We start from the raw sequence: 55169 nt of genomic DNA on the forward strand, positions 1-55169 counted from the left end.
CCTCCAAAGGTTTGGATGAAGTGCTGCAGGCAAAGAATCAGGGCCTCAAAGGCGAAATTACCCACATCGGCGCCGGTACCGGCCGCTACAACCCCGACGGCACGGAAGAGGCCTTGCGCGATGAGCGCCAACGGGTCGCCATTGTGGATTACGAAGACCTGGGCGAACGCCAACTCCGCATGGCCGCGCTGTTTGATGGCGACGATGAGTACGAGATTGGCGAGTTCGGCTTTTACCTCGCCAGCGGGACCTTGCTGGCGGTGTATTCCGTAGCAGGGAAGTTGCTGACGTATAAAGCGGCGGCGGCTCGGGTACTGCAGAAGTTTACGCTGGATATTTCGCCGTTGCCGGTGGATAGCGTGACGGTAGTAGTTGGATCCGAGAATCTCAATATTCTGCTTACAGAGGAGTTGGCTTCTCTTTCGGCTGCCAGCATCGACTCGATGTCTAGAGGCATCGCAATGCTCTTTCGAGTCATGGCGCTAGAGGAGAAAAAGCCCGCTATCGAATTTTAATTTTTCTAGGCTTGACCGATTTATAGACAGTCGATTAACCATTAACGCATACAAGGAGTTAAACCATTGAGTACTGAACAGCAACTGACGGCCGTGGTCAACGCAGCGAATGCGTTGACTAATGTTGTGACAGGGAAGATTGACGAAATTGATAGGGTGCTATCGGAAGCTAATGCGAAATATGACGAACAATTGTCCAGTTTGAACAGCCGCCTACCTCGCCTGGCGGTTACTAAAAACTTCCATATGCAGCCAGACTCCACCGAAAAACTGATTGATGGCTGGTATGTGCATACGGAAGTTACTGCCACTAAAGTTCGGACTATTACACAGCAGGCTCAATCAGCCGGGCGCCCGGATGCAGACGTTGAATTTATGCGCCAAGTGCAAGCCGATGTGCGTGAGCAATTTCCCGATTTTGATATTAAATCTGCAGGCTATTGGCGAAACACAGTCAACGTCTGGCAAATGAAATGGTCCGCAAACGATTCACTGACGTGGTTGGCATTCCCTGCTTCAATTGATGCGGGGCGTTTGAGCGGGACTACACCAGTGCCGTTAAATAATTGCATGACGATGGGCGCTTTTGTTCGAGTGAACGAGGGTAGCATTGAAGGCGCTTGGGCTAACGGTAATAAAAAGGGCAAATGGCGCTGGTGTTCCACGCTGTTCTTGCCAGACAACGTCTTTGCTAATTACATGCACGTTCACCCTACCCGCAGTTCTGTAACGGGGTCGGTTGACGTAATGCTTGCTGGCGCCTGTACAGGTGTTATTACGACGCCCAACGACTGGGGAACCTTGTTGGGCCTAGGCTAAGGAGAATATTGATGAAACCAGAATTTGTAATGCCTGATATTCACCCATTGATTAAATGGAAACTGATCCGTACTTCGCGTGATGCGGACCTGGCTGCTAGTGATTACGCGGCTATGCCTGACTACCCTATGGCGGAAAAGGATCGCCCGGTATTCATGGCTTACCGGCAAGGGTTGCGTGATATTCCAGACCAAGGGGCCGATCCTGATGCAGTTGTATGGCCCCCTAAACCTGAATTCTTGAAGTAATCCACCGCGAAAGCGGTTTTTTTTCGCCTCCCCAAAGCCCCTCCCGCAGGGGCTTTGGCGTTTCTCACCCGGAGAATCCTACCCATGCCCACCCGCCAAACCTACACCGTCCTTATCCCTTTCCCCATCGGTAACGGCCATTGGTCTACCGCTGGCGAGGAGCTGGAACTGCTCGACGTCGAAGCATCCGCCCTGCGCACCGCCGGCCGTCTGGAACTGACCAGCGTCCTCAACTCCACCCCCAAGAAGGCTGACTAATCATGGCTGAGGTTTTGAACTTCGAGCACAACGGCATCACTGTGAATGCCACCGAATCTCCCGAGGCCATGGGTGGCCTGGGCGATAACGTCATTGGCCTGGTGGGTACCGCCCCCAACGCCCATGCCTCGATCCCCAAAAACGCCCCGTTCCGCATCAACAGCTTCACCACTCAGGCGTTGCTGGACCCTACCGGTACCGAGTCGGGCACGCTGTTCCAGGCGGTGTACCAGATCCTCAAGGTGGTGAAGGTGCCGGTGTATGTGGTCATCGTCGAAGAAGGCGCCACCCCGGCTGATACGATCAACAACGTAATCGGCGGCAACGACCCCGTCACGGGTCGCAAACTCGGCCTGGCAGCCCTGAGCAGCGTGCCTGAAGACCTGACCATCATCGGCGCCCCAGGCTTCACCGGCCCCAAGGCCGTGGCCGGCGAGTTCGCCTCTTTCGGCAAGCGCATCAAGGCCCGTGTGGTGCTGGATGGCAAGGACGCTTCGGTCGCCGATCAGGTGACGTACAGCGGCGAACTGGGCGGTGCCGACCTCGGCTTCGACCGTTGCCTGCTGGTGCACAACATGCCGTCGGTGTATTCCAAGGCCGCGAAAAAGAACGTGTTCCTGTCGCCGTCCTCGTTGGCCATCGCCGCGCTTGCCAAGGTCAAGCAATGGGAAAGCCCAGGTAATCAGGTGACCTTCGCCGAAGACGTTTCCCGCGTCGTCGAGTACAACATCCTCGACACCTCTACCGAAGGCGACCTGCTCAACCGTTACGGCGTGAGTTACTACGCCCGCACGGTGCTTGGCGGTTTCTCACTGCTGGGCAACCGCTCCATCACCGGCAAATTCCTCAGCTACGTCGGCCTGGAAGACGCCATCAGCCGCAAGCTGGTCAAGGCCGGCCAGAAGGCCATGGCCAAGAACCTCACCAAGTCCTTCATGGACCAGGAGGTCAAGCGCATCAACGACTGGCTGCAAACCCTGGTCGCCGACGAAACCATCCCTGGCGGCAGCGTGTACCTGCACCCGGAGTTGAACAGCGTCGAGAAGTACAAGAACGGCACCTGGTTCATCGTCATCGACTACGGCCGCTACGCGCCGAACGAACACATGGTTTATCAACTCAACGCCCGCGATGAAATCATCGAGCAGTTCCTGGAGGACGTTCTCTAATGTTTACCAACCGAGTCAGACAGGCCATTGCGGCCACCCTTCAAGGCCTGCCGTTGTCGGCCACGGTCGATTCCTTTACGCCGCCGAAAATCGAGTTCGAAATGGACCAGATGACCGGCGGGCGCTTCATCGCCGAAGAGGTGGCCAAAAGCGCCAAGGCGCTGGGCGCAACCCTGGTGCTGCAAGGGGTCGGCGCGCAAGTGCTGCTGGCGCTTGGCGTCACGCAGGGGGATGACATCCTGTTGAACGTGCGAGAAGCCGGTCAGGACCAGGACGGCAAGACCTACTTCACCTACCACACCGTAGGCGGCAAGTTGAAGTCACTGACCGAGACTGCGCTGACGATGAATGCCAAGCCCGTCACCACCCTGGAACTGTCCTGCCGCACCTATAACCGCCTGGAAAACGGTATTCCGGTGATCGATATCGACGTGCGCACCCAGAAGTTCGTGCTCAACGGTGTCGACATTCTCGGCGACGCCCGCCGCGCCGTGCTGATGCCGTAAACCCCCGGGGGCGGGTCAGCTCGCCCCCATACCTGATCAAGGAATTGCCCCATGGCCTGGAAGCCTGCGCTACATATCCTGCTGTCCCCGATCACCGCCGACACCGGTGCCGTGATCGAGCAGATTCAACTCAAGCCGTTGTTCTACGCGCCACAGAAAGAAGCCCTGGCACGCGCCGGTGACGACGAGGATGACCAGTTCTTCGAACTGGCAAAACTCGCCACCGGCCTGTCGGAAAAAGAACTGGACCAGCTCAAGCGTCCGGACTACGTCAGCATTGCGCAATACGTACACGAGATGTCGACCCAGCCTGCATCGTTCTTTCTCGATCAAGCTGCTGTGCCACGAGAATCGTTGGCGGCCGAGCAGGTCGCGCTGCTGCTTCCCCTTCAAGCGAGCGGTCGCACCCTTACCCACATCACCCTGGAAATGCCTGCGCTGCGCGCCACCAAAGTGATGAAAAAACTGCCCACCAACAAAGAGCGTGCCGAGTTCATCACCGCTCATTGCGCTGGGCTGATGATTCCTGACCTCGCCGGCCTGACCGTGCCCGACTGGACCGAACTGCAGGGGCGCATCGACGATTTTTTAAACAAACCGGCGGACTTCTTTCGGAGCGCGACATCGAAGTGATCCTCGATGTAGTGCCGCTGGTTTACTTGGTAAACGAAGCGGAAATTCTCGATTGGGACGCCGGGAAAGCCTTGCGCCGCTACGACATCGCGATCAGTCGCCTTGGCGTCAAACAGGAGTAGAGCGGGATGGCAGACAGTAATCAAGCGGCTGAGTCGGCCATCGTCACGGACGGCCCGCTGACTCAGGGCCCACTGGAAAAAAGTGGTGCGCAGGCCAGCCTCAAACCTATCGCACAAACGCTGGCGAGCCCGTCTGAGGCTGTGCCGGGCAGTGCTGGCAATCTGGCGTTGGCATTGGCTGATGCCAGCCTGGAGATCAACCTTTTGGCCACCGGCCAGGCGCGGCTGGTGGACACGCTCGAGCTGTTCAACGCCTCGTTGCTCAAGCTGATGGACGCCCGGCAAATCGACGCCGCAGATGCGGCGGGGGCGAGCGATACACCTGCCCAAAAGGCGGCCGACTCGGTCACACCGTCGCAGTCACTGGACGCCGCGATGACCGACCTGGACCAGCTGTTGCAGTTCGCCGTGCGCGAGCGCAAGACGATGCGCGAAGCCAACCTCGCCATGGCATCCGAGCCGATGGTGGCGGCCAGTGGCGCGAGCGCCGTTGACCTTGCGAAGGTCGAGTATGTGGCCGCCAAGTTGGGTATCGGCAGCGACCGGGTTGACGCCTCTGGCGATATCGACAAAGTCGGGCGCCAGGCAGAGTTGCAACAGTTCGCCCGCGACGCCGCAATAATGGCGACGGCCTTCAAGATCGATATCAAGAACGCCGGCGAACTCTTGGGGGGCTGGCGCGAGTCGATGCACCTCGACCGTGCACAAACCCTGGATCTTGCTGACGCCACAAACGTGTTGGGCAACGTGGTCACGCTCAAGGCCGAGTCGGCGGATATCGCGGCGATCGTACAACACCAGGGCGCTGCCGCGACGCAGGCGGGCATGAGCCCCGCGCAGGCGGCGGCGCTGTCGGCGGCGTTGCTGAGCGCGGGTAACAGCAAAGGTGCTGCTGGCTTCGGCCTGGAAAAAATCAGTACCGCGCTGGCTAAAGGCGACAAGGCCTCCCCTGAACAGCGCAGTGCCTGGGCAGCGCTCAAACTCGATCCCGAAGCCTTGGCTGTCGGGATGAAACACGATGCTGCGCAGACCCTGGTGACCGTGCTTGAAGCGCTCAAGTCGCAACCGGCGCAAAGGCAGGCGGCGCTGGCGACGCAGCTGTTCGATGGTAATCAAGCGGTTCTGAGCCTGGTGCCGACTATCGACCGCGTGAAGCAGGCCTTTTCGCTGGTGGCCGAACCCTCCAGCTACGCCACCTCGGTGCTGGGGGATCAAAGCTCCGTTGCCCGCCTGGCAGCGGTTCGCGCCGATTCCACCCAGGCACGCCGGCAGGCGTACGAGGCCAGCACCACTCGCCTGGATACCGCCACCGACGCCGCCCTGGCGCCCCTTGTGGATACCTCGCTGACGGCGATGACCGGCTTGGTCAATGCTGTGAGCTGGTTGGCCGAAGCCCTGCCTCAGGCCACCGCCGCGGTCACGTTGGCAGGTGCTGCGCTGGGGCCTTTGATTGCCGGCGTGTTCGATGCCGTGAAAGACAAGGTATTTGAAAAGGTTGCGGGGAAAATTTTTGGCGAGGGCGCTGCCGGCGGCAACTCGCCCACCCGCCCGCAGCCGTCCGGCGGTAACGACGCACCTACAGGCGAACGCACGCCGGGTTCGGCGCCCCAGAGCCCGCGTAAAGCGGGGAGGGCCAGCAAAATTACCAGACAGGTTTCGTCGGGGTTGTTGCTGGCAAACGCCGCAGTCGACGTCGTCCAAGGCGCGCGGTCGGGAAATCTGGGCGAAGCGGTTGGCACCAGCGTGGGCTCGATAGGCGGCGGTGTCGCCGGTGGTTTTGCCGGTGAGTTCGCCGGCATGGCGCTGGGCCGAGCGGTGGGTACGCTTGCGGGAGCGGTGATCGGTTCGGTGGTGCCGGGTGCCGGCACCGTGCTCGGTGGCGTCATGGGAGGCGTTGCCGGGGGGGCTATCGGCAAAGTGGTGGGCGGTGCCGTGGGGACGTTCGTCGGCAGCGACGTGGGTGCCTGGCTGGCTGAAAAAGTCATGGGCTCCGAGGATCGCTTGCCGCCTGCGTCGCAGGTCAGCGACACCCTCACCAACCCTCAAGCCGATAACCGCCAAATCAACTTCGCCCCGCAAATCACTATCAACGCGCCGGAACAAGCCAGCTATGAACAATTGGCGACGCTCGTGGTGCAACAGATCGAAGCGCAATTTACGCCGCTGTCGATGGATAACCTGCTGGCGACGCGACGTGGTTCGGCACTCACCGATGGAGCTGTGTGATGCGACAACAGATGGTGTTGGGCACTTTTATTTTCGGGCTGTCACGCGGGTTCGCCTACGACACCCTTGATCGTGGAAGCAGTGGAGGCTGGGTCAACCTGGGCATCATCGCCGGCAAACCCAAGTCCAGCCAAGTGGGGCAGGACCTGGAAACGTTGACCTTGGGCGGCAAGGCGGCGCGTGCCAAGGGCATGCAGCGCCTGGATGAGTTGCGTGCCCTGCAAGGTCTGCGGGCACCATTGCCGCTGGTGGACGGTTTGGGACGTAACTGGGGATTGTGGACGATCAAGTCGGTCACCGAAAAACAAGCCGGCGTGATCGACGACGGTACGGCAATGGCGATCGCTTGGTCGCTGGTATTGGAGGAGTTCGTCAATGCGTAGGGTCCGAAGTATTGCTGGCGACTCGGTGAACCTGCTGTTGTATCGAGAGCTAGGGCGTTGTGATGATGCCGCGGAGGAAGCGCTGTGGCGCTTGAATCCGCAACTGGCGGAAAAAGGCCCGGTACTGCCCGCAGGCGTCAGCGTGCTGGTGCCTGAACTGGCGGCGCAGCCGGTCGCGAGCCGGCCGGTTTCAGCCTGGGATTAAGGAGCGATCATGGCACTTGGATTCACACCCGCAGTGGAGCTTTATGGCGCCAATGCCGCGTTGTTCAACGAGCGGTTAGTGGAATGGGAACATACTGACGTAGCCGGATTCGTATCCGACCAACTCAAGTTGACCCTGGATATCGAGGGCCTTGAAGGCTTGCCCGATCTGGGCGGTAAGATCGGCTTGCGCGTGGGTTACCTTGAGTCCGGCCTGGTGGATAAGGGCGTCTTCACGATCACTCAGCGTACACCGTCATTCTTCCCGATGCGGCTGGCGCTGGTGGCCACCGCGGCACCGTTCGATGAGCCCTCCTTCAAACAGCGCCGCACCGCCAGCCATGGGCCGATAACCTTGGGCGCACTGTTTCGCCAATTGACCAGCCGCTACGGGTTTTCCCCGCGTGTGGCGCCTGAACTTGAGGGCGAACAGATCGCGCATATCGATCAGACCAATGAAAGCGACATGGCCTTTCTGACCCGGCTGGCCAAACGCTTCGATGCGGTGGCCAAGCCTGTCGACGAGCTGTATGTGCTGGGGCGCAAAGGCCAGGTCAAGTCGTTGTCGGGCAAGGCGCTGCCGGATGTGCGGTTGTCCGTAACCCATGACAATCGCCCGGGTGAGCGCGCCTTCATCAGCGCCAAACTTACCGAAGACAGCCGCGCCAAATACAGCGGCGCGCAAACGTCCTGGTGGGATGCGGCAGCCGGCAAGAAGCAGGTCGTGGAAGTGGGCATCGCACCCTTCAAGATAGTCACTCAGCGCTACCAGAGCGAAGACGAAGCGCGCTCAGCGGCACAGGGCGAGATGCGGCGCGTGTGGCGCGAAGGGCTGCTGATCGATGTGGTATGTCCCGGTAATCCGTCGTTGGCCGCTGAAGGGTTGCTTCTGCTGGACGAATCATGGCCGGGCTTTATGCAGGGGCGCTGGTCGATCAAGAAGGTGACGGCCAGCGGTAAACGAGCAGGCGGCTATCGATGCACGATCCAGGCCAGCGGTTTGTCGGTGTAATCACTTATTCAGAGTAAAGCCAATGCTGATGACACTTGCCCAGCTTCTGGGTGTAATGCCTGGTGCCCGCCTTCGAGCGGGCATTTTTTTGTCCCCTTTAAATGCAGCCTTCGTTCGGTACGAGATTGACAACGCCAAACGCATCGCCGCCTTCCTCGCCCAAGTCGGCCACGAATCCGCCGAACTGCGCTACGTGCGTGAACTGGGCAGCGATCAATACCTCAGCAAGTACGACACCGGCACTCTGGCTGCACGCTTGGGCAATACCCCCGAGGCGGATGGCGATGGCCAGAAATACCGGGGGAGGGGGCTGATTCAGGTCACCGGTCGCCGTAACTACCTGTCCTGCAGCCAGGCATTATTTGGCGATGATCGCCTGCTGCAACAACCGCAGCTGCTGGAGCAGCCCGAATGGGCCTGCGAATCCGCCGCCTGGTTCTGGCAAACCAACGGCCTCAACGAATTGGCCGACAAGGACCAGTTCACCACCATCACCCGGCGTATCAACGGCGGCTTGAACGGGCTGCAGGACCGATTGCAACTGTGGGAACGGGCGAAGGCGGTGTTATGCGTTTCCTAGACCTGTGGCGTTGGGTTGGCGTTTGCCTGCTGCTTGCGCTGGTCTGGCAGGTGCAGGCCTGGCGCTATGGTGCGCAGCTTGAGCGTCAGGCGGCCGGGCATGCGCTGGCGCTCAGTCAGCAAAACCAGGCCGCGTTCGCACAGCAGCAGGCAGACCAGCAAAAGCGTCTGGCCCTGGAACAGCAACTTAACGCCAACGATCAACACCATGCTCAGGAGTTGAGCGATGCCCAACGTAACCAAGCTGCTTTGCGCGACCGCCTGGCCACTGCTGATGTGCGGTTGTCAGTCCTTCTCGACGCCACCGACCCCGCCAGCTGCGCTGCGCTGCCCACCGCCACCACCCCCGGCGGCGTGGTTCATGCAGCCCCACGAGCCCGACTTGACCCGGCGCATGCTCAACGAATTATCCGCATCACCGACGACGGCGATAACGCCTTGATCGCCTTGCGTGCCTGCCAGGCCTACGTGCAGGCCGTCGCGCGTTAGTCTTTTGATGCACTCTGCAACTTGCATGGCCGATGGGCTGCTGTAGGGTAGGCGAACCCCCGCCCATTCCTGGAGACGACCGTGAAGGAAATCACTCAACTGGCTGCTGAACTGGGGCGCCGTTTGCAGGTGCTCAATGCCCATGTCACCACCGCCGAGTCCTGCACCGGCGGCGGGATTGCCGAAGCCATTACGCGGATACCAGGCAGTTCGGCGTGGTTCGAGGCGGGCTATGTCACCTACTCCAACCGGCAGAAGACCCGGCAGTTGAATGTGCCGGAAAAGCTGTTTGCCAAAGTGGGCGCCGTCAGCCAGGAGGTGGTGGAAGCGATGGTGCGGGGCGCACAGGAAAAAAGCCTGGCGCGCTTTGCCGTGGCGGTCAGCGGCGTGGCCGGTCCTGACGGTGGCTCGCCGGACAAGCCGGTGGGCACGGTGTGGCTGGCGTTTGGCGTGGGCGACGAGGTCACGGCCGAGCTTGTGCACTTTCCCGGCAACCGCGATGAGGTCCGCCGACAAACGGTAAAGGCTGCGCTGGAGGGCTTGTTGCGACGAGCTGCAGCAGAAATAGACAATCAGGGGTAGGCGATCTTCGATCTTTGTGGAACAATACTGTCTACTTATACAGGTGTTGGCCGTCAGGCCTTATTGATTACGTGAGGACTTTAATGGACGACAACAAGAAGAAAGCCTTGGCTGCGGCCCTGGGTCAGATCGAACGTCAATTCGGCAAGGGTGCCGTAATGCGTATGGGCGATCACGACCGTCAGGCGATCCCGGCTATCTCCACTGGCTCTCTGGGTCTGGACATCGCGCTCGGCATTGGCGGCCTGCCAAAAGGCCGTATCGTTGAAATCTACGGTCCTGAATCTTCCGGTAAGACTACCCTGACCCTGTCGGTGATTGCCCAGGCTCAGAAAATGGGTGCTACCTGCGCGTTCGTCGACGCCGAGCACGCCCTGGACCCGGAATACGCCGGCAAACTGGGCGTCAACGTTGACGACCTGCTGGTTTCCCAGCCGGACACCGGCGAGCAAGCCCTGGAAATCACCGACATGCTGGTGCGCTCAAACGCCATCGACGTGATCGTGGTCGACTCCGTGGCAGCGCTGGTACCGAAGGCAGAAATCGAAGGCGAAATGGGCGACATGCACGTGGGCCTGCAAGCCCGTCTGATGTCCCAGGCGCTGCGTAAAATCACCGGTAACATCAAGAACGCGAACTGCCTGGTGATCTTCATCAACCAGATCCGTATGAAGATCGGTGTCATGTTCGGTAGCCCGGAAACCACCACCGGTGGTAACGCGCTGAAGTTCTACGCTTCGGTCCGTCTGGATATCCGCCGTACCGGCGCGGTGAAGGAAGGTGACGAGGTTGTCGGTAGCGAAACCCGCGTTAAAGTGGTGAAGAACAAGGTAGCTCCACCTTTCCGTCAAGCAGAGTTCCAGATTCTGTATGGCAAGGGCATCTACCTGAACGGCGAGATGATCGACTTGGGCGTGCTGCACGGTTTCGTCGAGAAGTCCGGTGCCTGGTATGCCTACAACGGCAGCAAGATCGGTCAGGGCAAGGCCAACTCGGCCAAGTTCCTGGCGGACAACCCCGATATCGCCGCCACGCTTGAGAAGCAGATTCGCGACAAGCTGCTGACCGCAGCGCCAGACGTCAAAGCAGCCGCCAACCGCGCGCCGGTTGACGAGATGGAAGAAGTCGACACTGACGTCTGAAGCAAACGATGACTGTTGTACTGGATACACTCGTCGCCGTTCGGCGCACTGCGATGGACCTGCTCGCACGCCGCGAGCATGGTCGAGTCGAGCTGACACGCAAATTGCGTCAGCGCGGCGCAGAGCCTGAAATGATCGAAACAGCCCTCGACCGCTTGACGGAAGAGGGTTTGTTGTCGGAATCCCGATACCTCGAAAGCTTTGTGTCCTACCGCGCCCGCTCCGGTTATGGCCCTGCGCGAATTCGCGAAGAGTTGAGCCAGCGTGGCCTGCAACGTGCCGATATCGACCTCGCCTTGCGTGAGTGCGGTATCAGTTGGCAGTCGCAGTTGGAAGAGACTTGGCGCCGCAAGTTTTCAGGTCATCTTCCTATAGATGCTAAAGAGCGCGCCAAGCAAGGGCGCTTCCTGAGTTATCGTGGGTTTTCGATGGACATGATCAGTCGCTTGTTAAGCGGCCGAGACATGGATGACTGAATGCCACAAAAACGATAGGCCCACTATGAAAATAGTGGGCCTTTTTTTTTGCCCGCAAAAAACTTACGCGGGTTGTGGCATCACGCGCTGCTGCGCTTCACCTTGGGCCTGAACCCAGTTATCCGGCAAGTTGATGTAGTCCACCAACTCGCGCAACCGCCCCTGATCGCGGCCGTTGAAGTTGAATACCAGCCGGGTCAAATGACTGAACCTGGGTTCGTCATGGTCTTCACCGGTGTAGGCAAGCTGCTGGAACTCTCCGCTCAGTCGCAGGCTGGCGAACTCATCCTGCAAATGGGCCAGGGCTTGATCACTGAGCGGATGATTCATGCGCACCACAAACTCGCGCTTCATCCAGCGCGTTGAGTGGAAGTTGGCATAAAACCGGTTGATCTCGTCCACGGCTTCTTCGGCGCTGTATACCAGGCGTATCAGCTTGAGATCGGTCGGCAGGATGTAGCGATTAGCCTCCAGCTGGCTGCGCATAAAATCCAGGGCGCCTTGCCAGAATCCGCCACCCGGTGCGTCCAGCAGCACCACCGGTACCAGCGGGCTTTTGCCGGTCTGGATCAGGGTCAGCACTTCCAGGGCTTCGTCCAGGGTGCCAAAACCACCTGGGCACAGGATCAGTGCGTCGGCTTCCTTGACGAAGAACAGTTTGCGGGTAAAGAAGAAGTGGAAGGACAGCAGGTTATCGGTGCCATCGATGGTCGGATTGGCATGCTGTTCGAACGGCAGGGTGATGTTGAACCCCAGGCTGTGCTCCAGACCCGCGCCTTCATGCGCCGCAGCCATGATGCCGCCGCCACCGCCGGTGATGACCATCATGTCGGAGCGCGCCAGTGTCGCGCCGACCTCTCGAGCCAATGCATACAGCGGGCTTTCTATTGGCGTACGTGCCGAGCCGAATACCGTGACTTTGCGTCGTCCCTTGAATTGTTCGAGCACACGAAAGGCATGGTCGAGCTCACGTATGGCGCGCAATGTGATCTTGGCGTTCCAGCGATCACGGTCGTCCCGGGCCATGCGCATAACAGTGAGGATCATGTCGCGATAGAGAGGAATATTGGCGCTGTTGGGGGCGATCAGCTGGAGTTGCGCGTCGACCTGCTGTGTGAGGTCAGTGCCGTTTTGTTCAAACAGCTTTAGCAGAAGGTCATTCGATTCATCAGGCATTCAACTTCTCCTTCTTCACAGGGCCTGGGTAGCCGATGGGAGTCGGCAGGGGCCACGACACTGCATGTGTCGCTATTTGCCACGGGAGGGCAGGCCTCTTTTGCCCTGAAAGCGTTACAGCGCAGCATCGAGTGCTGCTGCGGGCGGGCGGATGGAATGAAGTGATCATGGGCCGAAAAACCCATGGCTGGCAACCGCTTATTGATTGCTCGTCATGGTGTAGGCGCGGGTGGAGCGGGGAATTGCGCGCCGCAAGACAGCGACGCGCGAAGGCAAGCCAGGGTTACTTTTTCTTCTTGGCTGGAGCCGGGCAGTCGGCTTCGGCGAATTTTACCGAGGCGACAGGGCGGTTGGTTTTGTTCTCGGTAATTTCGTAGCGCATAACTGCGCCCTTCGCCATCAGTTCGCGATAGCCAGGGTTGGTGCATACGCTGCGGCCGAGCTGGAAATACACCGCCTTGGGGTTGGCACGCATCTGTTCGGCGCGGTCAGGCTGCACGCTCAGATGATCGATCAGTTGCATGCCTTCAACCGTGTAGGCCACTTCCAGGGTTTTTTCGTCGATTTCCCGTGGCAGGTCCTTGTTGCTTTCGGTCGCGACGCTTTGCAGCTTCCGGTTCATTTGAGCCTCCAGCAGCGAGGCTGCATGGGCGCCCATAGGCAAGGCCAGCGCGATAGCGACGGATGGGGCAACGAGGCGCAGCATGGAACGCAGCATCAAACTCTCCTGATTCGGTTACTGGTGCATAGACCAGCCACTGCGCTGTGCGTTCAGTGGCGCGCAATTATAGGTGAGCGCTGGCCACTACAGCCAGGCGTATCGCTGGTAAACTGCCTCGACTTCAATTGCTCTCGAGTTACCCCGTGTCGATCTACCCGCTTCCATGGCGCATCCAATGAGCCACGCTGTCTCCCGCTTGCGTGCCCAGCGCCTGGCCCGAGCCGTCAGGCCTTTCCTCAATCGGGGGTCGCGTGCCGAGCGGTGCGCAGGTTGCCGAGTGATTCCCGAGTATTGCCTGTGCGCCTGGCGACCAAAGGTTGAAGCCAAATCTGCGATGTGCCTGTTGATGCACGACGTCGAACCGATGAAGCCCAGCAACACCGGATGGCTGATCGCCGATGTGATCGACGACACCACCGCGTTCGCCTGGTCGCGCACCGAAGTCGATCCGGACCTGCTGACCTTGCTGGCCGATCCGCAGTGGCAGCCCTACATCGTGTTTCCTGGCGAATTCGTGGCGCCTGAGCGAGTGGTCAGCGCCGTGAGCGCAGAGGAGGGCAAGCGCCCGCTGTTCATCCTGCTCGACGGTACGTGGAGCGAAGCGCGCAAGATGTTTCGCAAGAGCCCGTATCTGGAGCATTTGCCGGTGTTGAGTCTGGCACCGGAGCAATTGTCGCGGTACAAGCTGCGCCGCTCCAAGCGTGATGATCACTTCTGCACCGCCGAGGTTGCCGCGCTGTGCCTGGAGCTGGCCGATGATCAGCTCGCCAGCGAAGTCCTGGATGCTTACCTCGATGTGTTCAGCACGCACTACCTGGCCGCCAAGTTTCAGCTGCCTTTGAATGAGACGGACAGTGTCCACTCCCGTTTGGCGCCCTTTATCCCCGCGGTATGACCAGTCGACGTTTGCATGATGGCACCTTAATCGTGCAACCCGCTAAAATCCCCTTGGGCGTAGTGCTTGACCCCCCAGGCCGCGCTGGGCATGCTGGGCGCCGATTGGGGCGCAAGCTTGGTTTTTCGACGTTGTCTGGCGTGTTTTTGACGTTGAGCGTGCTCCTTGGCGATGGCTGCCTGGTCGTTGCCTTGTGTACTGGCGAACCCTGAACCCATCAGGGCTCCCCTAAAAAACAGGATCATTTAATCAATGGCCACATACGAAATCCTGATAGCCGATGACCACCCGCTGTTTCGCAGTGCGCTGCATCAGGCCGTAACCCTGGGGCTGGGCCCTGACGTCCGACTGGTCGAAGTCGCCAGCATTGCCGAGCTGGAAGCCCGCTTGACCGAAAAATCCGACTGGGACTTGGTGCTGCTCGACCTGAACATGCCCGGTGCCTATGGTTTTTCCGGATTGGTGTTGCTGCGCGGGCAATATCCGCAGATCCCGGTGGTGATGGTTTCGGCCCAGGAAGAGGCTGATGTGGTGGTGCGCTCCAAAGAGTTCGGCGCCAGCGGCTTCATTCCCAAGTCCAGCGCTATGCAAGACATCCAGAAGGCTGTGCGTACCGTATTGGACGGCGATGTGTCCTGGCCACCGCAAGCATTTGAAGAAATCAACGTGTCCGACGAAGCCAAGGCGGCCCGCGATGGCCTGGCCAGTTTGACGCCTCAGCAGTTTCGCGTGTTGACCATGGTGTGCGAGGGCCTGTTGAACAAGCAGATTGCCTACGAGTTGAGCGTGTCGGAAGCCACTATCAAGGCCCATGTCACCGCGATTTTCCGCAAGTTGGGTGTGCGTACGCGAACCCAGGCGGCGCTGCTCCTGCAACAACTTGAGTCAATTTCGCAGCATTAAGCTGTCACCGATTCACGCTTTTTTGACTTTGCGTGCTCTAGCTTCCCCACTCCTTTGGTTCAGTTGCCTACATCTATGTCGCCTTTCAAGGGTCAAACCGGTATCAAACGTATCTTCAACGCAGGGGGCTATTCCCTCGATGGCCTGCGCGCGGCTTTCACCGGCGAGGCGGCGTTCCGTCAGTTGGTACTGCTGAACGTTATCCTGATTCCGTTGAGTTTTTTCCTGCACGTCAGCCGCGTCGAACGGGCCTTGCTGATTGCCGTGTGCCTGCTGGCGCTGATTGTGGAATTGCTCAATTCGGCGGTGGAGGCGGCCATCGACCGCATCTCCCTGGACCGCCATCCACTGTCGAAAAATGCCAAGGACATGGGCAGCGCCGCGCAATTCGTGGCCTTGACCATGATCACGCTGGTATGGGCGGTCATCCTGATCTAGCGATCAGGCAATGCTCGGCAGCACGATTTCGTCGCTGCGCTGAACGCCGGCGGTAAACGCGCGGCACAGCTCCAGGAACTCGCGCATCGCCGAAGTCTGGTACTTCTGTTTGTGCCAGATAAAGTAGAACTGCCGGGTCAGGTCCAGGTCCGGGGTTTCTACCGGCACCAGGCTGCCGCGACGGAACGCATCGCGCAGCGCCAGCCGCGAAATGCACCCAATTCCCAAGCCCGACTCCACTGCCCGTTTGATCGCTTCGGTGTGTTCCAGCTCCAGGCGGATATTCAGTGCGCTGCGGTGATGGCGCATGGCCTGGTCAAACGTCAGGCGCGTCCCCGAGCCTTGTTCGCGCAGGATCCACGCCTCATGGGTCAACTCGTCCATGCTCGCCACGCCGCGCTTGGCCAAATGGTGCTGGGGCGCGCAAAACACCACCAGTTCGTCCTCAACCCAGGTCTGCACCTCGATGTCCGGATGGCTGCAGTCGCCTTCGATTAGACCCAGGTCAATTTCGTAATGGGCCACCTGATGCACGATATGGGCAGTGTTTTGCACATGCAGTTTCACCTGGCTCTCGGGGTGCTGCTGCATGAAGCTGCCGATCAGCAGGGTCGCCAGGTAATTGCCGATGGTCAGGGTGGCGCCCACTGCCAGCGAGCCAAAGCCGGACTTGCCGTTAAGCAGGTCCTCGATCTCTTTGGCCTGGTCCAGCAGTGCCACCGCTTGAGGCAACAACTGATGCCCAAGCGCATTGAGGCTCAGGCGTTTGCCGGCGCGGTCGAATAACTGGCAGCTGGATTGACGCTCCAACTCGGTAATCGACGTGCTGGCGGCGGATTGAGATAAGGCCAGCAGGCCAGCAGCGCGGGAGACGCTTTCCTGCTGGGCGACGGCGACGAAGACTTGCAGTTGACGGAGAGTGAATCGCATATCGATATAACCGATAACCCTTATCTTAATAATCCAGTTAACAGATATTGTCGCCGCCATTAGAATACTGTGCAATTGCGCACTTCACATTTGGCGCAGACCCATTTCCAGGAGTCCCCCGTACATGAGCAACATGAACCACGAGCGTGTCCTCAGTGTTCATCACTGGAACGACACTCTGTTCAGCTTCAAGTGCACCCGCGATCCAGGTTTGCGCTTCGAGAACGGTCAGTTCGTGATGATCGGCCTGCAACAGCCCAACGGCCGCCCGCTCATGCGCGCCTACTCCATTGCCAGCCCGAACTGGGAAGAGCATCTGGAGTTCTTCAGCATCAAGGTGCCGGATGGCCCGCTGACTTCCCAGCTGCAGCACTTGAAGGAAGGCGACGAGATCATCATCAGCAAAAAACCGACGGGCACCCTGGTGCTTGACGATCTCAAGCCTGGCAAACACCTTTACCTGCTAAGCACCGGTACGGGTCTGGCGCCATTCATGAGCGTGATCCAGGACCCGGAGACCTACGAGCGCTTCGAAAAAGTGATCCTGTGCCACGGCGTGCGTTACGTCAACGAAGTCGCCTACCGCGAATTCATCACCGAGCACCTGCCGCAGAATGAATTCTTCGGCGAGGCTCTGCGTGAAAAGTTGATCTATTACCCCACCGTGACCCGCGAGCCGTTCGAAAACGAAGGCCGCCTGACTGACCTGATGCGCAGCGGCAAGCTGTTCAGCGACATCGGCCTGCCGCCGATCAATCCCGAGGACGACCGCGCGATGCTGTGCGGCAGCCCAAGCATGCTGGATGAGACCAGCGAAGTGCTGAACAGCTTCGGCCTGAAAGTTTCGCCACGCATGCGTGAGCCGGGCGATTACCTGATCGAGCGCGCGTTCGTCGAGAAGTAATCAGCCAATACACAGATGCAAAAAATGTGGGAGGGGGCTTGCCCCCGATTGCAGAGTGTCAGTACCACCTTCAGTGGCTGATACACCGCGATCGGGGGCAAGCCCCCTCCCACATTTTTGTGTTCCGGTTTATCTGGCCGGTACCACTTCAAGCACGCAGATAAGCCCTGCCTCGGGATAGTGCCAGCGCACATCCACATCCCAGAGCTGCGCGCCGTACTCACGCTCAGGCCCGGGTGTCTGATAGGCCGGGCGCGGGTCCTGCGCCAGGCACTGGTCAATCAACTCCACCAGCGGTTCACCCAGACGCTGGCCATGGCCCTGTGCCTGTTGCAGTGCGGTCTTGAGCCACTGCACCTCAATCAAATGTGGCGCGCCGCTGGCGATGTGGTTGGTCGCCGTATCAACGCTATCGGCATAGGGTACATACGGCTTGATATCCAGCACTGGCGTACCGTCGAGCAAGTCGATCCCGGAAATCCACAGTCGCCCCGGCTCCACCTTGTCCAGCTTCACCACCGACTGGCCGATGCCGTTTGGGCGGTGGGTCGCGCGCGTGGCAAACACGCCCATGGAGGTGTTGCCGCCCAGGCGCGGCGGGCGCACTTTAAGGCGTGGCTTGTCTTCCAGCGCCTGGTGGAACAGAAACAGCAGCCACACATGGCTGACCTGCTCCAGCCCCTGCACCGCATCGCCGCCATCGAACGGCGCCACCAGCTCCAGCACACCACGGGCGGCCGGCGCCAGGTGCGGCTGACGCGGGATAGCGAACTTCTCCTTGAAGCAGGAGCGGACGAAGCCGACGGGCGCGACGGAGTAAGCCATTTTTGAGCCTCAAGTGGCGAGCTGCAAGCCGCAAGCTTTAACTTGCCGCTCGAAGCTCATCGCTGTTCTTAGGCTCTGACGCGCAGCGTCAGCCCCTTAAGGAAGTTGCGCAGCAACTGGTCACCACACGTGCGGTAGTTGGTGTGGCCGAACTTGCGGAACAGTGCGCTCAGCTCAGGCTTGGATACCGGGAACTCGGCGGCCTTGAGGATGGCGTGCATGTCGTCTTCCTTCAATTCGAAGGCGACGCGCAGTTTTTTCAGAATGATGTTGTTGGTCACCGGCGTTTCGATCGGCTGCGGCGGACGGCTCTCATCCTTGCCGCGCTTGAAAATGACCAGGCCATCGAGAAAGTGTGCCATGACCTCATCCGGGCAGAACACAAAGCCTTCTTCCTCATCTTTCTTGAGGTAAGTCAGCAAATCTTCCTTGGTCACGTCCATGCCGCCGAGCTTGATGATCTCGACCATCTTGTTGTCGCTGATGTCGAGCATGTAGCGCACGCTGCGCAGTACGTCGTTGTGAATCATGGTGGGCAATCCTGGTTTTCAACGGGGTAGACACCGCCATCAGGCAGTGTCGGGAAAAGGGTAACGGCCTAGAACTTCTCTTTGCCGGACAGATAACGCCATTGGCCCACCGGCACCTTGCCAATGGAGACGCCGCCGATGCGGATGCGACGGATGGCGATGACTTTCAGGCCAACGGCTTCGCAGAAGAGCGCGATCACCCCCGGCTGCGGGTTTTTCAGCGCAAAACGCAGGCGGTTTTCGTTCTGCCAGCTGGCTTTCACGGCTGGCAGCTCCTTGCCTTTGTAGGTCAGGCCGTGGTTCAGGCGGTTGAGGCCGTGGGCCACCATGTCGCCTTCGACTTCAACCACGTATTCCTGCTCGATCTTGGCGGCATCGGCGGTCAACTTGCGCAGGATTTTCCAATGCTGGGTGAACACCAGCAGGCCGCTGGCCTTGGCTTGCAGGTCGGCGCTGGCGGTCAGGCGCAGGAAGTGGCCCTTGAGCGGGCGCTTGCTGAAGCGGTGTTCTTCCGACAGGGTCTCGGCGCTGATCGACGCCATGGCGGTCTCGGCATCCATGCCAGCCGGGGCGTGCAGCAGGATGGTCACCGGCTCCGGCACGGTGGCTTTGGCGTCGGGATCGAGCTCGACCTTCTGGGTCGTCACCTTGAACTGCGGTTCGTCGATCACTTCACCGTCCACCGAGACCCAGCCGCCTTCGATAAACAGCTCAGCCTCCCGACGGGAGCAACCGACCAGCTCGATAAGGCGTTTGGAGAGGCGTATGGGGTCAGTCATGACAAGGGGCCGTAACAAAATGGGGCAGCTATTGTACCTGTGTAGGGCCGGTTAATCCCGGTCCCATTTCAGTGCTGGCGCTTTTTGTGCAAGCTGCATTGCGTCAGCCACTGTGCGCCTGCTGCTGGCGCAGACGCATGTGGAGCAGCGGATAGGGCTGGCCCAGGCCGTCATGTTCCGTACGTGCGATCACCTCGAAGCCCAGCTTGAGGTAAAAGCCCAGTGCCTGCGGGTTCTGCTCGTTGACTTCAAGCTCATCGGCATTCAGGTGCTCGATCGCATAGTGCAGCAATTGCCGTCCAAGCCCCTGGCCCCGATGGTGCGGGTCGATGAACAGCATTTCGACCTTGCCCGCGGCCACACCGGCAAACCCGGTGATGCGTTGGTTCGTGTCCCTGGTGCAGATCAGCATCACCTTGTCCAGGTAATGGGTCAGCACCAGATTCCTCAGCAGCTCTATGTAGCTGTCCGGCAAAAAATCGTGGGTGGCCCGGACAGAGGACTCCCAGATGTCCGTCAATCTTTGATAATCGCTGGTGTTTGGTGTGTGGATAACCGAATGCCGACGCATGCTCGCTGCCCCTGCCGATGAATGTCCATTTGGCAAACGATAGACGTAAAAAAGCCCCGCATCTTGATCAGGTGCAGGGCTTTTTACGTTATCGGCAATCAGTCGCGCTTTTCAGCCCACAAGTCGTACTCGTCGGCATCGGTGACGGTGCACCACACCTTGTCGCCCGGCTTCAAACCACTGGCATCGTCGATAAACACGTTACCGTCGATTTCCGGCGCATCGAAGAAGCAACGGCCAACGGCGCCTTGTTCGTCGACTTCGTCGATCAGCACTTCGATTTCCTTGCCGATGCGCAGTTGCAGGCGTGCCGAGCTGATGGCCTGCTGGTGCGCCATGAAACGCTCCCAACGGTCCTGCTTGACGTCATCCGGCACCACGGCCAGGTCCAGCAGGTTGGCCGGAGCACCTTCCACCGGCGAGTACTGGAAGCAGCCGACGCGGTCCAGCTGGGCCTCGGTCAGCCAGTCCAGCAGGTACTGGAAGTCTTCCTCGGTTTCGCCGGGGAAGCCGACGATGAAGGTCGAGCGGATGATCAGTTCCGGGCAGATTTCGCGCCAGTTCTTGATGCGCGCCAGGGTCTTGTCTTCGAAGGCCGGGCGTTTCATGGCCTTGAGCACTTTCGGGCTGGCGTGCTGGAACGGGATGTCCAGGTACGGCAGGATCTTGCCGGCGGCCATCAGCGGGATCAGCTCGTCTACGTGCGGGTACGGGTAAACATAGTGCAGGCGCACCCACACACCCAGGCTGCTGAGCGCTTCGCAGAGCTCGGTCATGCGGGTTTTCACCGGCGCGCCATTCCAGAAGCCGGTGCGATATTTAACGTCGACGCCATAGGCGCTGGTGTCCTGGGAAATCACCAGCAGCTCTTTCACGCCGGATTTGACCAGGCGCTGGGCTTCGTCCAGCACGTCGCCGACCGGGCGGCTGACCAGCTTGCCGCGCATCGACGGGATGATGCAGAAGCTGCAGCTGTGGTTGCAGCCTTCGGAAATCTTCAGGTAGGCGTAGTGGCGCGGCGTCAGCTTGATGCCTTGCGGCGGCACCAGGTCGATCAGCGGGTTGTGGTCCTGACGTGGCGGCACCACGTCGTGCACCGCGTTGACCACTTGCTCGTACTGCTGCGGGCCGGTCACGGCAAGCACGCTGGGGTGCACGTTGCGGATATTGCCTTCTTCCACGCCCATGCAGCCGGTCACGATGACCTTGCCGTTTTCCTTGATGGCTTCGCCGATCACTTCCAGGGACTCAGCCTTGGCCGAGTCGATGAAGCCACAGGTGTTGACCACCACCACGTCCGCGTCCTGGTAAGTGGACACGACGTCATATCCTTCCATGCGCAGTTGCGTGAGAATGCGCTCGGAGTCGACCAGAGCCTTCGGGCAACCCAGGGAAACAAAGCCAACCTTGGGGTTGGCTTTTGCGATGGTGGTGGACATGTCTAACCTCGGTATTGAATGACGCCGCCACCGTGAAGGGCAGGCAGCGGACGGGCGCTCGGTGCGCCTCTGATCAAAAAGTGCGCAATTCTAGCGGCGGGCAACGCGCTTGACCAGCTTTATGCAGGGAAATGCGACGAGTGCTGCGCTATGCTTCGCGCCGTTGCGCGTAAGTAAAAACCTAACGTCAACAAAACGTCTGTTACGAGAAGTAAAACAGCGCATGCTAGGGTCAGTTTGAGCACGTTGTTTATAAGAGACCTCAGGTCAAAAGGCAGGAGTGGTTGATGGGTCAGGCAAGCAGTCAGGCAGCGGGTGCCGAGCATTCGAACGCTAAACCGATTGGCATGCTGGTAGCAGCTGTCGGGGTGGTGTATGGCGATATCGGCACCAGCCCGCTTTACACCCTTAAAGAGGTGTTCAACGGCGGTTATGGAGTGCAGGTCAACCATGACGGCGTATTGGGGATCCTGGCGCTGATCTTCTGGTCGCTGATCTGGGTCGTATCGATCAAATACATGCTGTTCGTGCTGCGCGCCGATAACCAGGGCGAGGGCGGCATCATGGCGTTGACCGCCCTGGCACGCCGGGCGGCAGGCACGCGCAGGAAATTGCGCAGCTTTCTGGTGGTGTGCGGCCTGTGCGGCGCGGCGCTGTTTTACGGCGACAGCATGATCACTCCGGCGATCTCCGTGTTGTCGGCAATCGAAGGCCTGGAGCTGGCATTCGACGGCCTGGAAAAATGGGTCGTGCCCATGGCGCTGGTGGTGCTGGTGGCGCTGTTCCTGATCCAGAAACACGGCACCGACCGTATCGGCAAGCTGTTCGGGCCGGTAATGGTCACCTGGTTTCTGGTGCTGGGTGGCCTGGGCGTGTATGGCATCACCTTGCACCCCGAAGTGCTCAGCGCGTTGAACCCGATGTGGGCGGTGCGCTTCTTCGAGGCTCACCCCGGCATCGGCGTGGCCATCCTCGGCGCGGTGGTGCTGGCACTGACCGGTGCCGAAGCGCTGTACGCCGACATGGGCCACTTCGGCCGCAAACCCATCGCCCGCGCCTGGTTCATCCTGGTGTTGCCGGCGCTGGTGCTCAACTATTTCGGTCAGGGCGCCATGTTGCTGGGCGATCCGGAAGCGGCTCGCAACCCGTTCTACCTGCTGGCGCCGAGCTGGGCGCTGATCCCCCTGGTGGTGCTGTCGACCCTGGCCACGGTGATCGCCTCCCAGGCGGTGATTTCCGGTGCGTTCTCGTTGACGCGCCAGGCGATCCAGCTGGGTTATATCCCACGCATGCACATCCAACACACCTCCAGCGCCGAACAGGGCCAGATCTACATTGGCGCGGTGAACTGGTCGCTGATGGTCGGTGTGATTCTGCTGGTGCTGGGCTTCGAATCCTCCGGTGCGCTGGCCTCAGCCTATGGCGTGGCGGTGACCGGCACCATGCTGATGACCACCATCCTGGTGTCGGCGGTGATGCTGCTGCTGTGGAAATGGCCACCGATCCTGGCGGTACCGGTGTTGCTCTGCTGCCTGTTGGTGGATGGGCTGTACTTTGCCGCCAACGTGCCGAAAATCATCCAGGGCGGTGCCTTCCCGGTATTGGCCGGTATCGTGCTGTTCGTGCTGATGACCACCTGGAAGCGCGGCAAGCAATTGCTCGTCGAGCGCCTCGACGAAGGCGGCCTGCCGCTGCCGATATTTATCAGCAGTATCCGCGTGCAGCCGCCCCATCGCGTACAGGGCACGGCGGTGTTCCTCACCGCGCGGCCCGACGCCGTGCCCCATGCGCTGTTGCACAACCTGCTGCATAACCAGGTGCTGCACGAGCAAGTGGTGCTGCTGACGGTGGTCTACGAAGACATCCCGCGTGTGCCCGCGACGCGGCGTTTCGAAGTGGATGCCTATGGCGAGGGGTTCTTTCGCGTGATCCTGCACTTCGGCTTTACCGATGAGCCGGATGTGCCCGAGGCGCTGAAGCTGTGCCACCTGGATGAACTGGATTTCAGCCCGATGCGCACCACCTACTTCCTCAGCCGTGAAACCGTGATCGCTTCGCGCATCAAAGGCATGGCCCGTTGGCGCGAAGCGTTGTTCGCCTTCATGTTGAAAAACGCCAACGGCAACCTGCGCTTCTTCAAACTCCCGGTCAACCGGGTGATCGAGCTGGGCACCCAGGTCGAAATGTAAGGCGCTGCACTGCGGGAGCCGGCAATCGGCTCCCGGTTCACTTCTGAACCCTGTGCAATCGGTTGTTGTCGACTAGGCTCTAAGCACCATGAAAGAGAGCCTTGGAGCTTGCCCACAGAACCCGAAGAGGTGCGCCATGAGTCAGCTGCTCGAACCCTATACCCTGCGTCAACTCACCCTGCTCAACCGCATCGCGGTATCACCGATGTGCCAATACTCAAGCGAGGATGGCCTGGCCAATGACTGGCATCTGGTGCATCTGGGCAGCCGCGCCGTCGGTGGCGCCGGGTTGATTTTTACCGAAGCCACCGCCGTGACCGCCGATGGCCGTATCACTGCCCAGGACCTCGGGCTGTGGAAGGACGAACAGATCGAACCGTTGCAACGCATTACCCGTTTCATTGCGGCGCAAGGCGCGGTGGCCGGTATCCAGTTGGCGCACGCCGGACGCAAGGCCAGCACTTACCGGCCATGGATCGGCAAGCATGGCAGCGTCAAGCCACAAGACGGCGGCTGGGTGCCGGTAGGCCCATCGCCCATCGCATTCGACCCGCAGCACACCCAACCCAAACCGCTGGACGAAGGGCAGATCCAGCAAGTGATCGCCAATTTTGTCGCCGCTGCCAAGCGTGCCTTGACGGCCGGCTTTGAAGTGGTGGAGATTCATGCCGCCCACGGCTACCTGCTGCATCAGTTCCTGTCGCCCATCAGCAACCAGCGTCAGGACCAGTATGGCGGCTCCTTCGAAAACCGCATCCGCCTGGTCCTGGAAGTGACCCGCGCGGTACGCGAGGTCTGGCCCCAGGACCTGCCGCTGTTTGTGCGCGTATCAGCCACCGACTGGGTGGAAGACGGCTGGAACCCGGATGAGACCGTCGAACTGGCGCGCCGCCTGAAAGATCTCGGCGTGGACCTGATCGACGTGTCCTCCGGTGGCACCGCCGCCAACGCCGAAATCCCCACCGGCCCCGGCTACCAGACGCGCTTTGCCGAGCGTGTGCGCAAAGAGTCGGGTATCGCCACGGGCACGGTCGGCATGATCACCGAACCGGCCCAGGCCGAACATATCCTGCGCACCTGTCAGGCCGATATCATCTTCCTCGCCCGCGAGCTGTTGCGCGACCCTTACTGGCCGCTGCACGCCGACGATGACCTGGGCGGGCGCAAGGCGACCTGGCCGGCGCAATATCAGCGGGCTACGCACCGCGACCAGCCGATTCATGAGTCCGATCTCAGGGATTGACCCCTTCGCCTATTCCTACAGAAACCCACCCTGAGACGGTGGGTTTTTTTTGCGCCGAGTGACGAGTCCGGCCTGTTTATCGGCATGCGTATGGGAATCGACTGTAGGTATTTATTACCCAAGTAATTATTTAAGTGAATACTCTAAAAAAATCCCACACGTAACCAGATTGTTTCTACGCTTCAAGGTAAGCCTGACTTCCGGCCCGGGAAGTCAGTCGGTTCGCCCATGGAGCTTTACGCTTCACGGCAGGCGGGTAATGGGCAGCAGGAGTATTGGGATCCATTTCAGGAGAAGCAGTCCATGGCCAAGTCCTATGGTGTAGCGGGTGTGGTGGTGTCTTTTCTGACCCGCAGGATGTCCTTGCGTGGCGGCAGGTTGAGTTCGGATGAAGCCGAACTGCTGGCGCAATATCGCGCCCTGACCGAGAGCGATCAGGTTGCGATGCGTTATCTGATTGGGGCGATGAAAACCGTGTCACGGTTCTGAATGACGAAGCGGGCTAACTGTGGCGAGGGAGCTTGCTCCCGCTGGGCCGCGAAGCGGCCCCAAACAATGGGACTGCTGCGCAGTCCAGCGGGAGCAAGCTCCCTCGCCACAGATGATTGCCCGCTGTTGCTGCTTCTAGCTGACTGGCAGGGTGTCAGGTGTACTTGCGCTTGTCCGGCGCGGGCGGGAAGTACTGATACAGCCAGGTTTCACTCAAGGTGCGGTCCTGGGTACGGATAAACAGGCGCAGCTCCACCGGCTCGACGCTGTCGCTGGTGGGGTACCAGTCGAACAGAATGCGATAGCCCTTGATGTTATCGAGCACCAGCACGCTGAAATCCTTGACCTCGCCGTGGGAGCAGGTGACCACCGGCTCGATGCCCGTGCCGGCTGGCAAACGGTCCAGGCCGCCGCCCTTGAAGTCCACGGCAAAGCGACGCGCCCATACCTCTGGGTAATGCTCGCCGGGCGCCCAACCTTCGGTAAATCCCCCCATGCCTGAGCGGGTCGCGTCGACCTGGGCCAGCGGTGTGCTCACCGGCGGCAGGGCGCTCCAGTAGAGTTTGTAGCCGTAATTGAGCGAATCACCGGCCGCCACGGGTTTTTTCGGGGTCCAGAAGGCCACGATGTTATCCAGGGTTTCGCCGGTGGTCGGGATTTCCAGCAGGTCGATCGAACCTTCGCCCCAGGCGGTGGTGGGTTCTACCCACAGGCTTGGGCGCTTGCTGTACCAGTCCACGGTGTCCTGGTAGCTGGCGAACTCATGGTCGGTCTGCACCAGGCCAAAACCCTTGGGGTTGGTGTCGGCAAAAGCGTTGAATTGCAGCTTGGCCGGGTTGTTCAGCGGGCGGCAGATCCACTCGCCGTTACCGCGCCACATGGCCAGTCGGTCCGAGTCGTGGATTTGAGGGTGAATGGTGTCGCACATGCGGCGTTCGTGGGTACCGCAACTGAACATGCTGGTCATCGGCGCAATACCCAATTGTTCGATGGCGGTGCGCGCATTGATGTGCGCGTCGATGGCCATCACCACTTGATTGGCCTGGCAGTCGATGTCAAAGCGGTAGGCGCCGGTTGCGCTGGGCGAGTCGAGCAGGGCGTAGACCACGAAGTGGGTGGCGTCCTTGTCCGGGGTTTCGAACCAGAACTGCGTGAAGTCAGGAAACTCTTCACGTTTTTTCGCGTAGGTATCAATCGCCAGGCCGCGCGCGGACAGGCCGTACTGGCCGGTGGCATCCACGGCACGGAAGTAGCTGGCACCCAGAAACGACAACACGTCATGACGGTCCAGTTCGGGCGCCTTGAACAGTTTGAATCCGGAAAAACCCAGATCGCCGGTCAGCTGTTTGGTGTCGACCGTGGTTTTTTCATAGTTGAACAGCGAAGGGCGAAAATGCACTTCGCGGGCCTCGCGGGTCTTGGGATCGACGCTGTGCATGCGCACCGGCGTCTTGAAACCCATGCCCACGTGGAAGAACTGAACGTCCAATTGGCCCTTCAGCTCTTTCCACAGCGAGTGGTTGCCGTCATAGCCAATGGCGTTGAAATTTTGCGGGGTCATGGTCGCCAGGGTCGGCGGCAGCACCTGTTTGGTGTCTTTGTACGCGGTGCCGGCGAGCTGCTTGGCCTGGGCTTTGAGCGCTTCGAAATCGAACGCCACGGCCTTGCCATCGGCGGCACGGTTCCCGGCCCAGGCCTGCGCGGCCAGCAGGCCACTGGCCGACAAACCTGTGTAAGCCGCAATGGCCATGGATGCTTTGAGCAAATTCCTGCGATGCATAGAGACAACCTGTCGTGAGCAAATCCCGCGCCGTTCCTGGCACGTAATGGATCAGAAATAACGGTTCGGACATGCCTTCGGCCAAACGCAACGGACAACTAACAGACGCCGGATAGCTTAAGCGGTTCGATGATGAAGGAAAAATCATTGATGGCGGGATGATGGCGTCGCACTGCAACAAGACATTTCAGGTGCAGGGTAGGGCGTTACATCTGGAAGCACTCTAGATGAGGGCCTTTTGGCACTTAGTTTTACGCTGGGGGCCTATTGGTCCTACGAACCCAAGTATCTGGAGGTTGTGAATGAACACCCGTGGATTGCTCGATCAGTTGCTCAAGTCTGGTCAGGACATGTTGCAGAACAAGGCTGGCGGCCAACGCCCATCGGCCGACAAAGGTGCGCTCGGCGGGCTGCTTGGCGGCGGTGGGCTTGGCAGTTTGCTTGGTGGCGCAGGCGGTGGTGCGCTGGCGGCGGGCGCCATGGGTTTGCTGCTGGGCAATAAAAAAGCGCGAAAATTCGGCGGCAAGGCCCTGACCTACGGAGGCCTGGCCGCCCTGGGGGTGATTGCCTACAAAGCCTATGGCAATTGGCAGGCGCAACAGGCCAGTGCGCCCCAAGGCGAACCACAAACCATCGACCGCCTGCCGCCAGCCCAGGTCGAGCAACACAGCCAGGGCATTCTCAAGGCACTGGTCGCTGCCGCCAAGGCCGACGGGCATGTGGATGAGCGTGAGCGCGCGTTGATCGAAGGCGAGTTCACCAAACTCGACAACGACCGCGAACTGCAAACCTGGCTGCACGCCGAATTGAACAAACCCCTGGACCCCACTGACGTAGCCCGCGCTGCCAGCACGCCGGAAATGGCCGCCGAGATGTACATCGCCAGCGTGATGCTGGTGGACGAGGAAAACTTCATGGAGAAGGCCTACCTGGACGAACTGGCGCGCCAACTCAAACTGGAGCCGGGTTTGAAGGCAGAGCTGGAGAAGCAGGTGCGCCTGAACACATGACCCGTTCTGGCACGTGACAAGATCGTTCCCACGCTCCCGCGTGGGAATGCAGTCCGTGAAGCTCTGCGTCACCTATTCGCAATGCCCCGAACCTGCAGCCTTAGTGGCGGGAAGCGGAGCGTCCCAAGAGCCATTCCCATGCAGAGCGTGGGGACGATCCTCACAGGTTACTGTTTATACTTTCGCAGGCCCACGGGGGGACTTTGTGTGCACGCCTCAAAAGCGTTGATAAACGCGGGCATCCGCTCAGCTATACTCCCCTCCATTTGAACGGCCCTGCGAGGAATTACTGTGAAGAACTGGACCCTGCGCCAACGGATTTTGGCGAGCTTTGCGGTAATTATCGCGATCATGCTGCTGATGGTCGTGCTCTCGTATTCGCGCCTGTTGAAAATCGAAACCAGCGAGATCCTGGTCCGGGACGACGCCGTGCCTGGCGTATTTTTCAGCTCGATGATTCGCAGCGCCTGGGTCGACAGCTACCTGCAAACCCAGGAGTTGGTCGGGATTCACCGGAATCAGGGCATTTCCGACGACGACAAACAGGACTACAAGGCGTTCGAGGAGCGCCTCGAGCAATACATGGTGAGCTACACCAAGACGGTCAGTCTGGGGCAGGACCGTACCCAATACGATGCCTTCGAAAAGATGCACCAGAGCTATAACCAGGCCCTCGCCAAAGTGCTTGAGGCGCAGCAGAGCAACAATGCCGCCGAGGCACTCAGGTTGTTCAACGAGCAGTTGACCCCCGTCTGGGTCGCAGGCCGCACCAAGCTCAATGACATTATCCGCGAAAACAAACAGGTCGCCGACGACGCCACTGCGGCCATCGACAATGCCGTCGAGGCGGCAAAGATCAGCATGGGCGTCTCGCTGCTGCTGGCGATTATTGCCGCTGCGCTGTGTGGCCTGCTGTTGATGCGCGCGATCATGGCGCCGATGAAGCGCATCGTCGACATCCTCGAAACCATGCGCACCGGCGACCTGAGCAAGCGCCTGAACCTGGAGCGCAAGGATGAATTCAACGCGGTCGAAACCGGCTTCAACGACATGATGACCGAGCTGACCGCCCTGGTGTCCCAGGCGCAGCGCTCGTCGGTGCAGGTCACGACGTCGGTGACCGAGATTGCCGCCACCTCCAAGCAGCAACAGGCCACCGCGACCGAAACGGCGGCCACCACCACCGAAATCGGCGCCACGTCCCGTGAAATTGCCGCGACCTCCAAGGACCTGGTGCGCACCATGACCGAAGTGTCCACCGCCGCCGACCAGGCCTCGGTCGCCGCCGGTTCCGGCCAGCAGGGCCTGGCGCGCATGGAAGAAACCATGCATTCGGTCATGGGCGCGGCCGACCTTGTCAACGCCAAGCTGGCGATCCTTAATGAAAAGGCCGGCAACATCAACCAGGTGGTGGTGACCATCGTCAAGGTGGCTGACCAGACCAACCTGCTGTCCCTCAACGCTGCCATTGAGGCCGAGAAGGCCGGTGAATACGGGCGCGGTTTTGCCGTGGTCGCCACCGAAGTACGCCGCCTGGCCGACCAGACCGCCGTGGCGACCTACGACATCGAGCAGATGGTGCGTGAGATCCAGTCAGCGGTGTCGGCGGGCGTGATGGGCATGGACAAGTTCTCCGAAGAAGTGCGCCGAGGCATGTTCGAGGTGCAGCAAGTGGGCGAGCAGCTCTCGCAAATCATCCATCAGGTGCAGGCCCTCGCGCCGCGGGTGCTGATGGTCAATGAAGGCATGCAGGCCCAGGCCACTGGCGCCGAGCAGATCAATCACGCGTTGGTGCAACTAGGGGATGCCAGCAGCCAGACCGTGGAGTCCCTGCGCCAGGCCAGCTTTGCCATCGATGAACTGAGCCAGGTTGCGGTGGGTCTGCGCAGCGGCGTGTCGCGTTTCAAAGTCTGATGAGCGAGCTTGCGGTTAAACGCGGCGCCGCCCCGCCAGCGAAAAAGGCGCTGTTCCTGGTGTTCCACATCGCCAGTGAACGCTTTGCCCTGAAGGCCACGGAAGTGGTCGAAGTGCTGCCGCGCCTGCCGCTCAAACCCATCGCCCATGCCCCCGTGTGGGTGGCGGGCATCTTTGCCCATCGCGGCGCGCTGGTGCCGGTCATCGACCTGAGCGCCCTGACATTCGGCGCCGCGGCCCAGGCCCGCACCAGCACGCGGCTGGTGCTGGTCAATTATCAGCCACAGCCCTGGAGCGATCCGCGTTGGCTGGGGCTGATCCTGGAACAGGCCACCGACACCCTGCGTTGCGACCCCGCCGAATTCCAGCCTTATGGCCTGGATAACCGCCAGGCGCCCTACCTGGGGCCGGTGCGCGAAGATGCGCTGGGCTTGATGCAATGGATTGGCGTGGCCGAACTGTTGACCGATGAGGTGCGCGCCTTGCTGTTTTCCAACGAGTTGAGCCTATGAGCAGTGATCCGCGCTTCTCGGCCTTCCTGAAGGAACGCATCGGCCTGGACGTCGCCTCGGTGGGCGAGGCAATCATCGAGCGCGCGGTGCGCCAGCGTTGCCAGTTGTCCCAGGCGCAGACGGCGGATGCCTACTGGCAGCTCTTGCACAGCTCCCATGACGAGCAGCAGGCGCTGATCGAAGCAGTGATCGTTCCCGAAACCTGGTTTTTCCGCTATCCCGAGTCCTTCGCCACCCTGGCCCGCCTGGCGCACGCGCGATTGGCCGAGATCAAGCAGATGCGTGCCTTGCGCATTCTGAGCTTGCCGTGCTCCACCGGCGAAGAACCCTATTCGATTGCCATGGCCTTGCTCGACGCGGGGCTGGCGCCGCACCAGTTCAAAGTGCAGGGAATGGACGTCAGCCCGCTGTCTGTGGAACGTGCCCGCCGCGGCGTGTACGGCAAGAATTCGTTTCGCGGTGCCGATATCGAGTTTCGCGGCCGTCATTTCACTGAGGACGGCGGTGCTTACCGCATCAATGACCGGGTGCGTGAGCAGGTGCGCCTGCAAGTCGGCAACCTGCTCGACCCGGCCCTGCTGGCCAACGAGCCCGCCTACGACTTCGTATTTTGTCGCAACCTGCTGATCTACTTCGACCAGCCCACCCAGAAACAAGTCTTCGATGTGCTCAAGGAACTGACCCACGTCGACGGCGTGCTGTTTATCGGCCCGGCCGAAGGCGGTCTGCTGGGGCGCCACGGCATGCGCTCGATCGGTGTGCCGCAGTCCTTTGCATTCAGTCGGCATGTGGAGCCGGTCGCCCCCGCCCCGGTGTTTGTGCCGACGCCGGCCCCCAGGCCGCAGCGCAGTTCGGCGCCGGTAGCGCTCAAGCCGCGCCCGTTCAGTACGCTCAACGTCCGGCCGGCGCCGGTCATGGCGCCGCCTACCCAGGCCAGCGAGTTGCTCGACCAGATCGCCACCCTGGCCAATGAAGGCAAGAGTGAGCAAGCCCGTGCCGCCTGCGAGCGCTATTTGAGCAGCCATCCGCCGGCGGCATCGGTGTTCTATTGGCTGGGCTTGCTCAGCGATGTAGCCGGCAGCGCCCAAGAAGCCCAGAGTTATTACCGCAAAGCCTTGTACCTGGAACCGCAGCACCCGCAGGCCTTGATGCACCTGGCCGCGTTGCTTGAGTCCCAGGGCGACAGTGCCGGGGCGCGCCGTTTACAGGCGCGCGCCGCGCGTAGCGAGCGAGCTGACAGTGAGTTCAAACGATGACTAGCCCTGACGCGCTCGACACCTCGGGCCTGGACCTGACCCTGGCCGAAACCCAAGCCATCGACGACTGCTGGAACCGTATCGGCATTCATGGCAACAAATCCTGCCCGCTGCTGGCGGACCACATTCATTGCCGTAACTGCTCGGTGTATTCCGCCGCCGCCACGCGCCTGCTCGACCGCTATGCGCTGCAGCAGGACGACCAGCGTGCCCAGGCGGCTGAAGCAGTCGACAACCAGGTGGCCACCCGCTCCCTGCTGATGTTTCGCCTCGGTGAAGAGTGGCTTGGCATCGCCACCCGTTGCCTGGTGGAAGTGGCGCCATTGCAACCGATTCACTCGTTGCCGCACCAGCGCTCCCGGGCATTGCTGGGGGTGGCCAACGTACGCGGGGCATTGGTGGCCTGCCTGTCGTTGGTGGAGTTGCTCGGGCTGGACAGCAGCGGGCCCGGCGCCACGGGCGGGCGCATCATGCCGCGCATGCTGATCATCGCCGCGCAGGACGGCCCGGTGGTCGTGCCGGTGGACGAAGTGGATGGCATCCATGCCATCGATGAGCGCACCTTGAGCGCCGCGTCGGCCTCCGGTACCCAGGCCAGCGCGCGCTTCACTCAAGGCGTCTTGCAGTGGAAAGGCCGCAGCCTGCGTTGGTTGGACGAGGCCCAATTGCTGTCCGCCGTGACCCGGAGCCTCGCATGACCCCCGACCAGATGCGCGATGCCTCGCTGTTGGAACTGTTCAGCCTGGAAGCCGATGCGCAAACCCAGGTATTGAGCGCAGGTTTGCTGGCCCTGGAGCGCAACCCGACCCAGGCCGACCAGCTCGAGGCCTGCATGCGCGCCGCGCATTCGCTCAAGGGCGCGGCGCGGATTGTTGGCGTGGATGCTGGCGTCAGCGTGGCCCATGTCATGGAGGATTGCCTGGTCAGCGCCCAGGAGGGCCGGTTGTACCTGCAGCCCGAGCATATCGATGCGCTGCTGCAGGGCACGGACTTGCTGATGCGTATCGCCACCCCGGGCAATAACGTTGGGGCGGCGGATATCGAAGCCTATGTGGCGCTGATGGAGCGCTTGCTCGACCCGTCGCAACCCACCGCCATGGTCGCGCCGAAACCCGAGCCAGCACCGGCGCCGCCGATCGAAGCACTGCCGCCGGAGCCTGAGCCAGCGCCTGCCGTGATGAGCGAGCCGCCGCGCCAGGGCAAGCGTATGACCGAGGGCGGTGAGCGCGTGCTGCGGGTCACGGCCGAGCGCTTGAACAGCCTGTTGGACTTGTCCAGCAAATCGCTGGTGGAAACCCAGCGCCTCAAGCCGTACCTGGCCAGCATGCAGCGCCTCAAACGTATTCAAAGCAACAGCTTGCGTGCCCTGGACGCCCTGGATGGCCATCTCAAGGTCGTCGATTTGAACCTTGAGGCCCAGGAAGCTTTGGCTGATACCCGCCGCCTGTTGAGCGAAGCCCAGGCGCTGCTGGCGGAAAAAAATGCCGAGCTGGACGAATACGGCTGGCAGGCCGGCCAACGGGCCCAGGTGCTTTACGACACCGCACTGGCTTGCCGCATGCGCCCGTTTGCCGATGTGCTGGCCGGACAGGTGCGCATGGTGCGCGACCTTGGCCGCAGCCTGGGTAAGCAAGTGCGCCTGGAGATCGAGGGGGAAAAGACCCAGGTTGACCGCGACGTGCTGGAAAAGCTCGAGGCGCCACTGACGCACTTGCTACGCAATGCCGTCGACCATGGCATCGAAATGCCCGAGCAAAGGCTGCTGGCGGGCAAACCGGCGGAAGGTTTGATTCGCCTGCGCGCGTCGCACCAGGCCGGCCTGCTGGTGCTGGAATTGAGTGATGACGGTAACGGCGTCGATCTCGAGCGGCTGCGCGGCACTATTGTCGACCGGCATTTGTCGCCGGTGGAAACCGCGCTGCGCCTGAGCGAGGAGGAACTGCTGACGTTCCTGTTCCTGCCCGGTTTCAGCTTGCGCGACAAGGTGACCGAAGTATCCGGTCGCGGCGTGGGCCTGGATGCGGTGCAGCACATGGTGCGTCAGCTGCGCGGCGCAGTGGTGCTGGAGCAGACGGCAGGGCAGGGCAGTCGCTTTCATCTGGAGGTGCCGCTGACCTTGTCGGTGGTGCGCAGTCTGGTGGTGGAAGTCGGCGAAGAGGCCTATGCCTTCCCCCTGGCGCACATCGAGCGCATGTGCGACCTGGCGCCCGACGACATTGTGCAGTTGGAGGGACGCCAGCATTTCTGGCACGAGGGCCGGCACGTCGGCCTGGTCGCCGCCAGTCAGCTGTTGCAGCGTCCACCGGGGCAGACCCCTTCGGATACCTTGAAAGTGGTGGTGATCCGCGAACGCGATGCCGTGTACGGGATTGCCGTGGAGCGCTTTATCGGCGAGCGCACCCTGGTGGTGTTGCCGCTGGATGATCGCCTGGGCAAGGTCCAGGACATTTCCGCCGGCGCGTTGCTCGACGACGGCTCGGTGGTGTTGATCGTCGATGTTGAAGACATGCTGCGCTCGGTAGACAAGTTGCTTAACACCGGCCGCCTGGAACGTATCGCCCGGCGCAGCCAGCAGGCCGCCGAGGCACCGCGCAAGCGGGTGCTGGTGGTGGATGACTCGCTGACCGTGCGTGAGCTGCAGCGCAAGTTGTTGCTCAATCGCGGTTATGAAGTGGCGGTCGCGGTCGATGGCATGGATGGCTGGAACGCGTTGCGTTCCGAAGACTTCGACCTGCTTATCACTGACATTGATATGCCTCGCATGGATGGTATCGAATTGGTCACACTTTTGCGCCGTGACAGTCGCCTGCAATCGTTGCCGGTGATGGTGGTTTCCTATAAGGATCGTGAAGAAGACCGACGCCGAGGCCTCGACGCCGGCGCCGACTATTACCTGGCCAAAGCCAGCTTCCATGACGACGCCCTGCTCGACGCGGTGGTGGAGTTGATTGGAGGCGCCCGGGCATGAGGATCGCAATCGTCAATGACATGCCCATGGCCGTCGAGGCGTTGCGTCGCGCCTTGAGCTTCGAACCGGCCCATCAAGTGGTGTGGGTGGCCAGCAATGGTTTGGAGGCGGTGCAGCGTTGCGCTGAGGTGACCCCCGATCTGATCCTGATGGACCTGATCATGCCGGTGATGGACGGTGTGGAAGCCACCCGCCAGATCATGGCCGACACGCCTTGCCCGATTGTGATCGTCACCGTGGACCGACAGGCCAATGTCAGCCGCGTGTTTGAAGCCATGGGACACGGCGCGCTGGATGTGGTGGACACGCCGGCACTGGGCGTGGGAAACCCCCGGGATGCGGCGGCGCCGTTGTTGCGCAAAATCCTCAATATTGGCTGGCTGGTCGGTCAGCGTGGCAGCCGCGTGCGCGCTGAAACCGCCCCGCAGCGCAGTACCGGCAAGCGGCAAAGCCTGGTGGCCATTGGCTCGTCTGCGGGTGGCCCGGCGGCCCTGGAAATGCTGCTGAAGGCGTTGCCGCGTGATTTTCCCGCCGCCATCGTACTGGTCCAGCACGTGGACCAGGTGTTCGCCGCCGGTATGGCCGAGTGGTTGAGCAGCGCATCCGGCCTGCCGGTGCGCCTGGCCCGTGAAGGGGAGCCGCCGCAAAGTGGCGTGGTGTTGCTCGCTGGCACCAACCACCATATTCGCTTGTTGAAAAATGGCACGCTAGCCTATACCGCAGAGCCAGTGAACGAGATCTACCGGCCTTCGATCGATGTGTTTTTTGAAAGTGTCGCCAGCCATTGGAACGGTGACGCCGTCGGCGTATTGCTGACCGGCATGGGGCGCGACGGGGCCCAGGGCCTCAAGTTGATGCGGGAACAAGGATATTTGACCATCGCCCAGGACCAGCTCAGCTCGGCGGTGTATGGCATGCCCAAAGCGGCGGCGGCGATTGATGCCGCTGTTGAAATTCGCCCATTGGATAGAATTGCGCCCCGATTGCTGGAGGTCTTTGCAAAATGATCGACAACCTCCCGCCGTGCTGGTTTGCAGGTAGTAATTCAGGTGACTGCACATGAATGATTTACAGCTCGACGACTTCAAGACCGACGAAAACGCCGCCATGGTGTTGCTGGTCGACGACCAGGCCATGATCGGCGAAGCCGTGCGGCGCGGCCTGGCCCACGAAGAAAACATCGACTTCCACTTTTGCGCCGACCCGCACCAGGCGATCGCCCAGGCGATTCGCATCAAGCCCACGGTGATTCTGCAAGACCTGGTCATGCCCGGCCTCGACGGCCTGACCCTGGTGCGTGAGTACCGCAATCACCCGGCTACGGCCAACATCCCGATCATCGTGCTGTCCACCAAGGAGGATCCGCTGATCAAGAGTGCAGCGTTTGCGGCCGGGGCCAACGATTACCTGGTCAAGCTGCCGGACAATATCGAACTGGTGGCGCGTATTCGCTATCACTCACGCTCCTACATGACCCTGCTGCAGCGGGACGCGGCTTACCGCGCGCTGCGGGTCAGCCAGCAGCAATTGCTGGACACCAACCTGGTGCTGCAACGGCTGATGAACTCCGACGGCTTGACCGGGCTGTCCAATCGCCGGCACTTCGATGAATACCTGGAACTGGAATGGCGTCGTGCCATGCGCGATCAGACCCAGCTCTCCTTGCTGATGATCGACGTGGATTTCTTCAAGACATTCAACGACAGCTTCGGTCACGTCGAAGGCGACGAAGCCCTGCGCAAGGTCGCCGCCACCATCCGCGAAGCCAGCAGCCGTCCCTCGGACCTGCCGGCGCGCTACGGCGGCGAAGAGTTCGCGCTGGTGCTGCCCAATACCTCGCCGGGCGGTGCGCGACTGGTCGCCGAGAAACTGCGCATGGCCGTGGCCGCGCTGAAAATCCCGCATATCGCGCCGACCGAAGGGGCGAGCCTGACCATCAGCATCGGCTTGTCGACCCTGACGCCGGTGCAAGGCACCGATTGCCGCCAGTTGATCATGGCGGCGGACAAAGGCCTGTATACCGCCAAGCACAATGGGCGCAATCAGGTCGGCATCGAATAACTCAAGGCTGGTTCAAAGCCAAATGTGGGAGGGGGCTTGCCCCCGATGGCAGTCTGTCAGTCAGTTTATCCTTAGCTGACATACCGCAATCGGGGGCAAGCCCCCTCCCACATTTGATCTTCATGGGGCTTGGGATTGTGTACAAATCCCTGCCTTTTCGACCAGGCGGACTGCCGTTTCCAGCCGTTTGCCGGTATACTCGCCGGCTTTCAAAAGTTCGCCAACGAGTGCTGCCCGCCATGGAAATCAACCCGATCCTTAACACCATCAAGGACCTGTCCGAGCGCTCCGAAACTATTCGGGGGTATCTTTGACTACGATCAAAAGCATGAGCGTCTGACCGAAGTCAATCGCGAGCTTGAAGATCCGAGCGTCTGGAACAAACCTGAATATGCCCAGGAACTGGGCCGCGAGCGCGCTGCGCTGGCGCAGATCGTCGACACGCTCGACGAACTGAACACCGGCCTGGCCGACTGCCGCGACCTGCTGGACATGGCCGTCGAAGAAGATGACGAAGGCGCAGTGGGCGATGTCGTCGCCGAGCTGGCCCGTCTCGAGGAAAACCTCGCCAAGCTTGAATTCCGCCGCATGTTCAGCCATGAAATGGACCCGAACAACGCCTACCTGGACATCCAGGCCGGCTCCGGTGGTACCGAGGCCCAGGACTGGGCCAACATCCTGCTGCGCATGTACCTGCGCTGGGCCGACAAACGCGGCTTCGACGCGACCATCATGGAGCTGTCGGCCGGTGAAGTCGCTGGCATCAAGGGCGCGACCGTGCATATCAAGGGTGAATACGCCTTTGGCTGGTTGCGTACCGAGATCGGCGTGCACCGCCTGGTGCGCAAGAGCCCGTTCGACTCCGGCAACCGTCGCCATACCTCTTTTTCCGCTGTTTTCGTCTCGCCAGAGATCGACGACAAGGTGGAAATCGAGATCAACCCGGCCGACCTGCGTATCGACACCTACCGCTCCTCCGGTGCGGGTGGTCAGCACGTAAACACCACCGACTCGGCCGTGCGTATTACCCACGTACCGACCAACACCGTGGTCAGCTGCCAGAACGAGCGTTCCCAGCACGCGAACAAGGACACCGCCATGAAAATGCTGCGGGCCAAGTTGTACGAGCAGGAAATGCAGAAGCGCAACGCCGCTTCCCAGGCGCTGGAAGACACCAAGTCGGACATCGGCTGGGGTCATCAAATCCGTTCTTATGTGCTCGATGCGTCGCGCATCAAGGATTTGCGCACTAACATCGAACGCAGCGACTGCGACAAGGTGCTCGACGGCGATATCGACGAATACCTGGAAGCCAGCCTGAAATCGGGCCTCTAAAGAACCTGTAGGAGCGGGGGGGACGCCTAGTCCTTGCCTCGCGATCCCCAGCCGAAGGCTGGGGAAAACGTATCTGTGATGGAATTTCAAAAGACATGAGCGACCAACAACTCGACCCGCAAGCCCTGCAACAGGAAGAAAACTCCCTGATCGCCCTGCGCAAGGAAAAGCTTGCTGCCGAGCGCGCCAAGGGTAACGCCTTCCCCAACGACTTCCGCCGCGACAACTACTGCGATGCCCTGCAGAAACAGTACGCGGACAAGACCAAGGAAGAGCTGGCGGAGCTGGCGATCCCGGTCAAGGTGGCGGGTCGAATCATGCTCAACCGTGGCTCGTTCATGGTGATCCAGGACATGACCGGGCGTATTCAGGTCTACGTCAACCGCAAGACCCTTTCCGAAGAAACCCTGGCCTCGGTGAAAACCTGGGACATGGGTGACATCATCGCAGCTGAAGGCACCCTGGCCCGTTCCGGCAAGGGCGACCTGTACGTCGAGATGACCAACGTGCGCCTGCTGACCAAGTCGCTGCGCCCGCTGCCGGACAAGCACCATGGCCTGACCGACACCGAACAGCGCTACCGCCAGCGCTACGTTGACCTGATCGTCAACGAAGACGTGCGTCAGACCTTCCGCGTGCGCTCGCAAGTCATCGCTCACATCCGCAGCTTCCTGATGCAGCGTGACTTTCTCGAAGTGGAAACGCCGATGCTGCAGACCATCCCCGGTGGTGCTGCAGCCAAGCCGTTCGAAACCCACCACAATGCACTGGACCTGCCAATGTTCCTGCGCATCGCGCCGGAGCTGTACCTCAAGCGCCTGGTGGTAGGCGGCTTCGAAAAAGTCTTCGAGATCAACCGCAACTTCCGTAACGAAGGTGTCTCGACCCGTCACAACCCTGAATTCACCATGTTGGAGTTCTACCAGGCCTACGCCGACTACGAAGACAACATGGACCTCACCGAAGAGCTGTTCCGCGAGCTGGCGCAGTTGGTGCTGGGCAGCACCGACGTGCCCTACGGCGACAAGGTGTTCCACTTCGGCGAGCCGTTCGTGCGCCTGTCGGTGTTCGATTCGATCCTCAAGTACAACCCCGAGCTGACCGCCGATGATCTGAACGACATCGACAAGGCCCGTGCCATCGCCAAGAAAGCCGGCGCCAAGGTGCTGGGCTTCGAAGGCCTGGGCAAACTGCAGGTGATGATTTTCGAAGAGCTGGTGGAGCACAAGCTGGAACAGCCGCACTTCATTACCCAGTACCCGTTCGAAGTGTCGCCACTGGCCCGTCGCAACGACGACAACCCGAACGTCACCGACCGTTTCGAGCTGTTCATCGGTGGCCGCGAAATCGCCAACGCCTACTCCGAGCTCAACGATGCGGAAGACCAGGCCGAGCGCTTCATGGCCCAGGTGGCCGACAAGGACGCCGGTGATGACGAGGCCATGCACTACGACGCCGACTTCGTACGTGCTCTGGAATACGGCATGCCGCCAACCGCCGGTGAAGGTATCGGCATCGACCGCCTGGTGATGCTGCTGACCAATTCGCCGTCGATCCGCGATGTGATCCTGTTCCCGCATATGCGGCCACAAGCATAAAAGCAGCCGCCTTCTTAGCAAGGCGGCTTTTTTTTGACTTGGAGAAAGCTTCAAGCCGCAAGCTGCAAGCTTTCCATGCCCGCTTTTACTTGCCGCTTGGAGCTTGAAGCTTGCAACTCTATTCCCCTTCTTCCGTTGCCGCCTCGGTGGCTGATAGCGTCCAGTACCAAGGCCGCAAGGCCAGCCGCCGGGGCAGTGAACAGCGCCGGCAAGACATTCTCGATGCGGCCATGCGCATCGTCGTCCGCGATGGCGTGCGGGCCGTGCGCCATCGTGCCGTGGCGGCGGAGGCCGGCGTACCGCTGTCGGCGACCACCTATTACTTCAAAGACATCGACGACCTGCTCACCGACACCTTCGCCCAATACGTCGAACGCAGCGCGGCCTTCATGGGCAAGCTGTGGGTGCGCAACGAAGGCCTGCTGCGCGAGATGGTTGCCTACGGTGACGGCAGCCCGGTGTCGCGCTCGCAGCTGGCCGATGACATTGCGCGGCTGACCGCCGACTATGTACAGCGGCAACTGACCAACCGTCGCGACTACCTGATGGCCGAGCAGGCCTTCCGCCAGGAAGCCTTGTTGAACCCGCGACTTGCCGAACTGGTACGCTCCCACCAACAGATTCTGTTGCAGGGTACCGGGCAGTTTTTCCAGGTATTGGGCTCCCGCGAGCCGCAACAGGATGCCAAGGTGTTGACGGCGATTATCGGTCGGATGGAATATCAGGGCCTGTTGGGCGGCGCAGAGCCTCTGACCGGTGACGAGATGCTGGAAATACTCAAGCGCTACATGCACCTGGTGCTGGCCTCGGTCTGACCACCACGCATGTTCGATAAAGGCCACGTTTTAAGAGGAAGCACCGGGTGGACGATTACCAGCAGACGATACGCAGCTTGTCCGATCGCATTGTGCTGGCGCAAACGCCGATCCGCGTCCTCGACGCCGTGAAGTGGGACGAGAACATCCGTCAGGGCTTTCTCAAGGCCAAGGGCAAGGCCATGCCTGCCGTGGACCGCGATTACTACCTGAACCGACCGTTGTCGTTCGACTCCAGCGCGGTCAAGCTGGAATTCCAGAACATCGAGCGCGACATCACCCGTCGCCTCGGCCAGTTCAGCCCGGTGGGGCAGATCATGCGCCGCATGTGCCGTGAGTACCGCATGGTCGTGCGTATGCTCGAAGCCCGTGGCACCGAGGATTTCGGCCTGATCTCCCAGGAGCTCTACGGCGCCGCTTCCGACGCCTTCCACGCCGGCGACCCGACCCTGGCCGACCTGGGCCTGATGCTCTCGGACTATCTGAACAACATCGACGGCCGTGGCGACCTCAAGGACGAAGCCAAGACCTTGACCGCCAAGGACGCCGTCGCCTTGCTGCAAACGCGCTTGAACAAGGTGTTCGGCGAGGCCGAAGAAACGATCCGTGTGTTCGAATCCGATGGCATCGTCGCCGACGCGGCGGCGGGCGCCGACTATATCAAGATCCGCGCTGACGCGATGTTCAACGAGCGTGACGTCCGCGCGCTGGAGGTGCACGAGGGCCTGGTGCATGTGGGCACCACCCTCAATGGCCAGAACCAGCCGATCTGCACGTTCCTGTCCAAGGGGCCACCGTCCTCCACCGTGACCCAGGAAGGCCTGGCGATCCTGATGGAAATCATCACGTTCGCCTCCTACCCCAGCCGGCTGCGCAAGCTGACCAACCGTACCCGCGCCATTCATATGGTGGAGGAGGGCGCTGACTTCCTGCAGGTGTTCGAGTTCTTCCGCGAGCAGGGCTTTGAAATGGCGGAAAGCTATGGCAACGCCAGCCGGGTGTTCCGTGGCTCGGTGCCCAATGGCCTGCCGTTTACCAAGGATCTGTCCTATCTCAAGGGCTTCATCATGGTCTACAACTACATCCAGCTGGCCGTGCGCAAGGGCAAACTGGAACAAGTACCGCTGTTGTTCTGCGGCAAGACCACGCTCGAAGACATGCGCACCTTGCGCCAACTGGTCGATGAAGGCCTGGTAGTGCCACCCAAATACTTGCCCGAACAGTTCCGTGACATGAACGCACTGGCGGCATGGATGTGCTTTTCCAACTTCCTCAATCACTTGAGCCTGGATCGCATCGAGGCGGATTACTCCAATATCCTCTGACCGAATTTCATCTCCATCACGAGGCTTCAACGGATGAGAATCCTCGGCATTCTTTGCCTGCTCCTCACTCTGAACGGCTGCAGCTCGTTATTGTTCTACCCCGAGCCCGGCCTGCCGTTCACGCCGGAAAAAGCCCACCTGGCTTACCGCGACGTCACTCTCACCGCCGCCGACGGCGTGAAGCTGCACGCCTGGTGGTTGCCGGCCAAGCCCGGTGTGCCCGTCAAAGGCACGGTGCTGCACCTGCACGGCAACGGCGGCAACCTGGCCTGGCATCTGGGCGGCAGTTGGTGGTTGCCGGAGCAGGGCTATCAGGTCCTGTTGCTGGACTACCGCGGCTATGGGCTCTCCGAAGGCAAGCCGTCCTTGCCGGCCATCTATCAGGACGTGGACGCCGCCTTCAGTTGGCTGGACAAGGCGCCCGAAGTCCGCGGTCAGCCGCTGATCGTGCTTGGTCAGAGCCTGGGCGGCGCGTTGGCGGTGCATTATCTGGCGGCTCACCCCGAGCGCCAGTCCCAGCTCAAGGCCCTGGTACTGGATGGCGTGCCCGCCAGTTATCGTGACGTAGGACAATTCGCCCTGAGCACTTCCTGGTTAACCTGGCCGTTCCAGGTGCCCCTGTCCTGGCTGGTGCCGGACGCCGACAGCGCGGTCAACGCCATGCCCCGACTGACAGGCGTGCCCAAGTTACTGTTTCACAGCCTGGATGATCCGATCGTGCCCATGTCCAACGGCATCCGCCTGTACCAGGCGGCGCCACCCCCCAGGGTGTTGCAACTGACCCGAGGTGGGCATGTGCAGACGTTCGCCGACAAGACCTGGCAAACCGTGATGCTGCGTTACCTGGATGACCCGCTGCATTTCAACGGCCTGCGTCGTCTCGGCGAGATTCCGAATTATCCCGTTCCCAAAGCTGCCCCATCAGAGACCCCGCAATGAGTGAAGAGCGCAATATGATCCCGCTGATTCTCACTGGCATCGGCACCATTATCGGTACTGTCGGTTGCTTGTGGTACTACGGCTACCTGCACTTCGCCAAGCCGGAAGATGCGCTGTTGCTCAGCGATTTCACCATGCTCAAGACCGTGCCGGGCGAGGACTACAAAGTTTCACTGACCCCGGCCGCTCAAGTGGCGCAATGCGTAGATGGCGTGTTGGTGATGTTCGATACCGACCAGAAGGGCCTGAGCGGCGTTCTGGTGAACAACAAGAAGCAGGCGGTGCGTTGCATCGGGCAGGAAACCCCGCAACTGCAGCAGTGAGCGTTGGCCTGCCTGGCGTGGGAAAGTACCGTTATCCGCACAGCTTTAAGACCCGGTCGGCGGCTGACTGCCCCATTGAAACCGCCTGCACTGGCGGTTTTTGGCCATGAATCAAACGATCTGCCAGCGATCACGCAAATATCTGGAACCGTATTGCGCCACACGCCACACACAGCGATGTAATTTACACAAAGCGGGGCCAAGAATGTGGCGATAACAGTTGCTGCAATACGTAACATGCTGGACATGGCCAGGGGGCAACAGGCGCTGGAGCGCCGAGACGCTGAGGATGATGAACTCAAGCAACTGATGCATAAGCTGTCGCAAAACGCTTATGGACCCAGAATCGAAATGCCTGCCGACGATACCCACCGCACCATTCAGTTTGGTGAGCCGAAAAAAAACCCACCGTAAGGTGGGTTTTTTCATGCAGCTTCGATCAATCAGTTAGCGACGGAAGAACGTGGCTTGACTGGCTGGTTGTCGTTGGAGATGGTCACTTCAACGCGGCGGTTCATGGCGCGGCCCGATACGCTGCCGTTATCGGCAACCGGGTATTCCTTGCCGTAGCCCTGGGTCACGATGCGCGAGATGTCCACGCCTTGCTGTGCCAGTGCACGCTGTACGGAAGCCGCACGACGCTCGGACAGGCTCTGGTTGTACGAGTCGGACCCGGTGCTGTCGGTGTAGCCTTCGACGATCACTTTACGGTCCGGGTTGTCGCGCAGGAACTGAGCCAGCTTGGTGATGTTCACCAGGCCGCTGGACTTCAGGTCGGACTTGTTGGTGGCGAACAGCACGTCACCGAAGGTCACCAGGGTGCCGCGATCGGTTTGCTTGGCGTTCAGGCTGTCTTGCAGCTGCTTGATCTGTGCGTCACGGGCGTCGAGCAGGGCGCGGGCACGTTCGTCGCCAGCGTTTTTCAGCTTGGCTTCGGACTCACGCAGCGAGATGGTGTCTTTGGCGACTTCCACACGCTGGTTGGTCAGGTAGGCCAATTGGTCGACTTTCTTCTCGTCTTCCTTGTCGCGGTAGGCCTTGTCTGCCTTGTCCAGCCACTCGCTGGCGTCTTTGGTTTCCAGCGCGGCCAGCTTGGTGGCCTGCGGGTTGGTTTGCAGGGCCGTGAAGTTGGTCCGTGCGTTTTCCAGGTTCGCGTTCGGCGGGGTGGAGCAGGCTGCCAAGGCAACGCTCATCGCCAACAGGGCAGGGATCATCAGTTGTTTACGCATAGTCGTGTCGTCCTTTCAATTCGATAGTCAGGTGCGATGCAATCAAGGGGCAGCGGCTTACTTCTGCTGGATAGCCGCCGGGCGCATGCCTTCCTTACGCAACTCGTCAACTGCTTTCTGAGAATCCTTCACCGCTTGCTCGGCCTTGGCAGCCTGGGCTTTACGCTCAGCAACGCGAGCGTCCCACTCGGCTTGTTCGGCCAACTGACGAGCTTTGTCGTAGTTCTTGTCATGCATGGCGATTTCGGCTTCTTTGAGCTTGTCCTGAGCCGACTTCATTTCCACGGCTGCGAACTCGGTGCCGCCGGCGCTGACCGCGCTGTTGACCGCTGATTGGGTCACTGCGTACTGCTCGGTGGGCGGGTTGCCGGCGCAACCAGCCAGGATGAAGCTGGTGCCGATTGCCAGCGCGGCCAATTTAAGCCCGCGCAGGTGGTTAAACGAGGATTTGGCAGTGCTGGTCTTCATCGTCTTCAACTCCATTGGTTAACTCCTGAAATACATCAAAATCCATCTTGGTGTTCGTTTGCGGGCCCGGTGCCAAAGCACATGACGCCATTTCAAACGATCGTTCCAAGTGATGGCTTACTGGCTGTGACCGGATGCTTTTTTCAAAAGTTCAGCGGAGATGGCGATTTGCCTAAAAAAATATATGACTGAATGGTCAGGTTCAGAAAAATGGAACTTTCCCTGCGTGCGGCGGTACTCCGAGCCGCTGAAAGGCCCGGAATACAGGGGTTGGATTGACGTCAATAAGAGGTGATCAGTGCTTCTGTTCGTCAGCGCTGGCTGACAAATCATGCAGATGGCGGCGGGACAACGTCAGAAATCGTGGGGTGGGCCCGACGTCTTCATACAGCGGATCGCCTTCTTCATCGGTGGCAATCACTTGCTGGCCCTTGATGTAGGGGAAGCTGGCTTCCAGCTCTTCAAGGGCCGCGCCGATCAGTTCGCCGAGCAGTTCCTCGGGGTGGCGCTTGGGGTACATCTCGGCGAGGGCGGCCAGCCTGGCGGCGGCCTCTACGTCCAGATGGATCGCGTATTGGGTTTTGGTCAGCTGACCCTTGGCGGTTTCTTCCCAATGCTGGGGCAAGTCTCGAATCTTCATGGCAACCTCAATTAATGAGTGACCAGCCGCCGGTGTGGATGACGCGGCGGCTTGATGTTGAGACTAGCTGGAAGCGGCAAGGTTTAAAGTGTCTTGTCAGAAACCGACGCCGACGGCACTCTGGGACACATTCGCGTCCCGGATTTCTGGCTGGAGATTGGCTGATGAGTGATATCGATGCACGCTTGCGTGAGGATGTTCACCTGCTGGGTGAACTGTTGGGCAATACGATTCGAGAGCAGTACGGCGATGATTTTCTCGACAAGATCGAGCAGATCCGCAAGGGCGCCAAGGCTGACCGGCGCGACGCGGGTGATGAGCTCAGCACGAGCCTCAATCAGCTGCAGGAAGACGAGCTGCTGCCCGTAGCGCGAGCCTTCAACCAGTTTCTCAACCTGGCCAATATTGCCGAGCAGTACCAGTTGATCCACCGGCGCGATGAGTCGCAACCGGCACCCTTCGAGTCCCGGGTGTTGCCGGAGTTGTTGGCCCGCCTGCAAAGCGAAGGCCACAGCGATGAATCCCTGGCCCGCCAATTGGCGCAGCTGGAGATCGAGCTGGTGCTCACCGCGCACCCCACCGAAGTCGCGCGCCGCACGCTGATCCAGAAATACGATGCGATTGCCGCGCAACTGGCGCTGCAGGACCACCGTGACCTCACCAGCGCCGAGCGCGATCAGATTCGCGAACGCTTGCAGCGACTGATCGCCGAGGCCTGGCACACCGAAGAAATCCGTCGCGTGCGGCCCACGCCGGTAGATGAAGCCAAATGGGGCTTTGCGGTGATCGAGCATTCACTGTGGCACGCCATTCCCAATTATCTGCGCAAGGCCGACCAGGCCTTGCATGCCGCCACCGGTTTGCGTCTGCCGCTGACGGCCGCGCCGATTCGCTTTGCCTCGTGGATGGGCGGCGACCGTGACGGCAACCCCAACGTCACAGCGCCGGTCACCCGCGAAGTGCTGCTGCTGGCGCGCTGGATGGCGGCGGACTTGTACCTGCGCGATGTCGACCAGCTCGCTTCCGAGCTGTCGATGCAACAGGCCAGCCCGGCGTTGCAAGCCCAGGTGGGGGAGAGCGTCGAGCCCTACCGCGCCGTGCTCAAGCAACTGCGCGAACGCCTGCGCGCCACGCGCCAGTGGGCCCATGCCTCGTTGACGGTCAGTACCCCGGCGCCGGCGCAGGTGTTGCAGGACAATTGCGACCTGCTCGGTCCGCTGCAGCTGTGCTATCAATCGCTGCATGAGTGCGGCATGGGCGTGATTGCCGATGGCCCGTTGCTCGACTGCCTGCGCCGCGCCGTCACCTTCGGCCTGTTCCTGGTGCGCCTGGATGTGCGCCAGGACTCCACCCGTCACGCCTCGGCCATGACCGAGATCACCGACTATCTGGGCCTGGGGCGTTATGAAGACTGGGACGAAGACACGCGCATCGGCTTCCTGACCGAAGAATTGACCAATCGCCGACCCTTGCTGCCGGCTTATTTCAAGCCTTCGGACGACACCGCGGAAGTCTTGAACACCTGCCGCGAAATCGCGGCTGCGCCTGCCGCGTCGCTGGGCTCTTATGTCATTTCCATGGCCGGCGCGGCGTCGGATGTGCTGGCGGTGCAACTGCTGCTCAAAGAGTCCGGCGTGCAGCGGCCCATGCGCGTGGTGCCGCTGTTCGAAACCCTGGCCGACCTGGACAACGCCGGGCCGGTGATGGAGCGGCTGCTGCAACTGCCGGACTATCGCGCACGGCTGCAAGGCCCGCAGGAAGTGATGATCGGTTATTCGGACTCGGCCAAGGACGCCGGCACCACCGCCGCCGCCTGGGCGCAGTACCGGGCGCAGGAACGTCTGGTTGAGATCTGCCGCGAGCAACAGGTGGAGTTGCTGTTGTTCCACGGCCGTGGTGGCACGGTTGGCCGTGGCGGTGGCCCGGCGCATGCGGCGATCCTGTCGCAGCCGCCGGGCTCGGTGGCGGGGCGGTTCCGCACCACCGAACAAGGCGAGATGATCCGCTTCAAGTTTGGCCTGCCGGATATTGCCGAGCAGAACCTCAACCTTTACCTGGCGGCCGTACTTGAAGCCACGTTGTTGCCACCGCCGCCGCCTGAACCGGCCTGGCGTCATCTGATGGATGAATTGGCGGCCGATGGCGTCAGCGCCTACCGCGCGGTGGTGCGGGAAAATCCGCAGTTTGTCGAATATTTCCGCCAGTCCACACCGGAGCAGGAGCTGGGACGTTTACCGCTGGGCAGTCGTCCAGCCAAGCGGCGTGCCGGCGGCATTGAAAGTCTGCGCGCCATTCCCTGGATCTTCGGCTGGACCCAGACGCGCCTGATGCTGCCCGCCTGGCTCGGCTGGGAAGCGGCATTGAGCAAGGCCCTGGAGCGCGGCGAGGGTGAGTTGCTGGGGCAGATGCGTGAGCAGTGGCCATTCTTTCGCACGCGCATCGACATGCTGGAGATGGTGCTGGCCAAGGCCGATGCCGACATTGCCCGTCTTTATGATGAGCGCCTCGTGCAGCCTGATTTGCTGCCATTGGGCGCGCATTTACGCGACCTATTGTCGCAGGCCTGCGACGTGGTGCTTGGCCTGACCGGGCAGTCGCAGCTGTTGGCCCATAGTCCGGACACCCTGGAGTTCATCCGCCTGCGCAACACCTACCTCGACCCCTTGCACCTGTTGCAGGCCGAACTGCTCGCTCGCTCGCGTCAACGCGAAGCGGCGCAAGACAGCCCTCTGGAACAGGCGCTGCTGGTGTCCGTCGCCGGTATTGCCGCAGGTTTGCGCAACACCGGTTGAGGTTTTTCGCGTGTTCTCAACAGCTTGCGGATAAACCGCGACGACCGCCCTGAACAGGGCGGTCGTTGTTTGAGGGGCTGGGTTGCGCTCAGGCAAACCCGCTGGCTGACGCATGCCTGGCGCGGGTTTCTCCTACTTTTGGCGGCTTGTATGGTGAGGTCCTGCTGTGTATCTTGATCAGCCTTTGGCCGTTTGATCGGCCCAGAACCATATTTTTACGAGATTGGCCCCACGCGGCGAATCCGAGCGTCATCTCTATAAAAAATTGAGGAGCACATCGATGCGCGTCATTCTGCTGGGAGCTCCCGGGGCCGGTAAAGGTACTCAGGCAAAGTTCATCACTGAAAAATTCGGCATTCCACAAATCTCCACCGGCGACATGCTGCGTGCGGCCGTCAAGGCCGGCACCGAGCTGGGCCTGATCGCCAAGAGCGTGATGGACAGCGGCGGCCTGGTCTCCGATGACCTGATCATCAACCTGGTCAAGGAACGCATCAGCCAGGAAGACTGCAAGAACGGTTTCCTGTTCGACGGTTTCCCTCGCACCATTCCCCAGGCTGAAGCCCTGGTGAAAGCGGGCGTCGAGTTGGACGCCGTGGTCGAAATCGCCGTTGAAGACGAAGAGATCGTCCAGCGCATTGCCGGTCGTCGCGTTCACGAAGGCTCGGGCCGCGTGTACCACATCGTCTACAACCCGCCGAAAGTGGCCGGCAAGGACGATGTCACCGGTGAAGACCTGGTACAGCGCAAGGACGATACCGAAGAAACCGTGCGCCATCGCCTGTCGGTCTACCATTCCCAGACCAAGCCGCTGGTGGATTTCTACCAGAAGCTGTCCGCTGCTCAGGGCAAGCCGAAATACAGCCATATCCCTGGCGTCGGCTCCGTGGAAGCGATTACCGCCAAGGTGCTGCAAGCACTGAGCTGATGCGTTGATCGGCTGCACTGACAACGGCCCGCTTGCGGGCCGTTGTTGTTTATACTGGCGCACTTTTTTTCGACTTGGACACCCACACCCATGAGCACCCTGCTGGCCCTGGACACCGCGACTGAAGCTTGCTCCGTTGCCTTGCTGCACGATGGCAAGGTAACGAGCCACTACGAGGTGATCCCGCGCCTGCACGCGCAGAAGCTGCTGCCGATGATCAAGCAACTGCTGGAAGACGCCGGCACCCACCTGGGGGCCGTGGACGCCATCGCTTTCGGCCGTGGCCCGGGCGCGTTTACCGGCGTGCGCATTGCCATTGGCGTGGTGCAGGGCCTGGCGTTTGCGTTGGAGCGTCCGGTATTGCCGGTCTCCAACCTCGCTGTGCTGGCCCAGCGTGCGCTGCGTGAGCATGGCGCCTCGCAAGTGGCCGCGGCGATTGATGCGCGCATGGATGAAGTCTATTGGGGCTGCTACCGCGAGAACGCCGGTGAAATGCGCCTGGTGGGTGCAGAAGCCGTGCAGGCGCCGGAGTCATCGGTTTTGCCTGCTGATGCCAGCGGCGGCTGGTTTGGCGCTGGCACGGGTTGGGGATATGGCGAGCGCATGGGTGTACAACCGGCGAGTCAGGACGCTGCAATGCTGCCCCATGCGCAAGATCTGCTCACGCTTGCGCGCTTTGCTTTCGAGCGCGGCGAGGCGATTGCGGCGGATTTGGCAGCGCCCGTCTACCTGCGCGATAAAGTCGCACAGACCAAGGCGGAGAGAGGGATTATTTGACGCCAGATTTGTAGTAAATCTGCGGCAAAAATCGCCAATCGTCAGAATTTGCATCGGCTTTTAAACCTTTTACAAATTATGTGTTCTAGTTATCACCAGAGCATTTGCGCGCTACGGATTGCGCCACTAAAATGCCACCACTGATAGCGAGTTCGCGCCCATGCGTATTGATGGCTTTTCCTCACAGTCGTACCCGATCAAGCGTAAGCCGCGTAAGGCAAACGCCACTGTGGACGATTCAGTCGAGGACTCGCCGGACTTCATCGAGGTCCAATCGGATGCGCAGGCCAGCAGCCAGGCCCGCATCAGTGGTCTTCCCGCCCGTCAGCAAGACATGGTCTTCCCCCGCTCCATGAGCAAAAGTGTCGCCACCGCCCTGGCCAGCTACCTGACCACCGCCGGCTTTGTCGAATGGGATATGGAAGTGCTGGGTCTCGACATTCACATCTGATGCATCTGCCTTACTACATCGGCTGTCCGTCCTGGAGTGAAAACGCTTGGCGAGACTATCTGTACCCGGTCGATGCGCGCGCCAGCGATTACCTCGCGCTCTATTCCCAGGTCTTCAACGCGGTTGAAGGCAACACCACGTTCTATGCACGTCCCTCGGCCGCCACGGTGCAGCGCTGGGCCGAAATCATGCCCGAGCATTTTCGATTCACCGCCAAGTTCCCCGGTGATATCAGCCATGCCGGCGACTTGCGTGAGCAGTTGCCGGCGGCGGAAAGTTTCGTCGGGTTGATGAGCCCTCTGGGCGAGCGCGTTTCGCCGCTGTGGCTGCAGCTGTCGAAGGGCTTTACGCCGCAACGCCTCGGCGAACTGGCCGGGTTCCTGGATGGCATTGATCGTCCGCTGGCGGTCGAAGTCCGTCACGATGAGTTCTTCGCCAAAGGCGACGCCGAGCGCATGCTCAATCGCCTGTTGCGTGACCGCGGCGTGGAGCGTATCTGCCTCGATCCGCGCGCCCTGTTCAGTTGCACCTCCACCTCGGCTGCGGTACTGCATGCCCAATCAAGAAAACCCAGGGTGCCGCCGCGCCCGGCAGCCTTGACTCAATTCCCCCAGGTGCGCTTTATCGGGCATCCGGAGCTTGAAGCCAACGACCCGTTCCTGGCGCCGTGGGTCGAAAAGATCGGCGCCTGGATCGAAGAGGGGCGCACTCCATACATGTTCCTGCACACCTCGGACAACCGTCTCGCCGCCCAACTGGCCTTGCGCTTCCACGACCAACTGATGGCGCGTTTGCCCGGGCTCGCGCCGTTGCCGACCTTGCATCGAGAACCCGTCGCGGAGCAATTGGGGTTACTCTGAGGCTCCTTTTCCCGCCTGGAACCCGTCATGGATGCCCAAACCCTTCGCGCCGAAACCTTCAAAGCTCTGCATGAGCGGGACCGTGCCTTTGTCATGCCCAATCCTTGGGATGCGGGGTCAGCCATCATGCTTGCCAGCCTTGGCTTCGAAGCGTTGGCCACCACCAGCGCGGGCTTTGCGTTCAGCCTGGGGCGGCCGGATGCCGAAGGCGCGCTGTCGCTGGAAGATACCCTGGGCAATGCCGGCGCCATCGCCCGAGCAACGTCGCTGCCGGTCGCCGCTGACTTGGAAAACGGCTTCAGCGACACCCCCGATGGCTGCGCCCAGACCATCCTGCGTGCCGCCGCCACCGGTATCGTCGGCGGCTCCATCGAAGACGCCACGGGCGTTGCCGTCGATCCGATCTACCCCTTTGACCTGGCCGTCGAGCGCGTCGAGGCTGCCGTCGCTGCCGCCCGCAGCCTGGGCTTTCCCTTTACGTTGACGGCGCGCGCAGAAAACCTGCTGCAGGGTCGCCTGGATTTGCCCGACACCATTCGCCGCCTGCAAGCCTATGCCGAGGCGGGAGCCGATGTGCTGTATGCGCCGGGCCTGCGCAGTGCCGAAGAGGTGTTGGCGGTGGTCAAGGCAGTCGCGCCCAAGCCGGTGAATGTGTTGATGTCCGGTGGCTTGAATCTCAGCGTCGCGCAGCTGAGCGAGCTGGGCGTGCGTCGCATCAGCGTGGGCTCGGCCCTGGCGCTGGCGGCCTATGGCGAGTTCTATCGGGCCGCGCAGGAGGTCTACGGGCTGGGCACCTTTACCTTTACCGAACGCAAGATGTCGTTCGAGCAGGCCAACCGATTCTTCAAGGGCTAGGCCGTGCGGTCGATGAGCTTTATCGGTGCCTTGCTGTTGCTTGGCGGTGCTGTCGCCGTGGGCGTATGGCGGGGCTGGGTGCCGTTCCCGGATGAGTGGAACCCCTGGGCGCCGCTGGATGTGCGCGCCAGTCCCAACCTGTTGACGCGCTACAAGCTGGGGCGGCTGCAGGATGATCCGGTTCTGTGCGATCAAGTGCTGAAAACTTCGGGGTTGCGCGTCAGCCGTCAGGCAGACTCGCCCACCGACGCCGCCTGCCCGTTGCGCAACACGCTAAGGGTACAAAGCGCAGAGGTTGGCTTGAGCAGCAGCTTTCTGGCCAGTTGCCCATTGGCCGTGGCATTTGCCTTGTTCGAGCGCCACAGCTTGCAACCGGCCGCTCAGGCGATGTACGGCCAGGCGGTGACGCGAGTCGATCACCTGGGCAGTTTCGCCTGTCGCACTATCTACAACCGCGCCGAAGGCCGACTCAGCCAGCACGCCTCGGCCAATGCACTGGATATCGCCGGGTTTCGCCTGGCCGATGGACGCCGTATCAGTGTGCTCAAGGATTGGCCGGGGGAGGGCAGTGACGCACGGTTTTTGCGTCAGCTGCGCGACGGTGCGTGTAACACCTTCAACGTGGTGTTGAGCCCCGACTATAACGCTGCGCACCGCAACCATTTCCATCTGGATATGGGCCGCTGGTGGGTGTGTCGCTAAGGGTCAGGCGGCCAGGCGCAGGTTGTTGGCGATCAGCGGGCGTGCCCAATAATAGTCAAAATCCAGGGCCTTTTGCTGCTGCGCCAGATCCTGCTCGGTGAACGGGGTCGCTGCCGGTGGCAGCAAGTCGAGTTCGAACTCGGCAATCGGCAGATGCAGAGGGCGCGGCTGTGGTGCCGGGCCGGGTTCAGCCACGGGGTGGCCTGCATTCAGGACAATCGGCCGTACCCAGCCGCTTTCGAAATGCTGCTGGCGTTGCTGGGCGATGATGTCTTCATCAGGGAAGGGCGCTGCTGCGGGTGGCAGCAAGTCAGTCTCGAATTCGGCGATCGGCAGGAACAGCGGTTCAGGCGGGGCGATCTCGGTGTCTTTCACGTCGCACCCACGCTGGGTGAGGATCTGCGCCAACAGATCGGCGCCTTCGCTGGGCTCCACCGCCGGATCTTTCGCTGCAGGCGCCGTGGCGGCAAGCGCGCCCGGCGTGGCGCCGAGCTGCTCGGCCAGGGCGCGGGCGAAGAAGTCCTGCCACACATGGCTCACCCCGGCCAGCGCTTGAGTATTGCGCAGGCCGTAGTGGTTGTGGGTCGGCAGTACACCGATGGTTAGGGGGAGAATGTCTGACATTTTTCTCGGTCGACGCTCAGCTCTGGCAAAATACCTGACTGTTGTTTTTATCGGCCGCGGTTTGCCGATCCTTAATATTTTTGAGCGTAGCGATTGATGAGCGAACAACCAGCGGCCAGCCGCATTCGGGTCGAGGCTTTGGCCGAAGGATTCCAGGCCCGCGCCGAGCAGTGGGCGGCGCTGCTTGGCTTGCCTTTACAACTCGATGAAGCGGATTTTTCCCTGCAAGTCGGAGAACAAGGCCTGCAGCTGCAACAGCTCGGGCCTGACGCGCCGGGGCCGGTACGGGTCGACTTTATCGAAGGCGGCGCGGCGCACCGGAGATTGTACGGCGGCGGCAGTGGGCAGATGATCGCCAAGGCTGTGGGCATCGCCCAAGGCGTTCGCCCGCGCGTGCTCGACGCCACGGCGGGTCTTGGCAAGGACGCTTTTGTGCTGGCCAGCCTGGGGTGTGACATGAGCCTGATCGAGCGTCAGCCGCTGATCGGCGCCTTGCTTGAAGACGGCCTGGCGCGCGCTGCACAGGATTTCGAAGTGGCGCCGATCGTGGCGCGGATGAAGCTGCTCAAGGGCAACTCCATCGACGTGATGCTCAATTGGCAGGGCGAGCCGCCGCAGGTGATCTATCTTGACCCGATGTTCCCGCATCGTGAGAAAACGGCATTGGTGAAGAAGGAAATGCGCCTGTTCCGGCCGCTGGTGGGGGATGACCCGGACGCACCGGCACTGTTGGCGGCCGCCCTGGCCTTGGCCAGCCACCGTGTGGTGGTCAAGCGCCCGCGCAAGGCGCCGTGCATCGAGGGGCCCAAGCCGAGCCATGCGCTGGACGGCAAGTCCAGTCGCTATGACATTTATCCTAAGAAAGCACTCAAGCCTTAAGCTGCAAGCTGCAAGCTTGATCGTTCCCACGCTCCGCGTGGGAATGCAGCCTGCGACGCTCCGCGTCGCGCCAACCGCTGCAGATTTACAGGTGACGCAGAGCGTCACGGGCGGCATTCCCACGCGGGAGCGTGGGAACGATCTGGCAACGATCTGGCAGCGGGTTAACTTGCCGCGATAGCGCCAGCCCAGGCGGCGCAAGGCTTCATGGACGGTAAGCCCGCATGAACAAGCCCACCACCTCCTGCACATGCGCTTCGGCGTCCGCCTCGCTCAATTGCCCGCCGCAGCCATACAGCAGGCGAAAGTTCGCCGTGCCTTTGAGCAGACAAAAGAAGTGCTCGGCTGCCTTGAAGGGCTTGTCGATGCTCAACGCGCCAGTCTGATCGATCCGGCCGAGCAGACGCTCCATGCCCTGCAGCATGCGCATCGGCCCTGCTTCAAAGAAGATCTGTGAAAGTTTCACGTCCTGATTGCCGGTGGTCATCATCAGGCGATGCAGGTTCACCGATTCCTCGCTGTTGATCAGCCGATGGAACCCGCGTGCGATGTTCAGCAGTACGGTGTGCACAGGCATGGCTTCTGGCAGCTCGAAGTACATGACCGGCAACTGTTCCTCGCACTTGGCGACGACGGCGGCAGTGAACAGGGTTTCCTTGTCCGTGAAGTGGCTGTAGACGGTCAGTTTCGACACGCCCGCTTCCAGCGCCACGGCGTCCATGCTGGTGCTTGC

The 55169-nt window shown here is 61.0% G+C and carries 61 protein-coding genes and 1 pseudogene (2 of these 62 running past the window's edge); 48 read left to right on the forward strand and 14 right to left on the reverse strand.

The annotated features are described in order from the left end of the window. The 17 genes from SC318_RS06080 to recX all read left to right on the forward strand — a co-directional run. Positions 1–515 carry the 3' portion of a hypothetical protein gene (locus SC318_RS06080; protein ID WP_320430046.1) on the forward strand. 34 nt of this gene lie to the left of the window's left edge, so only the last 515 of its 549 coding nucleotides appear in the window; the start codon falls outside the window, past its left edge; it ends in the stop codon at positions 513–515. 66 nt (positions 516–581) lie between these two features. Next, positions 582–1334 (forward strand): hypothetical protein, encoded by a 753-nt coding sequence (locus SC318_RS06085; RefSeq protein ID WP_320430047.1) that lies wholly within the window; start codon positions 582–584, stop codon positions 1332–1334. A gap of 11 nt (positions 1335–1345) precedes the next feature. After that, positions 1346–1582: a tail fiber assembly protein gene (locus tag SC318_RS06090; RefSeq protein ID WP_320430048.1), complete on the forward strand. Its 237-nt coding sequence runs from the start codon at positions 1346–1348 to the stop codon at positions 1580–1582. Between the two features lie 84 nt (positions 1583–1666). Continuing rightward, the gene (locus tag SC318_RS06095; protein WP_164484513.1) at positions 1667–1840 is read left to right on the forward strand and encodes a hypothetical protein; all 174 of its coding nucleotides are present in this window, start codon (positions 1667–1669) and stop codon (positions 1838–1840) included. 2 nt (positions 1841–1842) lie between these two features. Further along, positions 1843–3009 carry a phage tail sheath protein gene (locus SC318_RS06100; RefSeq protein WP_320430049.1) on the forward strand — a complete coding sequence of 389 codons (1167 nt, stop codon included), beginning with the start codon at positions 1843–1845 and terminating at the stop codon, positions 3007–3009. Then, positions 3009–3515, forward strand: coding sequence for a phage major tail tube protein (locus SC318_RS06105; RefSeq protein WP_320430050.1), 507 nt, complete (start codon positions 3009–3011; stop codon positions 3513–3515). Before SC318_RS06100 ends, SC318_RS06105 begins: the two co-directional genes overlap by 1 nt. 51 nt (positions 3516–3566) lie before the next feature. Continuing rightward, complete coding sequence (locus SC318_RS06110) at positions 3567–4148, forward strand: phage tail assembly protein (protein ID WP_320430051.1); 582 nt, start codon at positions 3567–3569, stop codon at positions 4146–4148. Then, complete coding sequence (locus tag SC318_RS06115; protein WP_320430052.1) at positions 4145–4270, forward strand: hypothetical protein; 126 nt, start codon at positions 4145–4147, stop codon at positions 4268–4270. Before SC318_RS06110 ends, SC318_RS06115 begins: the two co-directional genes overlap by 4 nt. A gap of 6 nt (positions 4271–4276) precedes the next feature. Continuing rightward, the gene (locus SC318_RS06120; protein ID WP_320430053.1) at positions 4277–6496 is read left to right on the forward strand and encodes a phage tail tape measure protein; all 2220 of its coding nucleotides are present in this window, start codon (positions 4277–4279) and stop codon (positions 6494–6496) included. After that, complete coding sequence (locus SC318_RS06125; RefSeq protein ID WP_320430054.1) at positions 6496–6879, forward strand: phage tail protein; 384 nt, start codon at positions 6496–6498, stop codon at positions 6877–6879. Before SC318_RS06120 ends, SC318_RS06125 begins: the two co-directional genes overlap by 1 nt. After that, positions 6872–7084 carry a tail protein X gene (locus SC318_RS06130; RefSeq protein WP_320430055.1) on the forward strand — a complete coding sequence of 71 codons (213 nt, stop codon included), beginning with the start codon at positions 6872–6874 and terminating at the stop codon, positions 7082–7084. Before SC318_RS06125 ends, SC318_RS06130 begins: the two co-directional genes overlap by 8 nt. A gap of 9 nt (positions 7085–7093) precedes the next feature. Beyond that, positions 7094–8095, forward strand: coding sequence for a phage late control D family tail protein (locus tag SC318_RS06135; protein ID WP_320430056.1), 1002 nt, complete (start codon positions 7094–7096; stop codon positions 8093–8095). A 22-nt stretch (positions 8096–8117) separates the two neighbouring features. Further along, entirely contained in the window at positions 8118–8675 is a 558-nt protein-coding gene (locus SC318_RS06140; protein WP_320430057.1) for a glycoside hydrolase family 19 protein, read from the forward strand. After that, positions 8663–9163, forward strand: coding sequence for a lysis system i-spanin subunit Rz (locus SC318_RS06145; protein ID WP_320430058.1), 501 nt, complete (start codon positions 8663–8665; stop codon positions 9161–9163). Before SC318_RS06140 ends, SC318_RS06145 begins: the two co-directional genes overlap by 13 nt. Positions 9164–9244: 81 nt before the next feature. Next, entirely contained in the window at positions 9245–9745 is a 501-nt protein-coding gene (locus SC318_RS06150) for a CinA family protein (RefSeq protein ID WP_320430059.1), read from the forward strand. A gap of 83 nt (positions 9746–9828) precedes the next feature. Then, positions 9829–10887, forward strand: coding sequence for a recombinase RecA (gene recA / locus SC318_RS06155; protein ID WP_320430060.1), 1059 nt, complete (start codon positions 9829–9831; stop codon positions 10885–10887). Between the two features lie 8 nt (positions 10888–10895). Further along, on the forward strand, positions 10896–11363 hold the full coding sequence (gene recX, locus SC318_RS06160) for a recombination regulator RecX (protein WP_320430061.1): 468 nt from the start codon (positions 10896–10898) through the stop codon (positions 11361–11363). A 63-nt stretch (positions 11364–11426) separates the two neighbouring features. Here the strand turns inward: recX and SC318_RS06165 are convergent, their stop codons facing one another. Both SC318_RS06165 and SC318_RS06170 read right to left on the reverse strand, forming a co-directional pair. Next, positions 11427–12539 (reverse strand): LOG family protein, encoded by a 1113-nt coding sequence (locus SC318_RS06165; RefSeq protein ID WP_320430062.1) that lies wholly within the window; start codon positions 12537–12539, stop codon positions 11427–11429. A 283-nt stretch (positions 12540–12822) separates the two neighbouring features. Then, complete coding sequence (locus SC318_RS06170) at positions 12823–13257, reverse strand: PA3611 family quorum-sensing-regulated virulence factor (protein ID WP_306491861.1); 435 nt, start codon at positions 13255–13257, stop codon at positions 12823–12825. 178 nt (positions 13258–13435) lie between these two features. Between SC318_RS06170 and SC318_RS06175 the strand changes: the two genes are divergently transcribed. The 3 genes from SC318_RS06175 to SC318_RS06185 all read left to right on the forward strand — a co-directional run bounded on the left by SC318_RS06175 (position 13436) and on the right by SC318_RS06185 (position 15496). Next, on the forward strand, positions 13436–14155 hold the full coding sequence (locus SC318_RS06175) for a tRNA-uridine aminocarboxypropyltransferase (RefSeq protein WP_320430063.1): 720 nt from the start codon (positions 13436–13438) through the stop codon (positions 14153–14155). A 252-nt stretch (positions 14156–14407) separates the two neighbouring features. Next, positions 14408–15058 carry a response regulator transcription factor ErdR gene (gene erdR / locus SC318_RS06180; protein ID WP_320430064.1) on the forward strand — a complete coding sequence of 217 codons (651 nt, stop codon included), beginning with the start codon at positions 14408–14410 and terminating at the stop codon, positions 15056–15058. A gap of 75 nt (positions 15059–15133) precedes the next feature. Beyond that, entirely contained in the window at positions 15134–15496 is a 363-nt protein-coding gene (locus SC318_RS06185; protein WP_017137081.1) for a diacylglycerol kinase, read from the forward strand. A gap of 3 nt (positions 15497–15499) precedes the next feature. Here the strand turns inward: SC318_RS06185 and SC318_RS06190 are convergent, their stop codons facing one another. Beyond that, positions 15500–16426 (reverse strand): LysR family transcriptional regulator, encoded by a 927-nt coding sequence (locus SC318_RS06190; protein ID WP_320430065.1) that lies wholly within the window; start codon positions 16424–16426, stop codon positions 15500–15502. A gap of 124 nt (positions 16427–16550) precedes the next feature. On the opposite strand from SC318_RS06190, the gene fpr reads away from it, so the two are divergent. Continuing rightward, positions 16551–17330 (forward strand): ferredoxin-NADP reductase, encoded by a 780-nt coding sequence (gene fpr, locus SC318_RS06195; RefSeq protein WP_003172178.1) that lies wholly within the window; start codon positions 16551–16553, stop codon positions 17328–17330. A 129-nt stretch (positions 17331–17459) separates the two neighbouring features. Here the strand turns inward: fpr and tsaA are convergent, their stop codons facing one another. The 5 genes from tsaA to rimO all read right to left on the reverse strand — a co-directional run bounded on the left by tsaA (position 17460) and on the right by rimO (position 21474). Then, the gene (gene tsaA / locus SC318_RS06200) at positions 17460–18155 is read right to left on the reverse strand and encodes a tRNA (N6-threonylcarbamoyladenosine(37)-N6)-methyltransferase TrmO (RefSeq protein ID WP_320430066.1); all 696 of its coding nucleotides are present in this window, start codon (positions 18153–18155) and stop codon (positions 17460–17462) included. A 68-nt stretch (positions 18156–18223) separates the two neighbouring features. Further along, on the reverse strand, positions 18224–18685 hold the full coding sequence (locus SC318_RS06205; RefSeq protein ID WP_005785469.1) for a YehS family protein: 462 nt from the start codon (positions 18683–18685) through the stop codon (positions 18224–18226). A gap of 68 nt (positions 18686–18753) precedes the next feature. After that, on the reverse strand, positions 18754–19464 hold the full coding sequence (locus SC318_RS06210) for an rRNA pseudouridine synthase (protein WP_320430067.1): 711 nt from the start codon (positions 19462–19464) through the stop codon (positions 18754–18756). Between the two features lie 103 nt (positions 19465–19567). Further along, on the reverse strand, positions 19568–20035 hold the full coding sequence (locus SC318_RS06215; protein WP_320430068.1) for a GNAT family N-acetyltransferase: 468 nt from the start codon (positions 20033–20035) through the stop codon (positions 19568–19570). A gap of 98 nt (positions 20036–20133) precedes the next feature. Next, a complete protein-coding gene (rimO, locus tag SC318_RS06220; protein WP_005785474.1) occupies positions 20134–21474 on the reverse strand; it encodes a 30S ribosomal protein S12 methylthiotransferase RimO in 1341 nt (446 codons plus the stop codon). A gap of 287 nt (positions 21475–21761) precedes the next feature. Between rimO and SC318_RS06225 the strand changes: the two genes are divergently transcribed. The 4 genes and pseudogenes from SC318_RS06225 to SC318_RS26980 all read left to right on the forward strand — a co-directional run. Then, the gene (locus tag SC318_RS06225) at positions 21762–23663 is read left to right on the forward strand and encodes a potassium transporter Kup (protein ID WP_320430069.1); all 1902 of its coding nucleotides are present in this window, start codon (positions 21762–21764) and stop codon (positions 23661–23663) included. 136 nt (positions 23664–23799) lie between these two features. Then, positions 23800–24906, forward strand: coding sequence for an NADH:flavin oxidoreductase/NADH oxidase (locus SC318_RS06230; RefSeq protein WP_320430070.1), 1107 nt, complete (start codon positions 23800–23802; stop codon positions 24904–24906). 303 nt (positions 24907–25209) lie between these two features. Continuing rightward, the gene (locus SC318_RS06235; RefSeq protein ID WP_320430071.1) at positions 25210–25395 is read left to right on the forward strand and encodes a hypothetical protein; all 186 of its coding nucleotides are present in this window, start codon (positions 25210–25212) and stop codon (positions 25393–25395) included. A 17-nt stretch (positions 25396–25412) separates the two neighbouring features. Continuing rightward, positions 25413–25508, forward strand: a pseudogene (locus tag SC318_RS26980) (N-acetyltransferase); the annotation flags it as partial. 41 nt (positions 25509–25549) lie between these two features. On the opposite strand, the gene SC318_RS06240 reads toward SC318_RS26980, so the two are convergent. After that, complete coding sequence (locus SC318_RS06240; RefSeq protein ID WP_320430072.1) at positions 25550–27175, reverse strand: glucan biosynthesis protein D; 1626 nt, start codon at positions 27173–27175, stop codon at positions 25550–25552. 302 nt (positions 27176–27477) lie between these two features. On the opposite strand from SC318_RS06240, the gene SC318_RS06245 reads away from it, so the two are divergent. The 15 genes from SC318_RS06245 (at position 27478) to SC318_RS06315 (ending at position 43645) form a co-directional block, all read left to right on the forward strand. Beyond that, entirely contained in the window at positions 27478–28185 is a 708-nt protein-coding gene (locus tag SC318_RS06245; RefSeq protein WP_320430073.1) for a tellurite resistance TerB family protein, read from the forward strand. A 291-nt stretch (positions 28186–28476) separates the two neighbouring features. Further along, positions 28477–30099, forward strand: a complete 1623-nt coding sequence (locus SC318_RS06250; RefSeq protein ID WP_320430074.1) for a methyl-accepting chemotaxis protein — start codon at positions 28477–28479, stop codon at positions 30097–30099. After that, entirely contained in the window at positions 30099–30611 is a 513-nt protein-coding gene (locus SC318_RS06255) for a chemotaxis protein CheW (protein ID WP_320430075.1), read from the forward strand. The genes SC318_RS06250 and SC318_RS06255 overlap by 1 nt, the downstream gene beginning before the upstream one ends. Further along, positions 30608–31867: a CheR family methyltransferase gene (locus SC318_RS06260; RefSeq protein WP_320430076.1), complete on the forward strand. Its 1260-nt coding sequence runs from the start codon at positions 30608–30610 to the stop codon at positions 31865–31867. The genes SC318_RS06255 and SC318_RS06260 overlap by 4 nt, the downstream gene beginning before the upstream one ends. Further along, complete coding sequence (locus SC318_RS06265) at positions 31864–32565, forward strand: chemotaxis protein CheW (RefSeq protein ID WP_320430077.1); 702 nt, start codon at positions 31864–31866, stop codon at positions 32563–32565. Before SC318_RS06260 ends, SC318_RS06265 begins: the two co-directional genes overlap by 4 nt. Continuing rightward, complete coding sequence (locus tag SC318_RS06270) at positions 32562–34835, forward strand: hybrid sensor histidine kinase/response regulator (RefSeq protein WP_320430078.1); 2274 nt, start codon at positions 32562–32564, stop codon at positions 34833–34835. The genes SC318_RS06265 and SC318_RS06270 overlap by 4 nt, the downstream gene beginning before the upstream one ends. Further along, a complete protein-coding gene (locus SC318_RS06275) occupies positions 34832–35842 on the forward strand; it encodes a chemotaxis response regulator protein-glutamate methylesterase (RefSeq protein ID WP_320430079.1) in 1011 nt (336 codons plus the stop codon). The genes SC318_RS06270 and SC318_RS06275 overlap by 4 nt, the downstream gene beginning before the upstream one ends. Positions 35843–35894: 52 nt before the next feature. Further along, positions 35895–36896, forward strand: a complete 1002-nt coding sequence (locus SC318_RS06280; protein ID WP_320430080.1) for a diguanylate cyclase — start codon at positions 35895–35897, stop codon at positions 36894–36896. A 239-nt stretch (positions 36897–37135) separates the two neighbouring features. Continuing rightward, a protein-coding gene (gene prfB / locus SC318_RS06285) for a peptide chain release factor 2 (protein WP_100226016.1) occupies positions 37136–38231 on the forward strand; the annotation gives its coding sequence in 2 pieces (ribosomal slippage) (positions 37136–37207 and positions 37209–38231; 1095 coding nt in all). 95 nt (positions 38232–38326) lie between these two features. Beyond that, positions 38327–39829 (forward strand): lysine--tRNA ligase, encoded by a 1503-nt coding sequence (gene lysS / locus SC318_RS06290; RefSeq protein WP_124385414.1) that lies wholly within the window; start codon positions 38327–38329, stop codon positions 39827–39829. A 110-nt stretch (positions 39830–39939) separates the two neighbouring features. Further along, positions 39940–40644 (forward strand): TetR/AcrR family transcriptional regulator, encoded by a 705-nt coding sequence (locus SC318_RS06295; RefSeq protein ID WP_320430081.1) that lies wholly within the window; start codon positions 39940–39942, stop codon positions 40642–40644. A gap of 47 nt (positions 40645–40691) precedes the next feature. Further along, complete coding sequence (locus SC318_RS06300) at positions 40692–41969, forward strand: flavohemoglobin expression-modulating QEGLA motif protein (protein WP_320430082.1); 1278 nt, start codon at positions 40692–40694, stop codon at positions 41967–41969. A gap of 33 nt (positions 41970–42002) precedes the next feature. Then, entirely contained in the window at positions 42003–42908 is a 906-nt protein-coding gene (locus SC318_RS06305) for an alpha/beta hydrolase (RefSeq protein ID WP_320430083.1), read from the forward strand. After that, positions 42905–43231 carry a PA3694 family proteiin gene (locus SC318_RS06310; RefSeq protein WP_320430084.1) on the forward strand — a complete coding sequence of 109 codons (327 nt, stop codon included), beginning with the start codon at positions 42905–42907 and terminating at the stop codon, positions 43229–43231. Before SC318_RS06305 ends, SC318_RS06310 begins: the two co-directional genes overlap by 4 nt. A gap of 237 nt (positions 43232–43468) precedes the next feature. Then, positions 43469–43645, forward strand: a complete 177-nt coding sequence (locus SC318_RS06315; RefSeq protein ID WP_320430085.1) for a hypothetical protein — start codon at positions 43469–43471, stop codon at positions 43643–43645. A gap of 29 nt (positions 43646–43674) precedes the next feature. Here SC318_RS06315 and SC318_RS06320 read toward each other — a convergent pair whose 3' ends face one another. From SC318_RS06320 to SC318_RS06330, 3 genes are all read right to left on the reverse strand, one after another. Beyond that, the gene (locus tag SC318_RS06320; protein WP_104501912.1) at positions 43675–44460 is read right to left on the reverse strand and encodes a lipotoxin F family OmpA-related lipoprotein LptF; all 786 of its coding nucleotides are present in this window, start codon (positions 44458–44460) and stop codon (positions 43675–43677) included. A gap of 57 nt (positions 44461–44517) precedes the next feature. Beyond that, positions 44518–44943 (reverse strand): DUF4398 domain-containing protein, encoded by a 426-nt coding sequence (locus SC318_RS06325; RefSeq protein ID WP_124385418.1) that lies wholly within the window; start codon positions 44941–44943, stop codon positions 44518–44520. A 280-nt stretch (positions 44944–45223) separates the two neighbouring features. Beyond that, positions 45224–45568 carry a pilin assembly protein gene (locus tag SC318_RS06330; RefSeq protein WP_306491885.1) on the reverse strand — a complete coding sequence of 115 codons (345 nt, stop codon included), beginning with the start codon at positions 45566–45568 and terminating at the stop codon, positions 45224–45226. A 164-nt stretch (positions 45569–45732) separates the two neighbouring features. Here SC318_RS06330 and ppc point away from each other — a divergent pair, with 164 nt between their 5' ends. The 7 genes from ppc to SC318_RS06365 all read left to right on the forward strand — a co-directional run bounded on the left by ppc (position 45733) and on the right by SC318_RS06365 (position 52933). Beyond that, entirely contained in the window at positions 45733–48360 is a 2628-nt protein-coding gene (ppc, locus tag SC318_RS06335) for a phosphoenolpyruvate carboxylase (protein ID WP_320430086.1), read from the forward strand. A gap of 280 nt (positions 48361–48640) precedes the next feature. Next, complete coding sequence (adk, locus tag SC318_RS06340; RefSeq protein WP_124369856.1) at positions 48641–49288, forward strand: adenylate kinase; 648 nt, start codon at positions 48641–48643, stop codon at positions 49286–49288. Between the two features lie 90 nt (positions 49289–49378). After that, the gene (gene tsaB, locus SC318_RS06345) at positions 49379–50065 is read left to right on the forward strand and encodes a tRNA (adenosine(37)-N6)-threonylcarbamoyltransferase complex dimerization subunit type 1 TsaB (RefSeq protein WP_320430087.1); all 687 of its coding nucleotides are present in this window, start codon (positions 49379–49381) and stop codon (positions 50063–50065) included. Positions 50066–50225: 160 nt separating this feature from the next. After that, the gene (locus tag SC318_RS06350; protein ID WP_078823495.1) at positions 50226–50516 is read left to right on the forward strand and encodes a hypothetical protein; all 291 of its coding nucleotides are present in this window, start codon (positions 50226–50228) and stop codon (positions 50514–50516) included. After that, positions 50516–51376 carry a DUF72 domain-containing protein gene (locus SC318_RS06355; protein ID WP_320430088.1) on the forward strand — a complete coding sequence of 287 codons (861 nt, stop codon included), beginning with the start codon at positions 50516–50518 and terminating at the stop codon, positions 51374–51376. The genes SC318_RS06350 and SC318_RS06355 overlap by 1 nt, the downstream gene beginning before the upstream one ends. A 27-nt stretch (positions 51377–51403) precedes the next feature. Next, on the forward strand, positions 51404–52231 hold the full coding sequence (locus tag SC318_RS06360) for an isocitrate lyase/PEP mutase family protein (protein WP_320430089.1): 828 nt from the start codon (positions 51404–51406) through the stop codon (positions 52229–52231). A 12-nt stretch (positions 52232–52243) separates the two neighbouring features. Then, entirely contained in the window at positions 52244–52933 is a 690-nt protein-coding gene (locus tag SC318_RS06365; RefSeq protein WP_413817611.1) for an extensin-like domain-containing protein, read from the forward strand. A gap of 3 nt (positions 52934–52936) precedes the next feature. On the opposite strand, the gene SC318_RS06370 is transcribed toward SC318_RS06365, so the two are convergent. Next, positions 52937–53557 (reverse strand): energy transducer TonB, encoded by a 621-nt coding sequence (locus SC318_RS06370; RefSeq protein WP_320430091.1) that lies wholly within the window; start codon positions 53555–53557, stop codon positions 52937–52939. Positions 53558–53653: 96 nt separating this feature from the next. Between SC318_RS06370 and SC318_RS06375 the strand changes: the two genes are divergently transcribed. After that, positions 53654–54436, forward strand: coding sequence for a class I SAM-dependent methyltransferase (locus SC318_RS06375; protein ID WP_320430092.1), 783 nt, complete (start codon positions 53654–53656; stop codon positions 54434–54436). A 205-nt stretch (positions 54437–54641) separates the two neighbouring features. Here the strand turns inward: SC318_RS06375 and SC318_RS06380 are convergent, their stop codons facing one another. Then, on the reverse strand, positions 54642–55169 hold the 3' portion of the coding sequence (locus tag SC318_RS06380) for a TetR/AcrR family transcriptional regulator (RefSeq protein ID WP_320430093.1). Its footprint extends 108 nt past the window's final position; 528 of the gene's 636 nt are visible here — the last part of the coding sequence; its start codon lies off the right edge, out of view; its stop codon occupies positions 54642–54644.

Origin of the sequence: Pseudomonas sp. MUP55 (assembly GCF_034043515.1) — a bacterium.
Taxonomy (GTDB): domain Bacteria; phylum Pseudomonadota; class Gammaproteobacteria; order Pseudomonadales; family Pseudomonadaceae; genus Aquipseudomonas.

Excerpts from the sequence above, each read along its gene's own strand:
- SC318_RS06090 (WP_320430048.1), top strand. The coding sequence starts at position 1,346 with ATGAAACCAGAATTTGTAATGCCTGATATTCACCCATTGATTAAATGG.
- SC318_RS06310 (WP_320430084.1), top strand. The coding sequence starts at position 42,905 with ATGAGTGAAGAGCGCAATATGATCCCGCTGATTCTCACTGGCATCGGC.
- SC318_RS06240 (WP_320430072.1), bottom strand. The coding sequence starts at position 27,175 with ATGCATCGCAGGAATTTGCTCAAAGCATCCATGGCCATTGCGGCTTAC.
- erdR (WP_320430064.1), top strand. The coding sequence starts at position 14,408 with ATGGCCACATACGAAATCCTGATAGCCGATGACCACCCGCTGTTTCGC.
- SC318_RS06130 (WP_320430055.1), top strand. The coding sequence starts at position 6,872 with ATGCGTAGGGTCCGAAGTATTGCTGGCGACTCGGTGAACCTGCTGTTG.
- SC318_RS06235 (WP_320430071.1), top strand. The coding sequence starts at position 25,210 with ATGGCCAAGTCCTATGGTGTAGCGGGTGTGGTGGTGTCTTTTCTGACC.
- recX (WP_320430061.1), top strand. The coding sequence starts at position 10,896 with ATGACTGTTGTACTGGATACACTCGTCGCCGTTCGGCGCACTGCGATG.
- SC318_RS06095 (WP_164484513.1), top strand. The coding sequence starts at position 1,667 with ATGCCCACCCGCCAAACCTACACCGTCCTTATCCCTTTCCCCATCGGT.
- SC318_RS06320 (WP_104501912.1), bottom strand. The coding sequence starts at position 44,460 with ATGCGTAAACAACTGATGATCCCTGCCCTGTTGGCGATGAGCGTTGCC.
- SC318_RS06230 (WP_320430070.1), top strand. The coding sequence starts at position 23,800 with ATGAGTCAGCTGCTCGAACCCTATACCCTGCGTCAACTCACCCTGCTC.
- SC318_RS06165 (WP_320430062.1), bottom strand. The coding sequence starts at position 12,539 with ATGCCTGATGAATCGAATGACCTTCTGCTAAAGCTGTTTGAACAAAAC.
- SC318_RS06260 (WP_320430076.1), top strand. The coding sequence starts at position 30,608 with ATGAGCAGTGATCCGCGCTTCTCGGCCTTCCTGAAGGAACGCATCGGC.
- SC318_RS06365 (WP_413817611.1), top strand. The coding sequence starts at position 52,244 with ATGAGCTTTATCGGTGCCTTGCTGTTGCTTGGCGGTGCTGTCGCCGTG.
- fpr (WP_003172178.1), top strand. The coding sequence starts at position 16,551 with ATGAGCAACATGAACCACGAGCGTGTCCTCAGTGTTCATCACTGGAAC.
- SC318_RS06280 (WP_320430080.1), top strand. The coding sequence starts at position 35,895 with ATGAATGATTTACAGCTCGACGACTTCAAGACCGACGAAAACGCCGCC.
- SC318_RS06355 (WP_320430088.1), top strand. The coding sequence starts at position 50,516 with ATGCATCTGCCTTACTACATCGGCTGTCCGTCCTGGAGTGAAAACGCT.
- SC318_RS06205 (WP_005785469.1), bottom strand. The coding sequence starts at position 18,685 with ATGATTCACAACGACGTACTGCGCAGCGTGCGCTACATGCTCGACATC.
- SC318_RS06210 (WP_320430067.1), bottom strand. The coding sequence starts at position 19,464 with ATGACTGACCCCATACGCCTCTCCAAACGCCTTATCGAGCTGGTCGGT.
- lysS (WP_124385414.1), top strand. The coding sequence starts at position 38,327 with ATGAGCGACCAACAACTCGACCCGCAAGCCCTGCAACAGGAAGAAAAC.
- recA (WP_320430060.1), top strand. The coding sequence starts at position 9,829 with ATGGACGACAACAAGAAGAAAGCCTTGGCTGCGGCCCTGGGTCAGATC.
- SC318_RS06265 (WP_320430077.1), top strand. The coding sequence starts at position 31,864 with ATGACTAGCCCTGACGCGCTCGACACCTCGGGCCTGGACCTGACCCTG.
- SC318_RS06315 (WP_320430085.1), top strand. The coding sequence starts at position 43,469 with ATGCTGGACATGGCCAGGGGGCAACAGGCGCTGGAGCGCCGAGACGCT.
- SC318_RS06255 (WP_320430075.1), top strand. The coding sequence starts at position 30,099 with ATGAGCGAGCTTGCGGTTAAACGCGGCGCCGCCCCGCCAGCGAAAAAG.
- SC318_RS06190 (WP_320430065.1), bottom strand. The coding sequence starts at position 16,426 with ATGCGATTCACTCTCCGTCAACTGCAAGTCTTCGTCGCCGTCGCCCAG.
- SC318_RS06110 (WP_320430051.1), top strand. The coding sequence starts at position 3,567 with ATGGCCTGGAAGCCTGCGCTACATATCCTGCTGTCCCCGATCACCGCC.
- SC318_RS06120 (WP_320430053.1), top strand. The coding sequence starts at position 4,277 with ATGGCAGACAGTAATCAAGCGGCTGAGTCGGCCATCGTCACGGACGGC.
- ppc (WP_320430086.1), top strand. The coding sequence starts at position 45,733 with ATGAGTGATATCGATGCACGCTTGCGTGAGGATGTTCACCTGCTGGGT.
- SC318_RS06375 (WP_320430092.1), top strand. The coding sequence starts at position 53,654 with ATGAGCGAACAACCAGCGGCCAGCCGCATTCGGGTCGAGGCTTTGGCC.
- SC318_RS06275 (WP_320430079.1), top strand. The coding sequence starts at position 34,832 with ATGAGGATCGCAATCGTCAATGACATGCCCATGGCCGTCGAGGCGTTG.
- adk (WP_124369856.1), top strand. The coding sequence starts at position 48,641 with ATGCGCGTCATTCTGCTGGGAGCTCCCGGGGCCGGTAAAGGTACTCAG.
- SC318_RS06175 (WP_320430063.1), top strand. The coding sequence starts at position 13,436 with ATGAGCCACGCTGTCTCCCGCTTGCGTGCCCAGCGCCTGGCCCGAGCC.
- SC318_RS06225 (WP_320430069.1), top strand. The coding sequence starts at position 21,762 with ATGGGTCAGGCAAGCAGTCAGGCAGCGGGTGCCGAGCATTCGAACGCT.
- SC318_RS06330 (WP_306491885.1), bottom strand. The coding sequence starts at position 45,568 with ATGAAGATTCGAGACTTGCCCCAGCATTGGGAAGAAACCGCCAAGGGT.
- SC318_RS06350 (WP_078823495.1), top strand. The coding sequence starts at position 50,226 with ATGCGTATTGATGGCTTTTCCTCACAGTCGTACCCGATCAAGCGTAAG.
- SC318_RS06145 (WP_320430058.1), top strand. The coding sequence starts at position 8,663 with ATGCGTTTCCTAGACCTGTGGCGTTGGGTTGGCGTTTGCCTGCTGCTT.
- SC318_RS06325 (WP_124385418.1), bottom strand. The coding sequence starts at position 44,943 with ATGGAGTTGAAGACGATGAAGACCAGCACTGCCAAATCCTCGTTTAAC.
- SC318_RS06305 (WP_320430083.1), top strand. The coding sequence starts at position 42,003 with ATGAGAATCCTCGGCATTCTTTGCCTGCTCCTCACTCTGAACGGCTGC.
- SC318_RS06125 (WP_320430054.1), top strand. The coding sequence starts at position 6,496 with ATGCGACAACAGATGGTGTTGGGCACTTTTATTTTCGGGCTGTCACGC.
- SC318_RS06105 (WP_320430050.1), top strand. The coding sequence starts at position 3,009 with ATGTTTACCAACCGAGTCAGACAGGCCATTGCGGCCACCCTTCAAGGC.
- SC318_RS06170 (WP_306491861.1), bottom strand. The coding sequence starts at position 13,257 with ATGCTGCGTTCCATGCTGCGCCTCGTTGCCCCATCCGTCGCTATCGCG.
- SC318_RS06360 (WP_320430089.1), top strand. The coding sequence starts at position 51,404 with ATGGATGCCCAAACCCTTCGCGCCGAAACCTTCAAAGCTCTGCATGAG.
- tsaB (WP_320430087.1), top strand. The coding sequence starts at position 49,379 with ATGAGCACCCTGCTGGCCCTGGACACCGCGACTGAAGCTTGCTCCGTT.
- SC318_RS06245 (WP_320430073.1), top strand. The coding sequence starts at position 27,478 with ATGAACACCCGTGGATTGCTCGATCAGTTGCTCAAGTCTGGTCAGGAC.
- SC318_RS06135 (WP_320430056.1), top strand. The coding sequence starts at position 7,094 with ATGGCACTTGGATTCACACCCGCAGTGGAGCTTTATGGCGCCAATGCC.
- SC318_RS06185 (WP_017137081.1), top strand. The coding sequence starts at position 15,134 with ATGTCGCCTTTCAAGGGTCAAACCGGTATCAAACGTATCTTCAACGCA.
- SC318_RS06215 (WP_320430068.1), bottom strand. The coding sequence starts at position 20,035 with ATGCGTCGGCATTCGGTTATCCACACACCAAACACCAGCGATTATCAA.
- SC318_RS06270 (WP_320430078.1), top strand. The coding sequence starts at position 32,562 with ATGACCCCCGACCAGATGCGCGATGCCTCGCTGTTGGAACTGTTCAGC.
- tsaA (WP_320430066.1), bottom strand. The coding sequence starts at position 18,155 with ATGGCTTACTCCGTCGCGCCCGTCGGCTTCGTCCGCTCCTGCTTCAAG.
- SC318_RS06140 (WP_320430057.1), top strand. The coding sequence starts at position 8,118 with ATGCTGATGACACTTGCCCAGCTTCTGGGTGTAATGCCTGGTGCCCGC.
- SC318_RS06370 (WP_320430091.1), bottom strand. The coding sequence starts at position 53,557 with ATGTCAGACATTCTCCCCCTAACCATCGGTGTACTGCCGACCCACAAC.
- SC318_RS06100 (WP_320430049.1), top strand. The coding sequence starts at position 1,843 with ATGGCTGAGGTTTTGAACTTCGAGCACAACGGCATCACTGTGAATGCC.
- rimO (WP_005785474.1), bottom strand. The coding sequence starts at position 21,474 with ATGTCCACCACCATCGCAAAAGCCAACCCCAAGGTTGGCTTTGTTTCC.